General features: G+C 63.4%; 38 protein-coding genes (1 of these 38 only partly in view). 26 read left to right on the forward strand and 12 right to left on the reverse strand.

Translation table 11 applies throughout. From position 1 onward, the window contains the following. Positions 1-576 carry the 3' portion of an OprD family porin gene (locus tag BMW49_RS09835; protein ID WP_069518921.1) on the forward strand. 723 nt of this gene lie to the left of the window's left edge, so only the last 576 of its 1,299 coding nucleotides appear in the window; its start codon lies off the left edge, out of view; its stop codon occupies positions 574-576. Between the two features lie 98 nt (positions 577-674). On the opposite strand, the gene BMW49_RS09840 is transcribed toward BMW49_RS09835, so the two are convergent. Then, complete coding sequence (locus BMW49_RS09840) at positions 675-1,883, reverse strand: ammonium transporter (RefSeq protein WP_069518919.1); 1,209 nt, start codon at positions 1,881-1,883, stop codon at positions 675-677. 372 nt (positions 1,884-2,255) lie between these two features. Here BMW49_RS09840 and BMW49_RS09845 point away from each other — a divergent pair, with 372 nt between their 5' ends. The 7 genes from BMW49_RS09845 to BMW49_RS09875 all read left to right on the forward strand — a co-directional run bounded on the left by BMW49_RS09845 (position 2,256) and on the right by BMW49_RS09875 (position 10,115). Then, positions 2,256-2,585, forward strand: a complete 330-nt coding sequence (locus BMW49_RS09845; RefSeq protein ID WP_069518917.1) for an ElaB/YgaM/YqjD family protein — start codon at positions 2,256-2,258, stop codon at positions 2,583-2,585. An 11-nt stretch (positions 2,586-2,596) separates the two neighbouring features. Next, positions 2,597-2,983 carry a phage holin family protein gene (locus BMW49_RS09850; protein ID WP_069518915.1) on the forward strand — a complete coding sequence of 129 codons (387 nt, stop codon included), beginning with the start codon at positions 2,597-2,599 and terminating at the stop codon, positions 2,981-2,983. Then, positions 2,980-3,324 carry a hypothetical protein gene (locus BMW49_RS09855; RefSeq protein WP_069518913.1) on the forward strand — a complete coding sequence of 115 codons (345 nt, stop codon included), beginning with the start codon at positions 2,980-2,982 and terminating at the stop codon, positions 3,322-3,324. Before BMW49_RS09850 ends, BMW49_RS09855 begins: the two co-directional genes overlap by 4 nt. A 57-nt stretch (positions 3,325-3,381) precedes the next feature. Beyond that, positions 3,382-4,545 (forward strand): EAL domain-containing protein, encoded by a 1,164-nt coding sequence (locus BMW49_RS09860; RefSeq protein ID WP_069518911.1) that lies wholly within the window; start codon positions 3,382-3,384, stop codon positions 4,543-4,545. A 76-nt stretch (positions 4,546-4,621) separates the two neighbouring features. After that, entirely contained in the window at positions 4,622-5,953 is a 1,332-nt protein-coding gene (locus tag BMW49_RS09865; protein WP_069518909.1) for a deoxyguanosinetriphosphate triphosphohydrolase, read from the forward strand. 46 nt (positions 5,954-5,999) lie between these two features. After that, positions 6,000-7,073 (forward strand): FUSC family protein, encoded by a 1,074-nt coding sequence (locus tag BMW49_RS09870; RefSeq protein ID WP_069518906.1) that lies wholly within the window; start codon positions 6,000-6,002, stop codon positions 7,071-7,073. Positions 7,074-7,172: 99 nt separating this feature from the next. Further along, a complete protein-coding gene (locus tag BMW49_RS09875) occupies positions 7,173-10,115 on the forward strand; it encodes an HD domain-containing phosphohydrolase (RefSeq protein WP_069518904.1) in 2,943 nt (980 codons plus the stop codon). Positions 10,116-10,175: 60 nt separating this feature from the next. Here the strand turns inward: BMW49_RS09875 and BMW49_RS09880 are convergent, their stop codons facing one another. Beyond that, positions 10,176-10,517: a YggL family protein gene (locus BMW49_RS09880; protein ID WP_069518902.1), complete on the reverse strand. Its 342-nt coding sequence runs from the start codon at positions 10,515-10,517 to the stop codon at positions 10,176-10,178. 177 nt (positions 10,518-10,694) lie between these two features. Here BMW49_RS09880 and dacB point away from each other — a divergent pair, with 177 nt between their 5' ends. Next, complete coding sequence (gene dacB / locus BMW49_RS09885) at positions 10,695-12,176, forward strand: D-alanyl-D-alanine carboxypeptidase/D-alanyl-D-alanine endopeptidase (RefSeq protein ID WP_083251735.1); 1,482 nt, start codon at positions 10,695-10,697, stop codon at positions 12,174-12,176. A gap of 177 nt (positions 12,177-12,353) precedes the next feature. Here the strand turns inward: dacB and rlmKL are convergent, their stop codons facing one another. Continuing rightward, complete coding sequence (gene rlmKL, locus BMW49_RS09890; RefSeq protein WP_069518900.1) at positions 12,354-14,621, reverse strand: bifunctional 23S rRNA (guanine(2069)-N(7))-methyltransferase RlmK/23S rRNA (guanine(2445)-N(2))-methyltransferase RlmL; 2,268 nt, start codon at positions 14,619-14,621, stop codon at positions 12,354-12,356. A 421-nt stretch (positions 14,622-15,042) separates the two neighbouring features. Between rlmKL and rmf the strand changes: the two genes are divergently transcribed. Further along, on the forward strand, positions 15,043-15,258 hold the full coding sequence (rmf, locus tag BMW49_RS09895) for a ribosome modulation factor (protein WP_069518898.1): 216 nt from the start codon (positions 15,043-15,045) through the stop codon (positions 15,256-15,258). Positions 15,259-15,352: 94 nt separating this feature from the next. Here the strand turns inward: rmf and BMW49_RS09900 are convergent, their stop codons facing one another. Both BMW49_RS09900 and BMW49_RS09905 read right to left on the reverse strand, forming a co-directional pair. Further along, on the reverse strand, positions 15,353-16,384 hold the full coding sequence (locus tag BMW49_RS09900; protein ID WP_069518896.1) for a quinone-dependent dihydroorotate dehydrogenase: 1,032 nt from the start codon (positions 16,382-16,384) through the stop codon (positions 15,353-15,355). Between the two features lie 83 nt (positions 16,385-16,467). Next, complete coding sequence (locus tag BMW49_RS09905) at positions 16,468-16,692, reverse strand: DUF2835 domain-containing protein (protein WP_069518894.1); 225 nt, start codon at positions 16,690-16,692, stop codon at positions 16,468-16,470. A gap of 137 nt (positions 16,693-16,829) precedes the next feature. Here BMW49_RS09905 and BMW49_RS09910 point away from each other — a divergent pair, with 137 nt between their 5' ends. Then, complete coding sequence (locus BMW49_RS09910) at positions 16,830-17,705, forward strand: DUF6685 family protein (protein ID WP_069518892.1); 876 nt, start codon at positions 16,830-16,832, stop codon at positions 17,703-17,705. Positions 17,706-17,843: 138 nt separating this feature from the next. Here BMW49_RS09910 and BMW49_RS09915 read toward each other — a convergent pair whose 3' ends face one another. After that, the gene (locus BMW49_RS09915) at positions 17,844-18,239 is read right to left on the reverse strand and encodes a helix-turn-helix domain-containing protein (RefSeq protein ID WP_177342780.1); all 396 of its coding nucleotides are present in this window, start codon (positions 18,237-18,239) and stop codon (positions 17,844-17,846) included. Between the two features lie 133 nt (positions 18,240-18,372). Here BMW49_RS09915 and BMW49_RS09920 point away from each other — a divergent pair, with 133 nt between their 5' ends. Beyond that, positions 18,373-18,594, forward strand: coding sequence for a hypothetical protein (locus BMW49_RS09920; RefSeq protein ID WP_069518890.1), 222 nt, complete (start codon positions 18,373-18,375; stop codon positions 18,592-18,594). Beyond that, positions 18,591-18,866, forward strand: a complete 276-nt coding sequence (locus BMW49_RS09925) for a hypothetical protein (RefSeq protein WP_069518888.1) — start codon at positions 18,591-18,593, stop codon at positions 18,864-18,866. The genes BMW49_RS09920 and BMW49_RS09925 overlap by 4 nt, the downstream gene beginning before the upstream one ends. Before the next feature lie 154 nt (positions 18,867-19,020). Here the strand turns inward: BMW49_RS09925 and BMW49_RS09930 are convergent, their stop codons facing one another. From BMW49_RS09930 to BMW49_RS09950, 5 genes are all read right to left on the reverse strand, one after another. Beyond that, entirely contained in the window at positions 19,021-23,898 is a 4,878-nt protein-coding gene (locus tag BMW49_RS09930) for an NAD-glutamate dehydrogenase (RefSeq protein WP_069522484.1), read from the reverse strand. A gap of 546 nt (positions 23,899-24,444) precedes the next feature. Then, positions 24,445-25,749: a TRAP transporter large permease gene (locus BMW49_RS09935; RefSeq protein ID WP_069522482.1), complete on the reverse strand. Its 1,305-nt coding sequence runs from the start codon at positions 25,747-25,749 to the stop codon at positions 24,445-24,447. Positions 25,750-25,799: 50 nt separating this feature from the next. Next, on the reverse strand, positions 25,800-26,306 hold the full coding sequence (locus BMW49_RS09940) for a TRAP transporter small permease (protein ID WP_069522480.1): 507 nt from the start codon (positions 26,304-26,306) through the stop codon (positions 25,800-25,802). A 64-nt stretch (positions 26,307-26,370) separates the two neighbouring features. After that, the gene (locus BMW49_RS09945) at positions 26,371-27,357 is read right to left on the reverse strand and encodes a TRAP transporter substrate-binding protein (RefSeq protein WP_069522478.1); all 987 of its coding nucleotides are present in this window, start codon (positions 27,355-27,357) and stop codon (positions 26,371-26,373) included. Positions 27,358-27,783: 426 nt separating this feature from the next. After that, the gene (locus BMW49_RS09950) at positions 27,784-28,728 is read right to left on the reverse strand and encodes a LysR family transcriptional regulator (protein ID WP_069522476.1); all 945 of its coding nucleotides are present in this window, start codon (positions 28,726-28,728) and stop codon (positions 27,784-27,786) included. Between the two features lie 276 nt (positions 28,729-29,004). Between BMW49_RS09950 and BMW49_RS09955 the strand changes: the two genes are divergently transcribed. The 12 genes from BMW49_RS09955 to BMW49_RS10010 all read left to right on the forward strand — a co-directional run bounded on the left by BMW49_RS09955 (position 29,005) and on the right by BMW49_RS10010 (position 43,015). After that, positions 29,005-30,228, forward strand: coding sequence for an OprD family porin (locus BMW49_RS09955; protein ID WP_069522474.1), 1,224 nt, complete (start codon positions 29,005-29,007; stop codon positions 30,226-30,228). Between the two features lie 137 nt (positions 30,229-30,365). Further along, positions 30,366-32,249 carry a methyl-accepting chemotaxis protein gene (locus tag BMW49_RS09960; protein ID WP_069522472.1) on the forward strand — a complete coding sequence of 628 codons (1,884 nt, stop codon included), beginning with the start codon at positions 30,366-30,368 and terminating at the stop codon, positions 32,247-32,249. A gap of 625 nt (positions 32,250-32,874) precedes the next feature. Further along, positions 32,875-33,627 (forward strand): 5-oxoprolinase subunit PxpA, encoded by a 753-nt coding sequence (locus BMW49_RS09965; RefSeq protein WP_069522506.1) that lies wholly within the window; start codon positions 32,875-32,877, stop codon positions 33,625-33,627. Continuing rightward, entirely contained in the window at positions 33,624-34,337 is a 714-nt protein-coding gene (pxpB, locus tag BMW49_RS09970) for a 5-oxoprolinase subunit PxpB (RefSeq protein ID WP_069522508.1), read from the forward strand. Before BMW49_RS09965 ends, pxpB begins: the two co-directional genes overlap by 4 nt. Next, positions 34,334-35,272 carry a 5-oxoprolinase subunit C family protein gene (locus BMW49_RS09975; RefSeq protein WP_069522509.1) on the forward strand — a complete coding sequence of 313 codons (939 nt, stop codon included), beginning with the start codon at positions 34,334-34,336 and terminating at the stop codon, positions 35,270-35,272. The genes pxpB and BMW49_RS09975 overlap by 4 nt, the downstream gene beginning before the upstream one ends. A 137-nt stretch (positions 35,273-35,409) precedes the next feature. Continuing rightward, positions 35,410-36,369, forward strand: a complete 960-nt coding sequence (locus tag BMW49_RS09980) for an AAA family ATPase (RefSeq protein ID WP_069522511.1) — start codon at positions 35,410-35,412, stop codon at positions 36,367-36,369. Positions 36,370-36,374: 5 nt separating this feature from the next. Continuing rightward, on the forward strand, positions 36,375-37,316 hold the full coding sequence (locus BMW49_RS09985; protein ID WP_069522513.1) for a DUF58 domain-containing protein: 942 nt from the start codon (positions 36,375-36,377) through the stop codon (positions 37,314-37,316). Then, on the forward strand, positions 37,313-37,807 hold the full coding sequence (locus tag BMW49_RS09990; RefSeq protein ID WP_069522515.1) for a DUF4381 domain-containing protein: 495 nt from the start codon (positions 37,313-37,315) through the stop codon (positions 37,805-37,807). The genes BMW49_RS09985 and BMW49_RS09990 overlap by 4 nt, the downstream gene beginning before the upstream one ends. Beyond that, complete coding sequence (locus BMW49_RS09995; protein WP_069522516.1) at positions 37,800-38,825, forward strand: vWA domain-containing protein; 1,026 nt, start codon at positions 37,800-37,802, stop codon at positions 38,823-38,825. The genes BMW49_RS09990 and BMW49_RS09995 overlap by 8 nt, the downstream gene beginning before the upstream one ends. After that, positions 38,822-40,558 (forward strand): VWA domain-containing protein, encoded by a 1,737-nt coding sequence (locus BMW49_RS10000; RefSeq protein ID WP_069522518.1) that lies wholly within the window; start codon positions 38,822-38,824, stop codon positions 40,556-40,558. Before BMW49_RS09995 ends, BMW49_RS10000 begins: the two co-directional genes overlap by 4 nt. Next, entirely contained in the window at positions 40,555-42,195 is a 1,641-nt protein-coding gene (locus BMW49_RS10005) for a BatD family protein (RefSeq protein WP_069522520.1), read from the forward strand. Before BMW49_RS10000 ends, BMW49_RS10005 begins: the two co-directional genes overlap by 4 nt. A 7-nt stretch (positions 42,196-42,202) precedes the next feature. After that, positions 42,203-43,015: an AraC family transcriptional regulator gene (locus BMW49_RS10010; protein WP_069522523.1), complete on the forward strand. Its 813-nt coding sequence runs from the start codon at positions 42,203-42,205 to the stop codon at positions 43,013-43,015. A 194-nt stretch (positions 43,016-43,209) separates the two neighbouring features. Here BMW49_RS10010 and BMW49_RS10015 read toward each other — a convergent pair whose 3' ends face one another. Next, a complete protein-coding gene (locus tag BMW49_RS10015; protein ID WP_069522525.1) occupies positions 43,210-43,803 on the reverse strand; it encodes a LysE family translocator in 594 nt (197 codons plus the stop codon). Between the two features lie 613 nt (positions 43,804-44,416). Here BMW49_RS10015 and BMW49_RS10020 point away from each other — a divergent pair. Then, positions 44,417-44,715: transposase (locus BMW49_RS10020; RefSeq protein ID WP_139205698.1), on the forward strand; the 299-nt coding region annotated here is incomplete at its 3' end.

Genomic DNA, 44,715 nt, shown 5'->3' on the forward strand with positions numbered 1-44,715 from the left:
TACTCCGAGCTGGACGAGCTGTACAAGCAGAACTCGTTCAACCTGGTGCATGTGCTGCCGCTGGCTGACAAGCAGACCCTGAAGACCGATGTGCGTTATGCGCGCTCCACCGATGACGGTCGCAGCAACGTTGATAACAAAGCGTTCGGCGCCATGGTGACCTACGGCCTGTTCGGCCACAGCTTCGGCCTGGGTTACCAGAAAATGAGCGGCGACACCGGCTTCGCCTATATCAACGGTACCGACCCGTTCCTGGTCAACTATGTGCAGATCGGTGACTTTGCCAACAAGGACGAGAAATCCTGGCAGGCACGTTACGACTTCAACTTCGCCTCGGTCGGCATTCCTGGCCTGACCTTCATGACCCGTTACCTGACCGGTGACAATATCGACCGTGGTGCTGCGGTTTCTGAGGGTAAGGAATGGGAACGCAACATGGATATCACTTACGTGGTTCAGGAAGGTACCTTCAAGAACCTCGGTCTCAAGTGGCGCAACGCGACCATGCGTAACAACTTCAGCCGCGACATCGACGAAAACCGTCTGATCGTCAGCTACACCCTGCCGCTGCTGTAAGCCCCCGATCACCTCGGCAGCTGCATCCTGCCGAGGTGCCCGGCACAAACAAGAGCCCCGCCAATCGGCGGGGCTCTTTTGTGTCTGCCGCAGTGCGATCAGTCGGCGCTGTGCGCACCGATCTTATGGATCGACAGGTCTGCGCCGTAAAACTCCTGCTCCTGGGTCAGGCGAATACCCAAAGTCGCCTTGAGCACGCCGTACACCAAAAATCCGCCCAGCAATGCCACCAGCACACCCAGACCGGTACCGATAAACTGGCTGGCCAGGCTTACACCGCCCAGCCCACCCAGCGCCTGCTGGCCGAACACACCGCAGGCAAGACCACCCAGCACGCCACACAACCCGTGCAGAGGCCATACACCAAGCACATCGTCGATCTTCCATTTCACCTGGGTCGCGGTAAACGCCCAAACGAACAGGGCGCCGGCCAAAGCGCCGGTAATCAGCGCCCCGACCGGGTGCATCAGGTCGGAGCCAGCACAGACCGCTACCAGCCCGGCCAATGGACCGTTGTGCAAAAAGCCCGGATCGTTACGCCCTACCAGCAAGGCGGCCACAGTCCCGCCCACCATCGCCATCAGCGTATTGACGGCCACAAGACCACTGACACTGCCCAGGGTCTGCGCACTCATCACGTTAAAGCCGAACCAGCCGATGATCAGAATCCACGAGCCCAGCGCCAGAAACGGTATGTTTGACGGCGCCATGGCAACCAGACGCCCATCGCGGTAACGCCCATCACGTCGCCCCAGCAGAATCACCGCACCAAACGCCAACCAGCCGCCCATGGCATGCACCACCACCGAGCCGGCGAAGTCATGGAATGGGGCCCCGAAGCGCGCCTCAAGCCAGGCTTGCAGGCCCAGGTTGCCATTCCAGATCAACCCCTCGAAGAAGGGATAGATGAAGGCAACGATCAACACGGTCGCACACAGCTGCGGACCGAAACGGGCGCGCTCGGCAATCCCACCGGAAATAATCGCAGGGATGGCAGCGGCAAAGGTCAACAGAAAGAAGAACTTTACCAATCCGTAGCCGTTACCTTCGGTCAGCACGCTGGCCGGCTGCAGAAAATTAACCCCGTAGGCAATCCAGTAGCCGACGAAAAAATAAGCCAATGCCGATACGGCGAAATCCGAGAGAATCTTCGACAGCGCGTTGACCTGGTTTTTCTGCCGTACCGTACCCACTTCAAGGAAGGCAAAGCCGGCATGCATCGCCAGCACCATCACCGCTCCCAGCAGAATGAACAGGGTATTGGAGCCGTGGATCAGGGTTTCCACAGCACTGTGTAGGTTTTCCATCGGGGATCGATCCTATTTGCCGGAAAAGCACCAAATCAGAACACTCGTTCAGCGTCGCGCACCACATTGCGACACGATTGCGTGTTCATCGTCCCTGAGCTAGAGAATGCAGGCACCAGTTTGAGGCTGCCTGCTTCTGGAGAAATGGCACTTATTCTTTATTTATTAGTGAGTTGAATCTTAAATTTCGATCATACGATCGCAACGAGAAGGCCCTATAAGAGGGCAGTAGAGCCAGTCGACGCACCGGCGTAATGCAAAGCCTGTTCCAGTCAATCCCCCCTGCGACAGCGTTGAGCAGGCAAAGAGTCTGAACTCAGGCCTATAGTGGGCACTCGTACCTGTAACACCGACCTAGCAAGGAGAAACCCGATGCAAAATTCCACTCCCAAAACGACTGCGCCGACCCATACCACTCAGGATCAGGTCATCGAGCAGTTCCAGACGCTGGTACGTGATACCGAAACATTGCTGGCTCAGTCCGCCAACCTGGTCGGTGAGCAAGCGGAAGAATTGCGCCTGCAGATGCGTGAGAACCTTGAGCGCGCGCGCCTGAGCCTGCACGCCGCCGAGGAAAGTGTGCGCGAACGAGGTCAGGCTGCTATGGAAGCCACCGAAACCTACGTGCAAACGCATCCGTGGCAGGCAGTGGGTATCGCCGCAGGCGTAGGCGTTCTGCTCGGTATGTTGATTCGACGCTAAGGGTGGTGGCCATGAACACCACGCCAACGTCCGGCCCGGATAGCGGCGCGTCTTCGCCGCGGCGCCTGGCAACTGCCGTACTCGACCTGTTGAGGGGGCACCTGGCGCTAATCGGCGAGGAAATGCACGAGCAGAAGCGTTTCGCTATTGGCTTGCTGCTGCTTGCGCTGATCGCTGGAGTATTCGTCCTGATGCTGCTATTCGGGCTCTCGGCACTGGTCCTGATCAGCTTCTGGGATACCCACCGCATCGCGGCAGCCGTCGGTTTGTGTGTGTTTCATGCACTGGGCGGCGCTATTTGCGTATCCCTGCTGTTGTCTCGTTTGCGTAATGCAGCCACGCCATTTCGTGCAAGTCTCGACGAGCTGGCCCGTGACCGGGAGCGCCTGTTGCCATGACCGACCTCGTACCCCTCACCCCGGCCGAGCAACGCAAGGAACTGCTGCGTCTGCAGCTGGAGTTGCGGCGCCAGCAGATTCGCCTTGAAACCCTGATTGTCATGCAGCCCCTGCGCAAGGTTCAGCGCTTCAGGAACCAGTGCCGCAGCGAGCTGCAACAGGGCAATGCCAAACTGATGATTGCGGGTGGCGGCTTGCTGATTGGCCTGCTCGGCGCCCGCAAGGTGCGCTGGCGTGGCTTGTTGCGTTTGGCACTACTGGCGGCGCCCGTCGTCCGCCAGGTTGCCGCGCAACGTGCCAAGGCACGACGTGTCGCACGCAATGGCCGCGATTTTGCTTAGCTGAACGGTGCGCCGCGCTCCGCGGCGCCTACCGCTCCCAAGGCTAAGGATTTCTCGGTGCTCGACGGTCAACCGCTAGCCGTCTTCCAACCTTTTATCGACACCGCCACTGGACAGATTGCCGGCGTGGAAGCGCTTGCACGCCTGCGCGGTGCCGACGGTATTCTGCGCTCGGCCGGGCCGCTGTTTGCCGACCCGAAAACACCGCCCGCTGCCCTTCGGCGCCTGGATCGCTGTGTTCGCGAACAGGCCCTGACGCGCTTTCACCAAGCCCCCGAGAGCTGGTTTCTCAGCCTGAACATTTCCCCGCGCTGGGTGAGCCGCCTACGCCCTGAGCAACCCCTGCCCAGCCTCAAGCAGCTGCAGCGTAGCGGCATCGACCCGAAGCGCATCGTGTTTGAAATCACCGAACTGGGCGGCGCCAGCCAGCGCCTGCCCGGGGTGGTCGCGCAGTACCGTAAAGCCGGTGCACGCATCGCCATCGATGATTTTGGCGCCGGCTACTCGCAGTTGGACCGGGTACTGGCCCTGCAGCCGGATATCCTCAAGCTGGACATGCGCCTGTTCAAGGACGCCGCTCAAGGTGGCCCGAGCAGCGAGGTGGTCAAGGCCCTGGCAAAAATGGCGGAGAAAACCGGCTGCTGGATCATTGCCGAAGGCGTGGAGACCGAGGCCGAGCTGGATTTCGCCCTGGAGTGCGGCGCCCGCTATGTGCAAGGTTTTATCTTTGCCCGTCCGGAACTCGAATTCTTCCAGACCAATGCCTTCGTCGGTCGTTTCGCCCGGTTACGTGACCATTTCGTCCAGCACAAGCTGGCCGAGCGCGCACGGGTGATGACCCTGCGCCAACAGCTGACACAGTTGATGAGCGACCTGCGCCAGTGGCTTGAGGCGACGCCTTCCGGTGTCCCCACCTGTAATCCCACCGCCTTTCCCTGGCTGTTGCGGGTCTATCAGTGCGACCGCAATGGCACGCAGATCAGCCCGAACCTGGAGTGGCGCGGGCATTACTGGGAAGTCGACACCCGCTACCAGGGGCACAACTGGTCGTGGCGACCGTATTTTTACCAGTTGCTGGCCGAAGGCTGGGACGAGCGCCGACTGATCCTCTCGAGCACTTACCGCGACGCCACCAGCAACCAGTACTGCCTCACCGCCGGGCAGTTCGTCGGCAACGGTACACAGCTGCTGCTGATCGATATCGACGCAGCAGGGTTCTGAAACCATGCAAGGCTTGCGGACAGGCTCGGCAACCCCGAAGCTAAGCCCTTTTAGTCACGGAAAATGAGGATCGGCCTTGGATTGGCAAACGCTACTGACACGTGAACGCCTGGGCAAACCGGCACCCAGTGCCGACGAGCTGGGGCGCAGCCCGTTTCATAAGGACCATGACCGCATCATCTTTTCCGGCGCCTTTCGCCGCCTGGGCCGCAAGACCCAGGTGCACCCGGTGTCGAGCAACGACCATATCCACACCCGCCTGACCCACTCCCTAGAAGTCAGCTGCGTCGGCCGTTCCCTGGGCATGCGCGTAGCCGAGATGATCCGCCCGGCGCTGCCGGCCTGGTGCGAGCCGAGCGACCTGGGCATGGTCGTGCAATCCGCCTGCCTGGCCCACGACATCGGCAACCCGCCCTTCGGCCACTCGGGTGAAGATGCCATCCGCCACTGGTTCCAGCAGGCCGCAGGACGTGGCTGGCTGGATGGCATGAGCGAAGCGGAACGTGGCGACTTTCTTAATTTCGAGGGCAATGCCCAGGGCTTCCGGGTGCTTACCCAACTCGAATACCACCAGTTCGACGGTGGCACTCGCCTGACCTACGCGACCCTCGGCACCTACCTCAAGTACCCCTGGACCGCGCGCCATGCCGAGGCCCTGGGCTATAAGAAACACAAGTTCGGCTGCTACCAGAGCGAGTTGCCGCTGCTCGAGCAGATCGCCCAGAAGCTCGAGCTGCCCCAGCTCGACGACCAGCGCTGGGCGCGCCACCCGCTGGTTTATCTGATGGAGGCGGCCGATGACATCTGCTACGGCCTGATCGACCTGGAAGACGGCCTGGAGATGGAGCTGCTGGAGTATGCCGAGGTCGAGGCCCTGTTGCTCGATCTGGTCGGCGACGACCTGCCACAGACCTACCGCCAGCTCGGCCCGGACGACTCCAAGCGGCGCAAGCTGGCGATCCTGCGCGGCAAGGCCATCGAACACCTGACCAATGCCGCCGCCGAAGCCTTTGTCGAACAGCAGGACGCCCTGCTGGCCGGCACCTTGCAGGGCGATCTGGTCGAGCATATGCACGGCACCGCCAAGCGCTGTGTGCAGAGCGCCAAGGACATGGCCCGGCAGAAGATCTTTCAGGACAAGCGCAAGACCCTGCACGAGATCGGTGCCTACACCACCCTGGAAATTCTCCTTAACGCCTTTTGCGGCGCGGCGCTGGAGCAGCATGGCGGGCGCACGCCTTCATTCAAGAACCGGCGTATTCTCGACCTGCTCGGCAATAACGCCCCGGATCCGCACTGGCCGCTGTATCGCTCATTCCTGCGCATGATCGACTTTATCGCCGGCATGACCGACAGTTACGCGACGGAAATGGCGCGGGAGATGACCGGCCGCTCCAGCCCGGTATGAGATCGACCAGCCGGCACGCTAAACCTATGCAACAGAGCCCACTGCCATGAAGCATCTGCTCCAGCAAAGCCTGCGCTGGCACGCCGGGCCTCCCGCCTGGGGGCCTGCGGTGGTAGCCGGTTTTGGCTGCGCGTTACCGCTGCTGTTGGGGCTGTTCAGCTCGCATCCTGGGTTTCTCTGGGCCTCGGTCGGCGCCTTTCAGGCGGCGCAGGCCAACCCGCTGCACCGCTTCGGCATGTTGCGCATGCTTCTGCTCACCGGCCTGGGGGCCTGCAGCGCCGGCCTGGGCTTCTGGTCCGCCAGCCATCCGCTGATCAGCCTGGGGCTGTTTGCCGCCTTCGGCCTGCTCCTGGCCTGGCTGCAACGCTTTGGTAGCGAAGCCGGCAAGCTGGGCATTGGCCTGGCCGTGTGCCTGTGTCTTGGCCAGGGGCAGTATGGCCTGGGCAGCCTGAACAACCCCCAGGCCATTGCCATGCTGTTTATCCTCGGCGGGCTCTGGGTAATGCTGCTGGCCTTCGGCCTGCGCGGCATGCACGGTTTGCGCATGTGGCCCTACATGCCGCGCTTTATCAGCCTGCTCAAGGTTCTCAAACGCCACGCACGGCGCCTGCCGCGACGCCAGTGGCGCCTGCACGCGCTGGGCTGCACCCTGGCATTCGCCCTAGCGGGCCTGGTCGTCAACCTGGCCGGGCTACAGCGCGGCTACTGGCTTACCCTGACCGTGGTCACCACCCTGCAACTGGAGTTCCAGGGCAGCCTGGTGCGCGCCCTGCAGTCGAGTCTGGCCAGCCTGGCAGCGGCCGGTTTGTTGATTCTCATGGGTCACAGTTTGCAGAGCCCGGCGCTGATGGTCGCCACCCTGTTGCCGCTGATCGCCCTGAGCCGTGCCCTGCAAGCCAACCACTATGGTCTGTTCGTGCTGCAGACGACGCTGTGCTTCGTGCTGCTTGCCGAAAGCCTGGCCCAGGATTGGCACCTGGCTCAGGTGCGCCTGCTCAATGCGCTGATAGGCGTGGTACTGGCGCTGTTCGTGGCCTTGCTGATGCATGGCCTGCAGCAGCTACTCGAAGCGCGCAGCAAGGCACCGACAGCGCCTCAAGAGCAGCAGAAAAGCGACTAGTAGATTTATTTTTTATGCACAATCGCTTTTAGCCAGCAGGGTCGACTGCGCTTCACTATGCTTTTCGGGATAACAGCGCAACCCAAGGAGTGAAGCGCCATGCCCCTGCATCCGCGTGACCGCCGCTTCCCCCTGCATGTCCATATCAGCGTGCTGTTCACGCTCCTGCTATTGGTCACGGGTGTGGTGTTGGGCCTGTTCAACTACCGCCAGACCACCCAGATCATCTTCTCCAGCAGCGCCACGCTGTTCGAGCGCATCCGCCATGATGTGGAGAAGGACCTCGAGCTGACTTACCAGCCCATTCGCCACCTGCTCAGTATTCTGGCCCTGCATGAAGCCACCCAGGGCAGCGACCTGGAGCAACGCCTCAAGATGCTCCCCCCCATGGTCCAGGCCCTACGCGACAACCCGCGCCTGGCCTCGCTGTACCTGGGCTACGAAAATGGTGATTTCTTCATGGTCCGGCCCCTGCGCAGCGATAGGCTCAAGGCGCGCTTCGACGCCCCCAACCAGGCCGCCTATCAGGTGTGGTCGATCGAGCGCAGTGCGGCCAGCCTGGACGCCAACTACCTGTTCTATGACGGCTCGCTGAACCTGATCAGCCGTCGCCAGCGCCTGAATGAAGACTACGACCCGCGCAGCCGTGACTGGTACAGGCTGGCCCGCGGTGATGGCGGGCAGATCACCACGGCGCCCTATGTCTTCTTCTCCACTGCCGAGGTGGGCACCACGCTGGCCAGGCGCGCCGGGCTGACGACCGTCATGGGCGCCGACCTGACCCTGGCGGACCTCTCCGCGACCCTGGCTCGTCATCAGATCACGCCCAGCAGCGAGGTGATGCTCTACGATCCATCGGGCCATGTGATTGCCCACCCGGACAGCAGTCGCCTACTGGCTGATGATGGCGCTCACCTGGCGTCAGTTCGTGAACTGAGCCCAACCCTGGCCGCCCTACTCGATACCCAGCCTGAGCAAAGCGATGGCGCATTCGAGCTCGATCAGCGCCGCTGGGTCGTGGCTCGGCGCCACTTGCGTGAGGGCGGCCCCCAGGGGCTGGAGCTGGCGCTGCTGGTGCCCGAAGACGAACTGCTCGCCGAGGCTTACCGCATCCGCTGGCAAGGCGCGCTGGTGACCCTGACCACCCTGCTGCTGTGCTTGCCACTGGGCTGGCTGACCTCACGGCTGATCGTCAAACCGCTGCGCGCCCTGGTGCTGGAAGCCGAAGCGATTCGCCGCTTCGACTTCGACTACCCCACCAGCGGCGGCTCGCCGGTGCTGGAAGTCGATCAACTGGCGGTGTCCATGACGCGCATGAAAGAGACCATCGCCAGCTTTCTCGACATTGCCGCCAGCCTCTCCGCCGAGACTCGCTTCGACGCCCTGCTACAGCGCGTACTGCAGGAAACCATCGGCATTGGCGGCGCCCACGGCGGCCTGCTGTACCTGATCGACGAAGAAAGCGGCCGCCTGGAGCTGCATGGCGTATTCCTTCAGGGACAGGCACAGCCCCTGGAAAGCAGCGGCCTGCATAATTACGAACGTGACGACCCCAGCCTGCCAGACTGGTTGCGCGGGCCGGCTAACGGTGGTGCCAGCAGCGTGGCATCGATCGGTTTCGATCAGGCCGGCGATTACCGCAAACTGCTGCAAAGTCTCGACAGCCCGCGTGTCCACCTCGTCGCCACCGGCCTGCACAACCGACGTGGTGAAACGGTTGGCGTGCAAGTGCTGATGCACTGCGACAGCGGTGAGGAAACCGACCTGATCATGCAGCGCCCCGAGCGCGTGGCGTTTATCGAAGCGGTATCCGGCGTCGCCGCGCTGTGCATCGAAAGCCAGCGCTTGCTGGAGCGCCAGCGCCAACTGCTCGATGCATTTATTCAGTTGATCGCAGGTGCCATCGACGCCAAAAGCCCCTACACCGGTGGGCACTGCCAGCGGGTCCCGGAAGTGACCTTGATGCTCGCCGAAGCAGCCGCTACCAGCGACGAGCCGGCGTTCCGCGACTATCGCCCCAGCGACGAGGACTGGGAAGCACTGCGCATCGCGGCCTGGCTGCACGACTGCGGCAAGGTCACCACACCCGAGTACGTGGTCGACAAGGCCACCAAACTGGAAACCCTGTACGACCGCATTCACGAAATACGCATGCGCTTCGAGGTGCTCAAGTGCACCGCCTGGATCGACTACTGGCGTGGCTGTGCAGGCGGCGGTGACGCCGTTGCTCTGGGCAAGACCCGCGACACCCAACTGGCCACGCTGGATGAGGAATTCGCCTTTGTCGCGCGCAGCAACCTCGGCGCCGAAGCCATGGCCGACGCCGACCTCGAACGCTTGCAGCACATTGCCCAGCGCACCTGGATGCGTACCCTGGATGACCGCCTTGGTGTGTCCTGGGAGGAACAGCAGCGCCAGGCTGCCTTACCGCCCGCCAGCCTGCCGGTCGAGGAAGCGCTACTGGCCGATAAGCCCGTACACCTGATCGCGCGGCCGAGCAGCGAGCTGATCGCCGAAGACAACCCCTGGGGCTTCAAGCTCGAAGTGCCGCTGCACAAGTTCAACCGTGGCGAATTGCACAACCTGAGCATCACCCGAGGCACCTTGACGGCCGAGGAGCGCTACATCATCAATCACCACATCGTGCAGACCATCCTGATGCTCAGCCACCTGCCCTTCCCCGCGCACCTGCGGCAAGTCGCCGAGATTGCCGGCGGGCACCACGAGAAGATGGATGGCAGTGGCTACCCGAAAGGCCTGACCCGCGAGCAGATGAGTCTGCCGGCCCGGATGATGGCCATCGCCGACATCTTCGAGGCACTCACCGCCGCGGACCGCCCCTACAAAAAGGGCAAACACCTGTCCGAATCGCTGGGCATCATGGCGGGCATGTGCCGCACCGGTCATATCGATCCACCGCTGTTCGGGCTTTTCGTGCGCGCAGGGATATACCGACGCTATGCCGAACGCTTTATGCGCCGTGAGCAAATCGATGAGGTGGATGAGGGAGCAATACTGGAAAAGGCGGGGGTAACGGAGTAATGCGTGGGATATAACGGCGCCTCTCGGACCTGCAGGGCGCAGGTCCGAGAGGCATCAGGCTTAAGCCTGATTGATCTCGTTTTCCGGGTACCAGACGTCGAGCAGCGGGCTGACGGTGTAGTCAACCAGCTCGTCACGGCCCTTGAGCCAGGCATCGACCGCAGCGCGTTGCTCTTCGCTGACCGAGCCACGCTTGCTCAGGCACACCAGACCGAAGTCATCGCCGCCCACATAGCCCAGACCGTTGGCGGTCATGGCGTCACGCAGGAACTGCTCGAGGAAGGCATCGATGGCCTCATCGCTCAAGCCTTCCTTGAAGTTCAGGTTCAACTCAAAACCCAACTCCTGGAATTCATCCACGCAGAGTTTCTTGCGCAGACGACGGGAACGGTTGGTAGCCATTGGAACAATCCTCACAGGTGATAAGCCGGCTACTTTAACAGCTTGCCTGCGCGCATGCCCGCCTGACGTGCAACGGATTGTCGCCACCTGCGCTTCGTCGCAGCCTGGTGCGCGCGGCAAAGCGGCTTGGGGCATAATGCGCGGCACCTTCCCGAACCGCAGTGGGACTCTTTATCCATGCCTTTTATCGTTACTCGCCAGGGCGTCCATTCCCTGATCACCGGCCTGTGCCATATCACCCTCACCAGCCTGCTCATCGCCCTGCCCGCCCAGGCGGCGGTGAAGAACACCCTGCCGCCCAGCGTGCAGAAGGCCCTGCAAACCAACAAGATCAGTACCCAGTCGATGTCTCTGGTCACCCTGCCGCTGACCGGCCCAGGGGCCAGCACCTATTTCAACGCCGATGTCTCGGTCAACCCGGCTTCAACCATGAAACTGGTGACCACCTATGCAGCGCTCGAACTGCTTGGCCCGACCTACCAGTGGAAGACCGAGTTCTACACCGACGGTCCACTCAAGGACGGCGTGCTCAACGGCAACCTCTACCTCAAGGGCGGCGGTGACCCCAAGCTGAATATGGAAAAGCTCTGGCTGCTGCTGCGCGACCTGCGCGCCAACGGCGTGCGCCAGGTTACCGGTGATCTGGTGCTCGACCGGAGTCATTTCCTGCAGCCGGAGCTGCCGGTATTCAACGACGATGGCGGCGATGCCAACAAACCCTACTTGGTGAGCCCAGACTCGCTGCTGGTCAACCTCAAGTCCTTGCGCTTTATCGCCCGCGCCGAGAACGGCAAGGTCCACATCGCCGCCGAGCCGCCAATCGCCGAAGTCAAAATCGACAACAAGGTCAAACTGTTACCGGCCGCCAAGTGCACCGGTTGGCCAGATGTGCGCTACAACCCGGTAAGCGAATTCGACGGTGTCAACGTGATCGTCACCGGCCAGCTCGCCGAAGGCTGCAGCGCCCAGACCTACCTGGCCCTGCTCGACCACCCGGGCTACGCCGCTGGCGCCATCCGCGCCATCTGGCAGGAATTGGGCGGTAGCATCCTGGGCCAAACCCGCAGTGCCAGCGTGCCAGATGACGCACGCCTGCTGGCACGCAGCTTCTCCCCGGACCTGGTGGAGATCATCCGCGACATCAACAAGTACAGTAACAACACCATGGCTCGGCAGTTGCTGCTAAGCATCGGCGCGAAGTTTCGCAACGAGGCCGATGGCGACGATGCCAAGGCCGCACAACGGGTGATCCGCGATTGGCTGGCGCGCAAGGGCATTACCGCGCCGCAACTGGTGATCGAAAACGGCTCGGGCCTGTCGCGTGATGAGCGCATCAGTGCCCGGGAAATGGCCAAGATTCTCCAGGCCGCCTGGCAGAGTCCCTACGCCGCCGAGTTCATCAGCTCAATGCCGCTGGTGGCCATGGACGGCACCATGCGCCGGCGCCTGCGCAACTCGGCGCTGGTGGGCCAGGCGCACATCAAGACCGGCACCTTGAACAACGTCCGCGCCATCGCCGGCTTCAGCCGCGACAACAACGGCAACAGCTGGGCCGTGGTGGCGATCCTCAACGATCCCAAGCCCTGGGGCGCCTCATCGATCCTCGACCAGGTGCTGATTGACCTGTACCGCCAACCCCAGGCAGCGCCCAAACGCTGATACAACGAAAAACGCCCCGCGATTGCGGGGCGTTTTTTATGGCCATGCCCCAATTGAATGTTGCATGGGCAGCTTGGGCCGAGCGGCAAGCTGTGTAGGGTGCGCCGCGCGCACCAGGGTTCTGCAGGCTGCGCCGGTGCGCACGGCGCACCCTACGGCTCGACTGTCATGGGTTTATTACTGCGCCTGCAAACGCCAGGCGCGGTGGATCTTCGGGTTGCGGGCGTAGTCAGGGTCCAGGGTCTGGGCGCTGATCTCCTCCACCGCATAGCGCTGCAGCACGTCCGCCTCGAGCTGGAACTTGCGGAAGTTGTTGGAGAAGTACAGCACGCCACCCGGCGCCAGCCGCGCCATGGCCAGGTCGAGCAGGCGTACGTGATCGCGCTGCACATCGAACACGCCCTCCATGCGCTTGGAGTTGGAGAAGGTCGGCGGGTCGATAAAGATCAGGTCGTACTCGCCGCTGTCGGCTTCCAGCCAGGCCATCACATCGCCCTGCTCCAGGCGGTTCTTGTCGGAGAAACCATTGAGTGAGAGGTTGCGCCGCGCCCAGTCCAGGTAGGTCTTCGACAGGTCGACGCTGGTGGTGTTGCGCGCCCCACCCTTGGCCGCATGCACGGTGGCCGTGGCGGTGTAGCAGAACAGGTTGAGAAAGCGCTTGCCGGCGGCCTCACGCTGAATGCGCAGGCGCATCGCGCGGTGGTCGAGGAACAGCCCGGTGTCCAGGTAATCGGTCAGGTTGACCAACAACTTGACGCCGCCCTCACTGACCTCCATGAACTGGCCCTGGGTGCTCTGGCGCTGGTACTGCTTGGTGCCAGCCTGGCGCTCGCGGCGCTTGATCACCACCTTGCTCTTGTCGATACCAAGCGCCTGGGGCAGCGCGGCCAGGGCATCGAACAGGCGTGCCTGGGCCTTTTCCGGATCGATGGACTTAGGCGCGGCGTATTCCTGCACATGCACCCAGTCGTGGTACAGATCCACTGCCAGGGCGTATTCCGGCATGTCGGCGTCATACACGCGGTAGCAGGTGATGCCTTCGCGCTTGGCCCACTTGCCCAACTGCTTGAGGTTCTTTTGCAGGCGGTTGGCGAACATTTGTCCGCCTTCGCTGAGGCGCGCCAGCTCCACCACCGGCGAGGTGACCGGCGCAGGTTTGATCGGATTGCCGTTCTTGTTCAGCTTCGGCGCTTCAACCACTTCTTCAGGCTGAGCACTGGCCAGCTCGCGCTCGACCTGGCGCTGCGCCGGAGTACGCCGCTCGCCGGTAACGAACTGATCCGGCAGCACCTTGATCAGCAACAGCTTGCACGGCAAGGCACCGTTCCAGAAGGCGTATTGCTTGTGGCTGCGAATGCCCATGCGCTTGCCCAGGTCAGGGGCGCCGGTGAACACCGCGGCCTCCCAGCCCATGCACGCCTGGCGCAGACGCTCACCCAGGTTCTGGTAGAGGTACAGCAGGCTGGCTTCGTCACCCAGACGCTCGCCATAGGGTGGGTTACAGATCACCAGGCCTTTCTGGTTCTGGTCCGGGCGCGGTTCAAAGGTGGCCACCTCGCCCTGGTACACCTTGACCCAGTCACCCATGCCAGCGCGCTCGATGTTATTGCGCGCCGGCTGGATCAGTCGCGGGTCGGCTTCATAGCCGCGAATCCACAACGGTGGCTTGGCCATACCCGCGGCGGCGCGCTGCTCAGCCTCGGCATGCAGGCGGCTCCAGATGGCCGGCACATGCCCCAGCCACTGGCTGAACCCCCACTGCTGGCGAGTCATGTTCGGCGCCACATCGGCGGCAATCATCGCCGCCTCGACCAGGAAGGTGCCCACCCCACACATCGGGTCGGCCAGGGCGCCGCCCTCGGCGGCAATGCGCGGCCAGCCGGCACGAATCAGCACGGCGGCGGCGAGGTTTTCCTTGAGCGGCGCAGCGCCCTGCTGCAGGCGGTAGCCGCGCTGGTGCAGGCTGTGGCCGGAGAGGTCGAGCGACAGAATCGCTTCGCCGCGGTCCAGGCGCAGGTGCACACGCATATCGGGGTTGAGCTTGTCCACCGAAGGCCGTGTGCCGTCGGCCTGGCGCAGCTTGTCGACAATCGCATCCTTGACCTTGAGCGCGCCGAAGTGGGTGTTGTCGATGCCCGAACCATTACCACTGAACTCCACCGCCAGGCTGCCCGCCGGGTCCAGGTGCTCGAACCAGTCCACCTCCAGCACGCCCTCGTACAGGCTCTCGGCATCGCGCACCGGGAAGCGCGCCAGCACCAGCAACACGCGGTTGGCCAGGCGTGACCACAGGCACAACCGGTAGGCGGTCTCCAGCGAGCCCAACCCGCGAATCGCCGAGGTGTGCTCGCGGGCCTCTTCCAACCCAAGCTGGCCGGCCTCTTCAAGCAGCAGACCCTCCAGGCCTTTGGGACAGGTGAGGAAGAGTTCGTGACGATCCGACATTAGGTTATCCAGTGCTAAGCAAAAAGGGGCCGCCGTAGCGGACTACACAGCCAAAATAAGTGACGAAGCGTTGCAAAGCGACACTTCGTCGGAATAAGTAACGCCTGCAATCACGAGCAATTCGCAATGGCAGTGTGCAAGCATGCAACCGGCAAACGCCCGGCCCACTAGCGCTCGCGGCAGCCCATCAGGGTTTCGCTCATGCCCCCTTATGGCTGTGGTCACAAAAGCATTACGTGCTTATGACAAAACGATCATTCACAGGGCTCTACGCATTCGATAGAAATCAACCCAGGTCATGGCTGCAACGGTCATGACACGGAGACCGCCACGCCGGCAGCGGGCTCCATCGGCAGACCTTCTGCCCGACCTCGCCGTGAGGTCACCAGGACATAACAGTCAACATTGAGGGCTACACCCTATGAGAAGACTTAAGCGTGATCCTTTGGAAAGAGCTTTTTTGCGCGGCTATCAATACGGCATCAACGGCAAATCCCGCGAATTGTGTCCATTTACCCTCCAGTCTGTGCGGCAGGCCTGGTTGAACGGCTGGCGTGAAGGGCGCGGCGACAACTGGGACGGACTGACCGGCACCGCTGGCATCCATCGACTCAACGAACTCCACGCGGTCGGCTGACACCCGCCCCAACGACTTCACCAAGCCCGCTCCCCCAGAGCGGCGGGCGCAAGCCCAGAGGGCTCCTTAGAGGAGCCCTTTTTATTGCCTGCCGTTAAACACCTGCACGCGGCAAACCGGCAATGGCATCGACCGCCTGACGAATCAACGCCGGGCCCTTGTAAATAAACCCGGAATAAATCTGTACCAGGCTCGCGCCTGCGGCGATCTTCTCAGCCGCATGCCGACCTTCGGTAATCCCACCCACGGCAATGATCGGCAAACGCCCCGCCAACTCACCAGCCAACACCTGAACGATGTGCGTGCTCTTGTCGCGTACCGGTGCGCCCGACAGGCCACCCGCTTCGTCGCCCCACTCCAAGCCTTTGACACCGTCACGGCTAAGGGTGGTGTTGGTGGCGATAACCGCATCCATCCCCGCCTCGACCAGAGCACGGGCCACCTCAATGGTTTCCTCGTCGCTCATGTCCGGGGCAATCTTGATCGCCAGGGGCACACGCTTGCCGTGCAGCGCGGTGAGCGCCTCCTGGCGCTGACGCAAGGCGTCGAGCAGCTGGCGCAGCGAATCGCCGAACTGCAGGCTGCGCAGGCCCGGTGTATTCGGCGAGCTGACGTTGACCGTCACATAGCTGGCATGGGCGTAGACCTTGTCCAGGCACAACAGGTAGTCATCGACTGCGCGCTCAACCGGGGTGTCAAAGTTCTTGCCGATGTTGATACCCAGCACACCGCGATAACGCGCCGCCTGCACACGCGCCAACAGGTGATCGACGCCCAGGTTGTTGAAGCCCATGCGATTGATGATCGCCTCGGCTTCGGGCAAACGAAACAGACGTGGTTTGGGGTTGCCCGGTTGCGGCCGTGGCGTGACGGTACCGATCTCGACGAAGCCGAAACCCAACTGAGCGAAACCGTCGATGGCGTCACCGTTCTTGTCCAACCCAGCCGCCAGCCCGACCGGGTTGGCGAACTCCAGGCCCATGACCTGTACCGGCAGGCTGGCCGGCGTCTTGGTCAACACGCGATTGAGCCCCAAGCGGCCGCCCGCACCGATCAGGTCGATCGACAATTCGTGGGAGGTTTCCGGGGACAGTTTGAACAGCAGCTCGCGGGCCAGGTTGTACATGGGCAGGCTTAGCTCGTGTAGGGATTAAATCGAAGCCGGCGATTATACAGCCCAGGTGCCCTTGCAGGCGAGGCGCGCCCGGCTCAGCGGTCCAGCCGACGCAGTTCGAGCAACTCGCCCTTGTCACTGAATGTCAGTTCAAACGCGCCGTACACCCCCTCATGGGTGAGGTACGGACGGAAATGCCGCGCAGCAATACTGACACGACGACCGTCGCGCGAATGGGCCATAATCCGCTCCGCGCGGCCCTCATAGACGGCAAGTAGACGCTCGGCAGGCAATGCAAGATCCAGGACGAGACTGGGCATGGAGACACCGTACAAATGAATAAGATAAGTTTGCCACAGCAACGTCCCGGCCGATCAGCCGATTTGCCCGGCAAAGCCTGTGCAGGGGCCAAAGGGCTCTGCCACACTACGAGTACCTGTGGAATTCGTAGTCGTTTATGACCCTCTCCGAGCAACCCCCATCGCTCAGCTCACGCCTCACAGCCCTTGCCCAACGCCTGGGCTTTATCGGCCGTGCGCCACGGCAGATTCTGGAGCGCGCGAGCCATCTGCACCTGCCCTTCGTGGCCTTGCCGCCACTGCGCGAAAGCATCTGCTGGCAGGACGGCCCGCCCCTGCAGCGCCTGGCAGAGCTGCCACGCGGCGCCCTCTCCGGGCCGGTGCAGGAAGACAAGGCGCAAGCCCATGCCATGCTGGTACGGGTGATCGAGCAGGAACAGCGTGAGCTGGCAAATTTCGATCTGCGCCTGATCGATGGCCTCAGCGGCGTGAGCAGCGAACAGGCTGTGTGTAGCAGCTTCGAGCAGTACGGCAGCATGCCCTGTTGCCGAACAGTGCGAATCATCAGCTACAAGGATTTCGTGCGCAGCATCAGCCTGGCACTGCCACGCTTTCTCGCCGGTGAGCAGATTCAGCTGCGCCAGGCCGACTGGCGTGGCGCACGCGTGTTCTGGGCCGGCGAGCTGCACCCCGAAGCCTTCGCCTGCGCAGTGGCCTACGCCCGCCGCCGCGCCATGGAAGTAAACCTGCCCGCCGCCCTGACCCACTATCGCCTGAGCCAAACCGGGCTGAGCGATCTGCAGCGCTGCTACCACGTCCTGGCAATGCCTGCCGCCGCCTGGAGCGACCCAGCATTCATGGCGCTGCTGCTCGACAACCGCCTGCCCTACGCACGCCTGTCGTTGCTACGCGGCGCAGGGGCACCGGAATTCCTCCTGCTGCCCAAACAGTCGGCGGAGGCCACGGCCCTGGGTGAAGGTCTGCGCCTGGCTGGCGCGCCAGATGTCTTGCCCTACCTGCAAAGCCATCCCTGATAGGCGCAGCGCAGCAACACTGACAAGGTGCTAGACGCTGCAGAGCCTTCTCCCGGGTTTCGCGGTGCTCAACCCAGGCTACTGGTGTGCGCTTGTCAAAACAGAGCCGACGCCCTGCATCAAAGCGAGGCTGCAAGCTCAGTCAGTGCTGCCCTCGCTTTTGCCTAATTCGTCCAGCACCGCCTGGTGACGACTCGACCATTCAGCCAAGGAAATACCGCTGCTCTTAAGCAGTTCAGGGTTGCATTTGACCAGATAGACAGCCGCCTTCTGTGCCGAATCCGCCACCTTGAGTTCCAATGCCTGTCGGTCGAGCGGGCCTTCATAGGCAATCCAACGGCTGAACTCCTCAAACACACTGCAGACCTTCTCGAAATCCTCGTCGTGCATCTTCTGCCAACCGTTTTCGATGTTCTCCAGGCGTTTGGGTTTTATCCCGACTATTTCCGCAAAGGCCGGCCGACTCAATCCCATCAGCTCGCGCAAGCCTCGGAGCCGTTCGCCCGCAGTAAACAGAAAGCGCTTCTTCGTCATCGTTAATCCAGCCTTGACGGAAAACCAGCACGCCACTAACTTACTAACCACTAGTAAATTGAGCCAAGCAAAGAAAAGACAATCCTGAGAAATACAGGCTAGTCGAGGAGGTCGTAATGGTGCAGGAAGCCGCATGAAAGTGGAAGAACTGGCCCCCGACCTATTCGCAGATTGCCCTCGCTATCTCACCCCGCAGCGCTTCGCTGAACTGGCAAGCCTGCAGAAGCAGCAGAACATGGTGACGCAGTGGATTGACGACGGCGCGCTGCCCACGCGTTGTTTCGGCAAGTATCGCTTGATCGATATCCAGACGCTGATCCAGCGCCTCAACCAAGCCCAAGGAGTACAAGGATGAAGGACGTATGCCTATCACAAGTGTGCTTGCATGCGGCGGACCTGGTACGCGGCAAGGTTATTCACCTACGCGATGAAGAACGCGCCGTCTTTGAAGCCTTTTCAGTGATCGGCTACGTGCACTTCCAACCCAGCCAACACTCCAACGCCCTCACCCTGTGCAGTTGCCGTCACCCGGCGTTGTTCGAGTTCTATTTTTACTATCGCTGGTTACCGAGCAATCTGGACCTGTTCAGACTGCCCCCAGAGTTGCGCCAGAACGAGTTTGCTTAGGGTCTGCCATGACGTACGTGTGCTGGCGCTTCCATCGGCATTGAGTTTTCTCCCGGCTTCCGCGGTGCTCAACCCAGGCTACCTGCCTGGCATTCGCTTTTATTCAGGCAAAAAAATCCCCGCCAGTGGCGGGGATCAAGTCAGCTCGTCAGGCTCAGTGCTTGGGCAGGCCGGACTGGCCGCTCTGTGCCAGGTCCATCAGCTCGCGGTTGGCCACGGCGTACATGGCGTAGTCGGTGCCGCTGGCAGCGCGCAGTTCGCCGAGCATGACCTTCCAGCGATCAACCAGGCGACGGTGCTGTTCCAGCCAGATCTGCATGCGTGCTTCGATGTCCGACGGCGCGTCGGCCATCTGCAGTACCGAGACGGTGATCGCCCGCTGCTGCCAGTCGAGGTCGTCGCGGAAGGCTTCGCGGGCCAGGGCCTGCCAGTTGTTTTCCACCGGCAAACCGGTGATCTGCTGCAGGTACCAGGACAGCTCCAGGGTGCCGCCGACAGCGAAGTAGGCCGCTGCCACCTGGGCCGGTTCCTGCCCGGTGAGGTCTGCCGCTTCGATGATCGGCAACAACGTGTAGAGGTGGCTGGTGCCGGCCACTACACGGGCCAGTACTTCCGGCACGCCCGCTTCGGCGTAGGCCTGGTAGCGCGCCAGCCACTGCTCGCGGGCCGGGCCTTCGAGCAACTCGTCCAGGCGCAGGGCCAGGGCCTCGACACGCGGGGCGAAGTGGGCCACGTCGCCAGCCGCATCCAGCTCGTTGCGCCGGCTGCGCAGGAACCAGCGCGTGGCGCGGCGGCCCAGGCGCATCAGCTCATCCATCATCTGCAACTGCAACTCGGCCGGCACCTGGTAATCCAGCGCCTCGATCTGCTTCCACCATTGCGGCAGACGGAATACGTCACGCACGATGACATAGGCGCCTGCGACATTCGCCGCGCTCATGCCGGTGGACTCCTTCAGACGCTGCACGAAGGTGATGCCCATGTGGTTGACCAGGTCGTTGGCGATCTGCGTGCTGACGATCTCGCGCTTGAGTCGATGGCGGCGCATGGACTCACCGAAGGTCTCGGCCAGCAGCGGCGGGAAGGCCGTTTCCATCTCGCGGGCCAGGTACTCGTCATCCGGTACCTGGGACTTGAGCAGCGACTCCTTGAGGTCGATCTTGCTGTAGGAGATCAACACCGACAATTCCGGACGTGTCAGGCCCTGACCTTTGGCGGCGCGCTCGTTGAGCTCTTCGTCAGCGGGCAGGAACTCCAGGGCGCGATCGAGTTTGCCAGCGCCTTCCAACGCGGCCATCAGGCGCTTGTATTCGCCCAGGCGTTCGCGGGCACGGCGCTCGGCCAGGGACAATGCCTGGGTCTGCTTGTAGTTGTTGCCCAACACCAGGCCACCGACGGCGTCGGTCATCTCGGCCAGCAGGACGTTGCGCTGCTTGCCGGTCATGTCACCGGCGGCGACGATCTCGTTGAGCAGGATCTTGATGTTCACTTCGTGGTCGGAGCAGTCCACACCACCGGCGTTGTCGATAAAGTCGGTGTAGCTGGCACCGCCATTGAGGCCGTATTCGATGCGCCCCAGCTGGCTCATGCCCAGGTTGCCGCCCTCGCCTACCACCTTGGCGCGCAGCTCGCGACCGTCGACACGCAGGGTGTCGTTGGCCTTGTCGCCCACATCGGCGTGGCTTTCTTTGCTCGACTTGACGTAGGTGCCGATACCGCCGTTCCAGATCAGGTCGACCGGTGCCTTGAGCAGCGCGTTGAGCAGCTCGTTGGGCGCCAGCTTGTCGGCACTGATGTCGAAGCGTGCCTTCATCTGGGCGCTGATCGGGATGCTCTTGGCGCTGCGCAGGAAGATCCCGCCGCCGTCGGACATCAGCGTGCTGTCATAGTCGGCCCAGCTCGAACGCGGCAGCTCGAACAGGCGCTTGCGCTCGGCGAAGCTCTTACCGGTGTCCGGATTCGGGTCGATAAAGATATGCAGGTGGTTGAACGCGGCTACCAGTTGCAGCTTGTCCGACAGCAGCAGGCCGTTGCCGAATACGTCGCCGGCCATGTCGCCGATGCCGATCACCGTGATGCTGTCTTTCTGCACGTCGATGCCGCGCTCGCGGAAGTGACGCTGCACCGAGACCCAGCCGCCCTTGGCGGTGATGCCCATGCCCTTGTGGTCGTAACCGGCCGAGCCGCCCGAGGCAAAGGCATCGCCCAACCAGAAGTCGTATTCCGCGGCAATGCCGTTGGCAATATCGGAGAAGGTGGCTGTGCCTTTGTCGGCCGCGACAACCAGGTAGGGGTCGTCCTGGTCATGCCGTACCACGTTGACCGGCGGCACCACGGCACCCTCTTTGAGGTTGTCGGTGATGTCGAGCAGGCCGCTGATAAAGATGCGGTAGCAGGCGATGCCCTCGGCCAGTATCTCGTCGCGGCTACCGCCGACCGGCATACGCCGCGGGATGAAACCACCCTTGGCGCCCATGGGCACGATCACCGCGTTCTTCACCTGCTGCGCCTTGACCAGGCCAAGCACCTCGGTACGGAAGTCCTCTTCACGGTCCGACCAGCGCAAGCCACCCCGGGCCACGTCGCCAAAGCGCAGGTGTACGCCCTCGACGCGCGGCGAGTAGACGAAGATTTCAAACTTCGGCACCGGCTTGGGAATCTCCGGGATCGCCCGCGGGTTGAGCTTGAAGCTGAAGTAGGCCTTGCTCTGACCATTGCTGTCGGTCTGGTAGAAGTTGGTGCGCAGGGTGGCTTTGATCAGGTCCAGGTAGCGCCGCAGGATGCGGTCTTCGTTGAGTACCGCAACGTTCTCCAGCGCACCGAGAATCGCCTGCTCAAGCTTCTGCTGCTTGCCTTCCAGGTCATCGCTGGTGAGTTTGCGCGCCAGGTAGAAGCGTGTCTTGAACAGGCGCACCAGCTCCTTGGCGATATCGGCATGGTTGACCAGGGTGCTGGCGATATAGCCCAGGTCGAAGCCCAGACGGATCTGCTTGAGGTAACGCGCATAGGCACGCAGCAGCGCGACATCGCGCCAAGGCATGGCGGCGGTCAGCACCAGACGGTTGAAGGCATCGTTTTCGGCGTCGCCGCCGACGATGTGCACGAAGGCATCCTGCAGGGTGTCGTTGAGCTGCTGGATATCAACATTCAGGCCTTCGGCATAGGTGAAGGCGAAGTCGTGAATCCAGAACTCGCGGCCGTTCTGCTGGTGCAGGCGATAGGGGAATTCGCCCAGCACGCGCAGGCCGAGGTTCTCCAGAATCGGCAGCACGTCGGACAGCGGCAGCGGTGTGTCGGCGTGGTAGAGCTTGCAGTGCAACTGCTGATCGCCCTGACTCAACGGCTGGTAGAAGCTCATCACCAGAGGCCGCTCAGCGCTCAGGCTAAGCAGGTGCTGCATGTCGACCACCGCCGAGTGCGGGGCAAAACGCTCGCGGTAACCGGCCGGGAAGCCACCCGGGAAGTCGGTCAGCACACGGGTGCCCTGGGCTTCGCCGAGGCTTTCGACCATCAGCGCCACATAGTCGTCCTGCCACGAACGGCAGGCCTGGATTACTTCTTTCTCCAGACGCGCCGGGTCGATCTGGGTCTTGTTCTTCGGGTCCACCCGCAGAATGAACTGCACCCGCGCCAGCACGGACTCGGAGAAGAACGTCCAGAACTCGCAGTCGGTGGCCTGCAGGCGCTCCATCAGCACCTGCTGGATTTTCAGGCGAGTCTCGGTGGAGTACACGTCGCGCGGCACATAGGCCAGGCAGTAGCAGAAACGGCCGTACGGATCGCGCCGCAGGAATACGCGAATCTTGTTGCGCTCCTGAATCTGCACGATGGATAGAGCGGTATTGAACAGCTCATCGACCGGGGTCTGGAACAGGTCGTCGCGCGGCAGCACTTCGAGAACCTGGGCCAGTTCCTTGCCGAGGTGCGCCTTGGCATCGAAGCCCGAACGCTGCTCGATCAGATCGACCTTGCGGCGAATGTAGGGGATGTCCCACACGCTCTGGGCATACACCGCCGAGGTGTAGAGCCCCATAAAGCGGCATTCCTTGACCACTCGGCCTTTGCTGTCCAGCTCGCGGATGGAGACGAAATCCGGGTAGGCCGGACGGTGTACGCGACTCGGCACGGCGGCCTTGGCGAACGACAGCAGCAGCGGCTCACGCAGGTAGCTGACCGCTTCCGGCTCGATATGCAGCTCTTCGGCACTCAGGCCGCTGCGCAGGCGCTTGGACAGGCCGAGCAGGGAGCTGGCGTCATAGACCATGGCGCCGCCGTCGGCGGCATCGGCCACGCTGAACTCTTCATAACCGAGAAAGGTGAAGTGGTCTTCGAGCAGCCACTTGAGGTAGACCCGTACTTCCTCGAGGTCAGCGCCATCGAGTTGCACACCGGCCTGCCCAGGCTTGAGCTTGCCCAGCCAGGTGAGCAGTTCCTGGGCCTTGGCTTTCATCGGCTGGAAGTCCGCGACACTCAGGCGCACTTCTTCGAAGACTTCGTGCAGCGCGGTTTCCAGCGCACGCAGCTCACTGGCCGTAGCGCAGCGGTTGATCTCCAGGAACATCAGGGCTTCCTGCAGGATGCCCTCGCCCTGGGCGCCTTTCGGCAGGATTTCCAACAGCTCGCCCTTGGCATCACGGCGCACGCTGAACACGCTGTTCTGCAAGGTGTAAATGCTGTAACCGCGACGGTTGAGCTCCATGCGCACCGAGTCGACCAGGAACGGGATGTCGGCGTGGAGGATTTCAACGGCGGTGTGAGTCGACTGCCAGCCGTGCTTCTCGTAATCGGGGTTGAAGGCACGAACCTCGGCGTGGGCGTGATCGAAGCGCTCCAGCAACCGCCAGGACGACAGGGTGCAACCGACCAGGTCGGACAGGCGACGCTGGGTGAGTTCGTCCAGGGCAATGATGCCGAAGAATTGCTCGGCGAACAGGCCCACTTGTGGCAACGCCTGTTCACTGACGTGCTGTGCCAGGGCCGCTTGCAGTTGATGCTGGAAGTCGGCTTTGCTGGCCGCCGTAAAGAACGCCATGGTTTTGCTCCGTTTGGCTCGTGATTCGACTGGGGCAGTCGCAGGTCATGACCGCTGCCGTTACGCTGTAGTTCAACGTTAGTCCATGAAGCGCCGATTACATGCTCGAACGCTCAATGAGGTAGGCGACAGGGGCGACCCGCTGGTCACATTTGCGCGACGAGCTTAACGACTACAGGTGGGGCAGCGCTTGTAAGCCTGCGACATTTTGTTTCACCCCACGCACCAACTCAGTGCTAAAGGCGGTTATCGCCCCACGCAAGTTCCTACGCAACGCCTGTAAGAGCGCCGCCCCGGCGCGAAGCGTTTGGGCAATCTGACAACTAATGGGGCCTAACGGTGGAGTCTGGCATCGTAGGCTACGTGGTGTATCCCGTAGGGTGCGCCGTGCGCACCAACGCGGGCCACAGATGTCCTGTAGGAGACCCGCCTCGGGGCGAAGCGATTGCAGCCATCCAGTGAAATAGACGGTGTTGCACAGCATTCGTCGCGGGGCGCGACTCCTACAAAAGCATCGGTGCAGTGCAACACTGTGGCGACATAGCCTCAGTTACCGCGCATGGCTTCGGGCAATGCCAGGACGATCTGCGGAAACACGGTGATCAGCACGGCCGCCAGAACCAGCAGCAGGAAGAATGGAAAGCTGGCCTTGGCCACCGTCCACAGGTTGTGCCCGGTGAGATTCTGGATGACGAACAGGTTGAAACCCACCGGCGGGGTGATCTGCGCCATCTCGACCACCAGGATGACGAAGATACCGAACCACAGCAGATCAATGCCCGCCGCCTGCACTGCAGGCAGCACCACGGCCGTGGTCAGCAGAATGATCGAGATGCCATCCAGAAAGCAGCCCAGGGCGATAAAGAACAGCGTCAGGGCGAGCAGCAGCACATAGGGTGACAGCTGCTTGGCGATGATCCAGTCGGCCAGCGCTGAAGGCAGGCCGGTGAAACTCATGGCCGAGGTCAGGTAGGCCGCACCGAGCAGGATAAAGAAGATCATGCAGGAGGTGCAGACCGCGCCCATCAGGCTGGCCATAAAGGTTTCGCGGGTTAGCGCGCCGGAGCACAGGGCAATCAGCAGCGCTCCGACCACACCGACGGCTGCAGCCTCGGTGGCCGTGGCAATACCGGCATAGATCGAGCCGATCACCGCCACGATCAGCCCCAGCACCGGGATCAGCAGCTTGGCGCGGCGCAGCTTTTCCATAAAGGGCAGAGCCGCGCCCTCCTCCGGCAACTGGTCGCGGTTGAACGCGGCCCAGAGCATGAGGAAACCGGAGAAGATCACCAGCAGCAGCAAGCCCGGCAGGATACCGGCGATAAACAGGCGAGAAATCGACACCTGCGCCGCCACGCCATAAACGATCATCATGATCGACGGCGGAATCAGCAACCCCAGGGTCCCGGCGCCGGCCAGCGAGCCCATGGCGATCGCCTCCGGGTAGCCGCGTGATTTCAGCTCGGGCAGGGAGATCCGCCCGATGGTCGCGGCGGTGGCGGCCGAGGAGCCACTGACGGCAGCGAACAACCCGCAGCCGAACACGTTGACGTGCAACAGCCGGCCCGGCAAACCACGCATCCAGGGCGCCAGGCCATTGAACATGTCTTCGGACAGGCGCGTGCGGTAGAGAATCTCACCCATCCAGATAAACAGCGGCAAAGCGGTCAGGGTCCAGCTGGCGCTCGAGGCCCAACTGGTGGAGGCCAGAATCGAACCCGCCGGCGCACCGCCGAACAGCTCCATGCCGAGGATGCCGACGCCCAGCAGCGACAGCGCCACCCAGACGCCCCCACCCAGCAGCACCAACAGGGCCACCAGCAGAGTCAGGGTTATTAGTGTGTAGTCCACGGTTCACTCACTGATGCAAGGCGGCAACTGCCGCGTGGAAAGGTAAGGAGTCACTCACTCATCACGCCGTCGGCGTCGGCCGCTTCGAAACGCTGTCCGCGGCAGGTCAGCCACAGGCGCTCGGCCATGGCCACCGAGAGAATCAGCGTGCCGAGCACCATGGGCAGTTGCGGCAGCCACATGGGAATGGGCAGCAAGCCCGATGACACTTCCTTGAATTCATAGGACTCAAGCACGAACAGCGCGCAATACCAGGCCAGGTACAGGGCGATCAACAAACCGACCAGGGTGCTCAGCACATCAGCCGCGCGCTGCCCGCCAGGGGGTAGCAGGCGATACAGCAATTCGACGCGAATGTGTGCGCCGCGCTGCAGCGCATAAGGCAGTGCCAGAAAACCTGAAGCGGCCATGGCGTAAGCAGCGAACTCATCGGCTGCCGGCACCATGCTGCCGAGCTGGCGCGCGACTATCTGGGCCACCACCAGCAGGCAGATAAGGACGAGAAATACACCGGACAACCACCCGGACAGGGTGTAGAGCTTGTGCAATGGGGTCATGACGCGCCTCCCAGGCAAGTGCTTGAAACGACCCGGCGGCAGGGCTGCCGACAGGTCGCAGGAATCAGCGCGCGTAGGCGTCAAGGATCGCCTGACCATCGGCACCGGCACGCTTGAGCCACTCATCCGTCATGGCCTTGCCGATGCCCTCGAAACCGCTTTCGACCGCAGCCGGCGCCTGCTCGGCGACCTGCATGCCATTGTCAGCAAGCGTCTTCACCAACTCGCTGGTTTTCTCCTCGGCAATCGCCCAACCGCGCTGCTCGGCACGCTCGGCAGCGGCCACCACAGCGGCCTGGGTGGCATCAGGCAGGCGGGCGAAGGCCCGTGCGTTGACGATCACGAAGTTCTTCGGAATAAAGGCTTTGACGTCGTAGTAATAAGTGGAGAAATCCCAGGCCTGGGAGTCAACGCCCGTGGTGGGCGAGGTCAGCATGCCGGTGATCATGCCGGTGCTGAATGCCTGGGGAATCTCGCCAGTCTGGATGATCGTCGGCACGGCGCCCATCAGCTCGGTCATGCGTGAGGTGGCCGGGTTGTAGGCGCGGAATTTCATGCCTTTGAAATCGTCCATGCTGCTGATCGGCGTCTTGCTGAAGATGCTCTGCGGCGACCAGGGCATGGCGTACAGCAGCTTGATGCCCTGCTTGGCCAGGCGTTCTTCCACCGCCGGACGGCTGGCGGCCCACAAGGCCTGGGCCTGCTCATAGTTACGGGCCAGGAAGGGCACGCTGTCGATCTCGAAGATCGGGTCTTCGTTACCCAGCACCGACATCAGCACATCGCCCACCTGCACCTGACCGGTCTGCACCGCGCGTTTGACTTCCGGGCGCTTGAACAGCACCGAGTTGGCGTGGATACGAATCTGCAGTTCGCCGCCGCTGGCTTGTTCCACGTCCTGGGCGAATTCCTTGGCCACGGTGGTGATGAAATTGCCGTCCGGTTGCTCGACGCTCATGTTCCAGCGCTCGGCGGCCTGGGCACAGAGGCTGCTCAGGCCCAGTACGCAGGCGATGGCCGAGAGGGCGAAACGCGATGGGGTGCTCTTCATGGAGGTGCTCCTGATCATTGTTGTGAACGCGCGGGCGGCGTCGTGGGAAGACGATTTCGAGTCTCAGCGCATCGCCCAGGGCTGTCCAACTAGAAAAACCGGGGGGCACATGATCGAAAATCGTTATGAGACGAAATAAGGCGAAATCAGCACAGGCGCACCAGCACGGAGCATGACATTCGCCATGTCCCGGCCTGCCTCAGAGGAAGCTAACAGGCTGTTGAAAAACTACCTGCGTTGCCATCGCGGCGTTAAAAACAGGCCGGGACGCGGCGTCTCAAAATGCTCATTTACAGCTCGTAAACTCGAGTGCGAGCCCAGTCCGTTTTTCGCCTGTTTTTGTGGGGCCGCCATCGGTATTGCGCTGGCTGCCTCGCCTACGTTTTTCAACGGCCTGCTCACCGCCGGGTTCAGGTCGCGCGCGGATCAGGCGCTTTTCTGCTCGCCGCTGGGTACTGCCATGGCCATCATGGCGCCGCCCATCTGCTCGGCGTAGTCCTGCAGCACCTCACCCGCCAGGGCGATGATGTCCTCGCTCAACTCCAGGCCGACACCGGTACGCCAGGTCGCAACGACCGGCAACGGCGGCGGCTCGGGGACGTCATCGAGAATGGTCAGCAGACCCTGCTTGAGCTCATCGCTGACCAGCGCTGGCGGCAGCGCGCCGACGCCAAAACCATCACGGATCAGCCGGGTCATGGCGGCAATCGAGTTCACGCAACTGATGCGCGGCGCGCTGACATTGCCGGCATGCAGCAGGTTGAGGATGTCCTGATGAGGCCGTGAGTTCTTCGAGAAGGTAATGATGCGTTCGCGCGCCAGTTCGTCCATGGCGGCGTAGGAGCGGTGGTACAGCGAGCCCGTGGGGACGATCCAGCGCACCGGAAAACTGGCCATTTCCAGGTTGCGTACGCTGCTGTCATGAACCATGTCGGTCTGGAAAATGATGTCCAGATAACCTTTTTGCAACTGCTCGCTGAGGTTGCGCGCGGTATCGGCGGTCAGTTCGATCTCCACCGCCGGGTAGCGCTCCATGATCTTTGTTACCAACGGACTCAGCCAGGTGTGGATGACCGTATCCATCGCCCCCACCCGAATCCGCCCGCGCACGCTGCCGGTGTCGCTGATCGACTGTTTGAGCGCCTGCAGGGTGTCGAGCATGCGCTCGGCATATTCGAGCACCTTCTGCCCTTCCGGGGTCAGGGAAACGCCCTTGGAATCACGCAAAAACAAGCGGGTGCCCAGCTCATCCTCCAGCGCTGCAATGCGGCTTGAGATGGACGCCTGGGTACTGAAGAGCTTTTCCGCGGTCAGGCGAAAACTCTTCAGGCGGGCCACCCAAACGAAGGTTTCGAGAAATCTGAGGTTCATGGAGCAACGCCTGTGCTGAGCCGGACGGAACCCCACTCACTGCAGGGCTTATACCCTTTAAACACAGCAGGTTGTATGCCAGTGGCCGCTAACAACGGCTTGCAAGCCCACGGTTTTTTCCTATCACCGGCCCCCTGTTTTTTCTCGTTGGACGTAGCCGCAAGGCACTTCCAAGAATGTGTCGGCGATACCGCACCGCCATAACAAAAAAGTCCAATCGCGCTCTGCCAAGCAGTCGGTCAAGCCGCTGCGCGCTCCCAACTCGGAGACACCCGCATGACACCTCGTACCCAACTGGCCGGCCTGTTGATGGTCGGCAGCGTTTTGCCGAGCCTTGCCCAGGCGGCGTTTATCGATGACAGCAAGGCCAGCCTCGAACTGCGCAATTTCTATTTCAACCGTGACTTTCGTCAAAGTGACGCCCGTGACCCGGCTGAAGAATGGGCCCAGGGTTTCCTTTTGCGCATGGAGTCGGGCTACACCGCCGGCACGCTCGGCTTTGGTGTCGATGCCCTGGGCATGCTGGGGCTGAAGCTCGACTCGGGCGATCGCTCGGCCGGCAGCGGTCTGCTGCCAGCGGATGGTTCCGGCGGCTCGCAAGACGAGTACTCGAAGCTGGCGCTCACGGCCAAGGCCAAAGTATCCAACAGCACCCTGAAAGTCGGCGCCCTGCACTTCCGCAGCCCGATCGTCTCGGCCAACGACTCGCGGCTGCTGCCGCAGACCTTTCAGGGCGCACTGCTGAATGTGCAGGAGATCGACAAGCTGACCCTGCAAGGCGGCAAAATCAACCGGATCAAGGCCAACAACTCCACCGACTACACCGACATGACCGCCAACCGCATCGGCGGCAGCAGCGACTCGTTCGTCTTCGGCGGTGGTGATTACAAACTCACCCCCGAGCTGACCGCCGGCCTGCACTACGGCACCCTCGAAGACATCTACCAGCAGTACTACGGCACCCTGGTGCACCTGCTGCCGCTGGGCGAAGGTCAGTCGCTGAAAACCGACCTGCGTTATTCCCAGAGCCGCGAAGACGGCAGCTTCCGTGATATCGACAACAAGGCCTTCGGCGCCATGCTCACCTACACCCTGGGCGGTCACGCCTTGGGCGCCGGCTACCAGCGCATGAGTGGTGACGACCCCTTCCCTTACATCGCCAGCAGCGACCCCTTCCTGGTCAACTTCGTGCAGATCAATGACTTTGCCAACACCGAGGAGCGCTCCTGGCAGGTCCGCTACGACTACAACTTCGCCAGCCTCGGCATCCCTGGGTTGACCTTTATGACCCGCTACATTTCCGGCGACAACGTCGAGGTGAGCGGCCGCACTGCCGAAGGCAAGGAGTGGGAACGCAACATGGATATCGCCTATGTGGTGCAGAATGGGCCGCTGAAAAATCTGGGCCTGAAATGGCGCAACGCCACGGTGCGCTCCAACTTCGGCAACGACCTCGATGAAAACCGTCTGATCCTCAGTTACAGCCTGGCGCTCTGGTAAGCGCGTGTCCGCCGGACGGAGCACACAGCTCCGCCGGCACACTCGATCGGCAAACAAAGCGTAGACGCACTGCATGGTTGTATGACAACTTGCCGATTCCTGAGAATCATCCTCTAAGAAGATGGCGAGGCGTTAACGTGACCTTTTCCCTGTCCTGGCAACAAAAATTCCGTGTTCTTATCGCCCTGACGCTGATCAGCCTGAGTCTGATGGCGGCTGCGTCCTACTGGGCCAATCAGCGTTCGAGCGAGTCATTGCAGGCGCGTGAGCGTGCCAGCAACTATGCCGGCAGCAGCACTGTGCTGCTCAACCAGTGGTGGCGCACCCATGCGCTACGCCAACAACTGAGCCCGGGCAACCTGCCTGAGTTCACCCAGAACCTCGGTGAGCTCGAAGCGCTTGTCGTACGACTTGTGACCCAGGCCGAAAGCCTCAACGACCCCGCCCTGAGCGAGCATGCCCGCCAGATCCAGGCACTCCTTGAGCAGGATGTGACGCAGCAGCGGGCCTGGTCGAGCCTCAACCAGACCCTGGGTCTGACCCCCTTCGACGGCCAGCGCAAGGTACTGGGCGAAAGTGCCAGTGCCCTGGAAAAAATCACCATCGGCCTGATCCAGCCCGCCATCAGCCGCGCCCTGAGCAGTCAGCGTGACTACCTCTCGACCTATGACCCGACATTCGCCCAGAACACCCTGTCGGCCATCGCCGAGATGCAAGCCAAGGTGGCGGAGCTGGAGTGGCAGGACACGCCCATCGGTCAGAGTGTCGCGGCCTTCACCGAAGCCTTTGCCCAGGCGCAACAGAGCATCGTGCGTATAGAGGAAGCGAATCGCAGTCTGACCCAAGTCGGCCAACAGCTGCAGACACAGGTCGACGCCCAGGCCAGTGACCTCGAAAGCGGCTTGCTGGTGCGCACCGAACAGGCGGCGCAGCAGTCTCAGCGCTCGGCACTGTGGATCATGGGCCTGAGCTTTTGCGCGGTCGCCGGCTTGCTCACATTGACCCTGCTCAGCGCCTCACGCACCTTGGTCGCCCGTCTACAACACGCTACCCAACTGCTCAGTCAGGTGGCCTCGGGCAACCTCACCGGCACCCTGCCCGTGGGCCGTAACCCCAACGACGAATTCAACCAGCTGGCCACGGCTACCAACCGCATGATCCAGGGTATCGGCGGCATCGTCGCCCAGGTGGTACAGGCCAACCAGGCGCTGAGCCACCTGCACCATCACCTGGGCGATGCCATGCATGCCCTGGGCGACAACAGCACCCAGGTCGAGCAACAGACCGAACAGGCCGCCTCGGCGTCGCAGCAGATCAGCCTGACCCTCAACGATATGGCCCAGCGCACCGCCGATGTGGGCAGCGCGACGCAAAGCGCTTATGCCGCTGCCCGCGATGGTGGCGTGGTGATCCAGGCCAGCGTCGAACGCATGGCGCAACTGGCGCAACTGATCCAGGCCAGCCATGCCCAGGCCGATGAACTGGGCCAGACCAGCACCCGGGTCAGCGGCATCATTGATGTGATCAACAGCCTGGCCGACCAGACCAACCTGCTGGCCCTGAATGCCGCCATCGAAGCGGCCCGGGCCGGCGATGCCGGGCGCGGTTTCTCGGTGGTGGCCGATGAGGTGCGCTCGCTGGCACAAAAAACCGTGGCGGCAACCACCGATATCGCTGCCATCGTCGAGCAATTTCAACAGCAGGCGCGGCAGATGCGTGAGTTGATGGGCAACGGCCTGAACCTGGCGGCCGACAGCGAGCAACACGCCGCCCAGGTCGCCACCGCCATCAACGCCATCACCCAGGCCATGGAGCGACTGAGCGGAGAAATGAACCAGGTGGTGGTGGCCATCGAGGAAGTCTCCACCACCACCGATGACATCGCCGGCAAAATGGACACCATCAACCTGCACACCGGCCAGAGCAAAGACCTGCGCCATACCCTGGGCCAGCACACCGAAGGCCTCTCCGTGCAAGTTGACGCACTGAGCCGCAGCGCCCAGCGCTTTCAGCTTGGCTGACGCTACTGCCGCGACTCTAATGTGTAGGCGCGAAGGGGGCGCCTAGGGTCTGTTCCCGTTTCGTCGCAAGCCGCGTTGCCGCGAAAAATCTCGCCAGGCTAGGCGGAGGACGCAGGTAATGGTTGTTCCCTTGCCAAGTCCTCCAACACCGCATGGCGAGATTTTGCGCGCAACCCGAAGGGCCGGGCCAGTTTTAGCGCGATGCTGCGTTTCTCGATGGCTCATTTAGCCCACTAAACTTCGCATCTCGTGCCTTGCCTCGCGCTAAAACTGGCTCCGGCGCGGCCGCGAACGAAACGGGAACAGACCCTAGCCTTTATTCGCGATAAGTCGCCAAAGCGCTGCAGAAATCGCGGCCACAGCACAGCGCAGCTCCCACCGGGAAATGCGCCATGCCTGCGACCGTGTAGGAGCCCCGCCTCGGGGCGAAGCGATTGCAGCCATTCAGGGAAATCGATGGGGCGCGGCTCCATCGACTTTTCCTATCCCCTGCGCGCATTTTAATTAGTTGGACGCACTGCCGGTCGCGTTGAAGAATGACGCCATAGGTCAGCGCACGATCTGTCCGTGCCAACCACTTCGTCATGCCGCCGCTCTGCCGGCGCGTCAGCCAGAGGACCTGCCTGTGAACGGCCTGCTACTGAATTGCGACATCGGCGAAAGCTTTGGCGCCTGGACCATGGGTCTGGACGCCGAGGTGATGCCCTTTATCGACTGCGCCAACATTGCCTGCGGTTTTCATGCCTCTGACCCCAGCGTGATGCGCAAGACCGTGGCTCTGGCGGTCGAGCATGGCGTGCGCATTGGCGCCCACACCGCCTACCAGGATCTGGTCGGCTTCGGCCGTCGTTCCATGGATTGCACACCGCAGGAAGTCGAAGACCTGATGCTTTATCAGATCGGCGCACTGGAGGCGATCTGCCGCAGCCAAAGCACTCGCGTCAGCTATATAAAGCCCCACGGCGCGCTCTACCAGGACATGATGCGCAAACCTGCGACCCTGCGCGCAGTGATGAGCGCAGTGGCCAAATACGACCGCCAGCTGCCGCTGATGTTGATGAGCACCCGCGACAATCGCCAGGCCCAGGCCATCGGTGACGAATTCGGCATCAGCCTATGGTTCGAGGCCTTCGCCGACCGCGCCTACGATGCCGCCGGCTTCCTGGTCAGCCGTAGCCTGCCCGGCGCGGTGCACCATGACAGCGAGATCATCGTCAACCAGGCCATCACCCTGGCACGCGGCGAGCCATTGCTGGCCAGCGATGGCAGCGCCCTGCCCCTGCAGGCGCAAACCCTCTGCGTGCATGGCGACAACGCCAGCTCGGTGGCCGCGGTCAAGCGCATCCGAGAGGCCTTCGACACCCTGGGCCAGGCATGAGCGCACCGCGTCCCACCCTCGAAGTGGCGGGTATCGACAGCCTGATCCTGCGCCTGTTCGAGCAGATCGACGAGCGCAACATGCCCTGGATGCTCGCGGCCAGCACGCGCCTGCGCGAAGTCTTCGGCGCCGCCCTGATCGATCTGGTGCCCTCCTACACCACCCTGCTGCTGCACTACGACCTCAGTTGCCTGAGCGCGGCCCAGGTACGTCAGTTGATCGAGCAGGCCTTTACCGACCTGCAACCGGCCGACAGCAGCAATGGGCGGCTGCACCAGCTACCGACCTGGTACGACCGCCGTGTCGGCCCGGAACTGGCCCTGCTGGCGCGCCGCAGCCAACTCAGCGAAGCCGACGTCATCCGCCGCCACAGTGGCCACGACTACCAGGTGTTCGCCCTGGGCTTCGCCCCCGGCTTCGCCTTTATGGGCCTGGTCGAAGCGGCCCTGGCCGCCCCGCGCTTGAGCACCCCACGCAAACGCATTGCCGCCGGCAGCGTCGGCATCGCCGAGCGCCAGACCGCCGTTTACCCGGCCGTCTCGCCCGGCGGCTGGAACCTGCTGGGGCGCACGCCGACGCGCCTGTTCGACCCGGCCATTGACGGCTACAGCCTGTTGCAACCCGGCGACCGGGTGCGCTTCGAGCCGATCGACCACGCCGAATTTATCCGCCTGGGCGGTGACGACAGCCCGCTGCAGGACACCCCATGAGCGCGCCCATAAACCCAGGCCTGCGCGTACTGCGCAGCACCCCATTTATCCAGCTGCAGGACGCCGGCCGTTACGGCGTGCGCCACCTCGGCGTGACCCAGAGCGGCGCGCTGGACTGGGTCGCCCAGCGCTGGGCCAACTGGCTGCTGGGCAACGCGCCGGGGGCTGCGGTGCTGGAAATCACCCTGGGCAACCTCGACCTGCAGTGCGAGCGCGATGCCGTGTTCGCTCTGAGCGGCGGCGACCTGGGCGCGACCCTGGACGGCGAGCCGATCAGCCCATGGCGCAGCTTCAGTGTGCGCGCCGGCCAGCGCCTGTGTTTCGCCCAGCCGCGCCTGGGCGCCCGGGCCTATCTCGCGGCGCCGGGTGGCTTCAGCGCGACCCAGGTCCTGGGCAGCTGCGCCAGTAACCTGCGCGAAGGCCTTGGCGGCCTGGACGGCACAGGCAAGCCGCTGCAGCAGGGGGATCAATTGACCTGGACGGCAACAGTCTGCGCCCTGCGCGAGGTACCTGGCGCTCAGGTACCAAACTACCGCACACCGGCACAACTGGACCTGGTGATGGGCGCGCAGATCGGCGACTTCAGCGGGCAAAGCCTGTTCGATGCCTTTAATAGCGACTGGACCCTGGACACCCGCGCCGACCGCATGGGCATCCGTCTGCTCGGGCCAGTCCTGCAGTGCCAAAGCGGCAGTATGGTTTCCGAAGGCATTCCCCTGGGCGCGGTGCAAGTCCCGCCCGATGGCCAGCCGATCATCCTGCTCAACGACCGCCAGACCATCGGTGGCTACCCGCGCCTGGGCGCGCTCACCCCGCTGGCCGTGGCACGCCTGGCGCAGTGCCTGCCGGGCGAGACATTGCGACTCCGGCCCGTGGTGCAGGAAGCCGCACAACGTCATCAACACGAGTGGCTGGCCCATTGGCCTGCGACATGAGGTGCAAGAGCGCGACTGGCGCATAGCCGGCGACTCGGCAAATGCTTTAAAGTCGGCGCTCTTGAGGCGCGCAGGCCGACCCGACCGATGCGCCGTGACGGGCACACCCCGCGCCCACCTGCACAAAGAGCCCAACGATGGAACACCGTGACGCGCTGATCGCCCTGCGACACTTCCTCTCGAGCCAGATCCTCGGCCAGGAAAAGCTTATCGAACGCCTGCTCATCGCCCTGCTCGCCGACGGCCACATGCTGGTCGAAGGGGCGCCGGGGCTGGCCAAGACCAAAGCGATCAAGGAGCTGGCCGAGGGCATCGAGGCGCAGTTCCACCGTATCCAGTTCACCCCGGACCTGCTCCCGGCCGACATCACCGGCACGGAAATCTACCGCCCGGAAACCGGCAGCTTCGTCTTCCAGCAGGGGCCGATCTTCCACAACCTGGTGCTGGCCGACGAGATCAACCGTGCGCCGGCCAAGGTGCAGTCGGCGCTGCTCGAAGCCATGGCCGAGCGCCAGGTGTCCGTAGGCCGTAGCACCTACGACCTGTCGCCGCTGTTCCTGGTCATGGCCACCCAGAACCCGATTGAGCAGGAAGGCACCTACCCGCTGCCCGAAGCCCAGCTCGACCGTTTTCTGATGCACGTGAAGATCGGTTTCCCCGACGCCAGCGTCGAGCGCAAGATCCTCGCCCAGGCCCGTGGCGAAGCGCTCAATGGCGAGAGCAAGCCCGAGCAGCGGGTCAGCCAGCAGGCGATCTTCGCCGCGCGCAAGGAAATCCTCGGCCTGTACATGGCCGATGCGGTAGAGGAATACCTGGTGCAACTGGTGATGGCCTCACGCACCCCGGCCAAGTTCGACACCGAGCTGGCCGAGTGGATTGCCTACGGCGCCAGCCCGCGCGGCACCATCTCCCTGGACCGCTGCGCGCGGGCCCATGCCTGGCTGGCCGGGCGCGACTTCGTCAGCCCCGAAGACATCCAGGCGGTGCTCTTCGACGTGCTGCGCCACCGCATCATCCTGTCGTTCGAGGCCGAAGCGGCCGGTATCGACCAGGACCGCGTGGTGCAGCGCATCCTCGACGTGGTCGCCGTCGCCTGACGCCCATGCACACCCCAGACCCGCAACCCGGTATCCGGGTCGACCTCAGCGAACTGATCGAGATGCGTCACCGCGTCCATGAGGTGCAGCTGTTCTCGACCCCGGCGCGGCGCAGCCCGCTGATCGGCCTGCACCATTCCAAGCTGCGCGGGCGTGGCGTGGATTTCGACCAGGTACGGGTGTATCAGGCCGGCGATGACGTGCGCACCATCGACTGGCGCGTCACCGCACGTACCCAGGAGCCGCATACCAAACTGTTCCATGAAGAGCGCGAGCGGCCGATCTATATCCTGGTCGAGCAAAGTCCGCGGCTGTTCTTCGGCTCCGCGCTGATGTTCAAGTCAGTACTTGCCGCCCAGGCGGCGGCGCTGATCGGCTGGGCCGCCCTGGGCCACAACGACCGCATCGGCGGGCTGGTGTTCGGCGACCAGGAGCACCATGAAATCAAACCCCGGCGCAGCAAGCAGAGCCTGCTGCAGTTGCTGAGCCGCCTGGTCCGCGCCAACCAGGCGCTGAGCCCGGAAACCCCGCTCAACCGTGACAGCTTCGGCCTGGCCCTGCGCCGCGCGCGCGAGGTGCTGCGCCCCGGCAGCCTGGTGGTAGTGCTGTGCGATGAGCGCACCCTGGGCGACAGCAGCGAGCAGCAACTGATCCTCCTGGCGCGCCACACCGACCTGTTGCTGCTGCCGTTGTCCGACCCCCTCGACCATTTGCTGCCCGCCGCCGGGCTGCTGCGTTTCGCCGAACGCGGCGCACGCCTGGAACTCGACACCCACCAGGCCGACCTGCGTCAGGCCTACCGCGAACAGGGCGAGGCGCGCCAGGCCCGCTGGCAGCGCCTGGCGCAGAAGCTCGGCGTGCCCCTGCTGCCCCTGAGCACCCGCGCCGAAATGGTCGAGCAGTTGCGCGAGCACCTCAACGCCCAGCGGCCGAGGAAGCAGCCATGAACCCGCTGGACCAACTGCAACCGCTGATCGCCCCGCCCGCCATCGGCTGGTGGCCGCCGGCACCTGGCTGGTGGCTGCTAGTGGTTGTGCTGCCGCTGCTGGTCTGGGCCGCGCGTCTGGCCTGGCGCCACCGCCCGCGTCGCCAACGCAAGGCTAGCGGCGAGGCACCGCTCGACCCGCTGCGCGCCGCCGCCCTGGCCGAACTGCAGGCTCTGAGCAAACCCTATGACGGCGTCAGTGCCGGCCCCTGGCTGCAGCAGCTCAATGGCCTGCTCAAGCGCCTGTGCCGCGAGCGCTATCCCCAGGCCAACAGCCACCTGCTGAGCAGCCGCGCCTGGCTGGCATTTCTCGACAACCGCTGCCCGGCCGCCGGACTGACCCGCTGGATGATCCTCGTCGAAGGCGCTTACCGGCCAAACTGTGTGCTCGATGACAAAGCCATCGCCGGGCTCGACCAGGCCGTGGCCATCTGGATTCGCAAACATGTTTGAGTTCGCCTGGCCCTGGCTATTTTTCCTGGCGCCGCTGCCCTGGCTGATGCGCCTGCTGTTACCGGCAGCCGACAGCGGTGAGGCGGCGCTGCAGGTGGGCTTTCTCGGCGAGCTGGAAGCCCTGGCCGGGCGTCGCGCCCGCGTGCAGCTGCCGAACTGGCGCCAGCAGGCGCCGTTTCTGCTGATCTGGACCTTGCTGCTGATCGCCGCCGCACGCCCGCAATGGCTCGGCGAACCGCTGCCGATCCCGGCCAGCGGCCGCGACCTGCTGATCGCCGTGGATGTCTCCGGCTCCATGGGCTACACCGACATGCAGTGGCAGGGCGAAGAGGTCAACCGCCTGACCCTGGTCAAGCACCTGCTCGGCGACTTTATCGAAGGCCGCCAGGGCGACCGGGTCGGCCTGATCCTGTTTGGCAGCCAGGCCTACCTGCAAGCTCCCCTGACCTTCGACCGGCGCACCGTGCGCACCTGGCTGGACGAGGCGCTGATCGGCATCGCCGGCAAAAATACCGCCATCGGCGATGCCATCGGCCTGGGCGTCAAACGCCTGCGCGAGCGCCCAGCACAAAGCCGGGTAATGGTGCTGGTCACCGATGGCGCCAACACCGGCGGCGAAATCGACCCCGATACCGCCGCGCGCCTGGCCGCCGAGGAACAGATCACCCTGTACACCATCGGTATCGGTGCTGACCCCGAGCAAAGCGGCGTCCTCGGTCTGTTCGGCATCAACCCGGGGCTGGACCTGGATGAGCCGATGCTGCGCGCGATTGCCGAGCGTACTGGCGGCGAATACTTCCGCGCCCGCGACGGCAAGGAGCTGCAGCGCATCGGCGCCGTGCTTGATCGCCTCGAACCGGTGGCGCAAGAGGCGACCCTGACCCGCCCGGCTCAGGTGCTCTACCCCTGGCCGCTGGCCCTGGCCGTGCTGCTCAGCCTGCTGCTGGTGGCGCGGCACCTGTGGCCCCAGGCCATCGCACGCTTGCGTCTTCGTCTGCCGAGCAGAGGCCCGCAATGAGCGACTTCCTGCTGAGCCTTTGGCCACACTGGTTGCGGCCATACTGGTTACTCTTGGCGCCGCTGTTTGGCGTGTTGCTCTGGCACCTCTGGCACCGCGAAAAGCGCACCGGGCGCTGGCAACTGCTGCTGCCACCGGCCTTTCACGCCGCCCTGCTCAGCGGTGGTCGCGGCCGCGCCAGCCGTCTGCCGTGGATTGCCCTCGGCCTGGCCTGGCTGCTGGCCCTGCTGGCGTTACTGGGGCCAAGCTGGCAACGCCTGGAGCACAACAACCTGAAACCCGCCGACCCATTGGTGGTGGTGCTCGAACTAACCCCGGCCATGCTCGCCAGCGATGCCCCCCCCACACGCCTGGCCCAGGCCCGACGCAAGATCCTCGACCTGCTAGAAGCCCGTCAGGATGCGCAGACCGCCATCGTCGTGTTCGCCGGCAGCGCCCACACGGTCGTGCCGCTATCCGACGACCTGGCCACCGCGCGCAACCTGCTCGACGCCCTCAACCCCAGCCTGATGCCCGAGCCCGGCCGCCGCGCCGATCTGGCCGTGGCCCAGGCGCGCCAGTTGCTCGAACAAGGCGGCCAGGGTCAGGGCCGGGTGTTGCTGATCGCCAGCGCCCTGGATGAAACCGAGCAACAGGGCATCCGCCAGGCCACGGGCAACCGTGGCGAACGCCTGGCCCTGCTGGGCTTCGGCACCGCCGAAGGTGCGCCTATCGTTGAAGAGGACGGCAGCTTCAGCAAGGACGCGCAAGGCGCCATCCTCATTCCGCGTCTGGACAGCCAGGGCCTGACCCGCTTCGCCCAATCCCTCGGCGCGCGTTACCGCAGCGCCAGCCTGGACGACCAGGACCTGCGCAGCCTCGGCCTGCTCGATGCACCCAGCCAACTGCGGGCCGCCGGCGAGCAGACCACCCTGCAGGCCTGGGCCGACCAGGGCCACTGGCTGCTTCTCGCGCTATTGCTGCTGGCCGCCTGCGCAGGCCGCCGTGGCTGGTTGCTGTGCCTGCCGCTGCTGATGCTCAGCCTACCCCAGCCCGCCCTGGCGCTGAGCTTCGATGACCTCTGGCTGCGCCCCGACCAACAGGGCCAGCGCCTGCTTGAGGCACAACGCCCGGCCGACGCGGCCAAACGCTTTGCAGATCCACAATGGCAGGGCCTGGCCCTCTATGAGGCCGGCGACTATGCCGCCGCAGCCGAGCGCTTCGCCCAGCAGGACAGCCCCCAGGCGCACTACAACCGCGGCAATGCCCTGGCCCGCAGCAATGAGCTGGAAGCGGCCATCGACGCCTACACCCAGGCCCTCGAACAGCAACCCGACCTGCAGGCTGCACAGCACAACAAGGCCATCGTTGAGGAGCTGTTGCGCCAGCGCCAACAATCGCAGTCCGAGCAGCCCTCGGACGAGCCCGCCGATGAACAACAGCCCGGCGAACAGTCCCAGCCGGCCCAAGGCGGCTCTCCCGAGCAGAGCACAGCCCAGGACGCACCCGCCCCAGGCGCTGAGCCGCCGGCCGACGCATCGCCCCCAGAGCCACCCGAACCTGCCGGGCAAAGCGAGGCATCCCCCGAGCCCAGCAGCGAAACCCAAGCCTCGGCCCAGGGCGAGAGCGGCCTGGATGGCGAACGCCGCCAGGCCCTCGAACAATGGCTGCGGCAGATCCCCGATGATCCGGGCGAGCTGCTGCGGCGCAAATTCTGGTATGAACAGCAACAGCGTCAGGAAGCCCGCCAATGACTCGCCTGCTCTGCACCCTTCTGCTCGGCCTGCTGGCCTGGCAGGCCAGCGCCGACGGCCTGCGCGCCAGCGTCGACCGGGCTCGCCTGAATGCCGGGGAAACCGTCGAACTGATCCTGGAAAGTACCGACGCCACGCTGTTCGGCAAGCCCGACCTGAGCCCGCTCGATACCCTGTTCAATGTCCTCGGCACGCGCCAGGTCAATCGCTTGACCAGCCTCGGCGGCGAGGCCCGGGCGACCACCCGTTGGATCGTCAGCCTGCAGCCGCGGCAAAGCGGCTTTGTGGTTATCCCACCGCTGCAACTGGGTGACCAGCAGAGTCAGCCGATCACCCTGCAGGTGCTCGAACGCAGCGACAACCAGGGCACCGCCAGCCTGGCGCCGGTGTTTATCGACGCCAGCCTCGACCAGGAAAGCGTCTACGTGCAGGCCCAGAGCGTGCTCACCCTGCGCATCTACCACTCGGTTTCACTGTACGACGACAGCAGCCTGAGCCCCCTGGAAATGCCCGACGCGCGCGTCGAACAACTGGGCGAGCCGCGCACCTACGAAAGCGATATCGGCGGCGTGCGCCATGGCGTGATCGAGCTGCGCTATGCCATCTACCCGCAGCACAGCGGCGAGTTGACCATTCCCTCCCAGGCCTTCAGCGCCACCGTGGCGGACCGCTCGCGCAGCAATGATTACCTGCCGTTCGGTCCCCGTACCGGCACCATCACCCGAGTCAACTCACCGAGCATCCCGCTGACCGTCAAACCACGCCCGGCCGACTACCCCAGCGATGCGCCCTGGCTACCGGCGCGCGCCCTGAGTCTGGCCGAGGCCTGGAGCCCAGAGCCGGATAACGTGCAGGTCGGCGACTCCCTGACCCGCAGCCTGATGCTCAAGGTCGACGGCCTCTCCAGCGCCCAGCTGCCGCCCCTGGCCGCCACCCAGGTCGAGGGCCTGCGCCGCTACCCCGACCAGCCACAATTGAGCAACGAGGCCAGCGAGACCGGCCTGATCGGCAGCCGCGAAGAGCGCGAAGCCCTGGTGCCGAACCGCGAAGGCACCCTGCAGCTACCCGCCGTGGAAGTGGTCTGGTGGAACACCCAGAGCGACCGCCTGGAACGCACCAGCCTGCCGGCTCGCACCCTCGCAGTTGCCGCCAACGCCGACCTCAGCGCCCAAGCGCCGCAAGCGGACAGCTTACCCGGCACCCAGATCGAAGGCCCGCCGCTGTGGCCCTGGCAACTGAGCAGCCTGCTGCTGGCACTGACCACCGCCCTGGGTTTCGGCCTCTGGTGGCGCGCCCGTCGCCAGCCGGCGGTGCTGCGCGCGGTGCAAGCCGGGCCCAGCCCGCGCACCCTGCTCGACGACCTCAAGCGCGCCTGCCAGGCCAACGACACCCAGGCCACCCGCCACGCGCTGGATGCCTGGGCACGTCAACAACCGGAAACCCTGGCCGACATGGCCGCGCGCTTCGAGCCGCTGTCCACCGCCCTCGACGGCCTCAACGGCGCGCTTTACAGCGAGACCGGGCAACACTGGCAAGGCGAAGACCTGTGGCATGCCATCCGCAACCTGCCCACTGCCGAAACCACCCAGGACAGCGCGCAGGAACCCAGCCCGCTGCCGCCGCTGTACCCACGGTGAGCCGACCATGAGCCGCAGCGCAAACGCCGAATTCTGGCGCGACCCGGCCCTGCCGTTTATCGAAGCCCGCGCCGTGCGCGACGGCCGCCTGCTCTGCTACGCCCGCCACGCCCACGAGACTTTCTCCATCGGCGCGATCACCGCCGGGCGCAGCACCTATATCAACCGCGACAGCCAGCAACAGGTCAGCGCCGGCACCGTGGTGTTGATGAACCCCGGCGACGTCCACGCCTGCAACCCGCTCGACGGCCAGCCCTGGTCCTACCTGATGCTCTACGTCGACGCCCACTGGTTAGGCGCCCTGCAACAGCGCCTGGGCCTGAGCCAGCAGGCAGACTTCGAGCCGCTGTCGAGCATCCTCAGCCAGGCGCCGGCGCTGTTTGAAGGGCTGCTGGCGCTGCACAGCGACCTGGTCAACCCGCACCTCACAGCAGCCGAGAAAACTCAGCGCGCGGTCAATTACTTCAGCCTGGTGTTGACCCACCTCAGGCCGGCACCGGCCCAGGCAGATAAACCCGCTCGGGTCGAGCAACTGGCTCGCTACATCCAACAGCACTGCACCCAGCCGCTCAGCCTCGACGCCCTGTGCACGGCGGCAGACCTCTCGCCGTCCTACCTGATCCGCGCCTTCAAACGCCATTACGGCCTGACGCCCCACGCCTTCCTGCTCAACCAACGCATCCAGTACGCCCGCCAGCAACTGCGCCACGGCCGCCCCCTGGCCGACGTCGCCCAGGACGCCGGCTTCGCCGACCAGGCGCATTTTCAGCGCACCTTCAAACACTTGCTGGCCACAACGCCCGGGCAATACCAGCGCTAACCTAGCTGGCTGTTAAGGGGGCACTTGGTGTCGCAACGCGAATGATCTGTCGCGCTCTTCAGTAGGAGCGAAGGGGGCGCCTAGCCTTTATTCGCGATAGATATTGAAACCGCTGCAGAGGTCGCGGCTAAAACGGAGCGCCGCCTGTCACGTCTGACTGCAACCGACATTTGCTACATGACGCGACACCTCGTTTAAACAACCGTCACCAACAGATAAACCGCGCTACCCACCAACAACCCCGCCATGCAACGGTTGAACAACCGCACCCTGGGCGCATCGCGCAGATGCTGACGCAGCAAACCACCGGCACAAGACCAGCAGGCCAGCGACAGATAGCAAACAACGAAATAGATCGCCGCAAACTGCAACACCTGCACCGTTGCGCCATCGGCGGCGAACGCCCCCATCCCCGCCACCGACGCCATCCACGCCTTGGGGTTAAGCCACTGCATGGCAGCGCCGTGCAGAAACGACGGCGCCGCCATCTCGGTCTGCACCTCTAGGCGCCCGTCATCGCGCACCAGCATCCAGGCCATATACAACAGAAACGCCACCCCGCCGAGCTGAATCCCGCTGGTCAACCACGGCAGCCGCTGCAACACCTCATGCAGCCCGAGGCCGATCAACACCAGCAACACAGTAAACCCCACAGTTGCGCCACTGACATGCCGCAGGCTGACCCGCACCCCAAAACGCACCGCCGAACTCAGCGCCACCAAATTAACCGGCCCCGGCGAAATCGAAGACGCCAACGCAAATGCCGCCATGGATAGAACAAGACTCATCGCTTACCACTCCCTGATTGAAGACCAGCGGTCAGGGTAAGAAGCGTGGCGGAGTGGGTATTGAAGGAAATGCGCCTGTAAGCAGGCTAAAGAGGAAAGCATGGGGATGCTTGGCCATGAAGCTTTGCGTTAGCCCGGATTTCTCATGAGCGCATAAACAAAAACGGCTGAAAGCCTTATGATTCTTGTCGCCAAACAAATCCCCATAAGTCCAGCGGTCCGACTGAACAGGCACCCATAGGATCAGTGGTGGGGCAAAAAGCGGGGCAAACATCAAAGGCGCATAAAACCATCAGGCATAAAAAATCCAGTCACCGTTAAGTGACTGGATTTCTAGGGTATTTTTGGTCGGGACGGAGTGATTCGAACACTCGCCCCCTTGCACCCCACACCGGAGAACAACCTTGTAAAGCATTGATTTTACTAGTGTAATTTTGAGCGCTCGCTGCAGCTAATGCTCTACACTGCCCGACGGTTTTCAACAATTTCCCGCAAAAGTCCCTGAGAAGAGGCCTAAAGAAAATCCCTTAGTTCCCAGATTTCGGCCTATACTGACCTTGCCCCTGAAAAACGTATCCCTTGCCAGGCGTCCTATTAGCCGCAAGGATACGTAATGACTAAGCCTAAAACAGACCGCGTTAAGTACACCCTAGAGTTCAAGCAGGAGGCCGTGCGCCTGGTCGAAACCGGCCTGACTCTGGCTGCGGCAGCCCGTTCTCTGGGCATGTCCGATCAGACCCTATTCAACTGGGTCAAAGCCCATCGGCAAGGCAAGCTCACGGGGGTCGACAGCAAGCCTGTGAGTGCCGAGCAGATGGAAATAAGCCGTCTGCGTGCCGAGCTGGCACGGGTCAAGATGGAGCGAGATATCCTGGGAAAAGCGACGGCGTACTTCGCAAAAGCATCCAGCTG

The organism is Pseudomonas cuatrocienegasensis (assembly GCF_900110925.1).
Taxonomy (GTDB): domain Bacteria; phylum Pseudomonadota; class Gammaproteobacteria; order Pseudomonadales; family Pseudomonadaceae; genus Aquipseudomonas; species Aquipseudomonas cuatrocienegasensis.

Bases quoted from the DNA above. Each gene is read 5' to 3' on its own strand.
- BMW49_RS09840 (WP_069518919.1), bottom strand. From the start codon at position 1,883: ATGGAAAACCTACACAGTGCTGTGGAAACCCTGATCCACGGCTCCAAT.
- BMW49_RS09845 (WP_069518917.1), top strand. From the start codon at position 2,256: ATGCAAAATTCCACTCCCAAAACGACTGCGCCGACCCATACCACTCAG.
- BMW49_RS09850 (WP_069518915.1), top strand. From the start codon at position 2,597: ATGAACACCACGCCAACGTCCGGCCCGGATAGCGGCGCGTCTTCGCCG.
- BMW49_RS09855 (WP_069518913.1), top strand. From the start codon at position 2,980: ATGACCGACCTCGTACCCCTCACCCCGGCCGAGCAACGCAAGGAACTG.
- BMW49_RS09870 (WP_069518906.1), top strand. From the start codon at position 6,000: ATGAAGCATCTGCTCCAGCAAAGCCTGCGCTGGCACGCCGGGCCTCCC.
- BMW49_RS09875 (WP_069518904.1), top strand. From the start codon at position 7,173: ATGCCCCTGCATCCGCGTGACCGCCGCTTCCCCCTGCATGTCCATATC.
- BMW49_RS09880 (WP_069518902.1), bottom strand. From the start codon at position 10,517: ATGGCTACCAACCGTTCCCGTCGTCTGCGCAAGAAACTCTGCGTGGAT.
- dacB (WP_083251735.1), top strand. From the start codon at position 10,695: ATGCCTTTTATCGTTACTCGCCAGGGCGTCCATTCCCTGATCACCGGC.
- rlmKL (WP_069518900.1), bottom strand. From the start codon at position 14,621: ATGTCGGATCGTCACGAACTCTTCCTCACCTGTCCCAAAGGCCTGGAG.
- rmf (WP_069518898.1), top strand. From the start codon at position 15,043: ATGAGAAGACTTAAGCGTGATCCTTTGGAAAGAGCTTTTTTGCGCGGC.
- BMW49_RS09900 (WP_069518896.1), bottom strand. From the start codon at position 16,384: ATGTACAACCTGGCCCGCGAGCTGCTGTTCAAACTGTCCCCGGAAACC.
- BMW49_RS09905 (WP_069518894.1), bottom strand. From the start codon at position 16,692: ATGCCCAGTCTCGTCCTGGATCTTGCATTGCCTGCCGAGCGTCTACTT.
- BMW49_RS09910 (WP_069518892.1), top strand. From the start codon at position 16,830: ATGACCCTCTCCGAGCAACCCCCATCGCTCAGCTCACGCCTCACAGCC.
- BMW49_RS09915 (WP_177342780.1), bottom strand. From the start codon at position 18,239: ATGACGAAGAAGCGCTTTCTGTTTACTGCGGGCGAACGGCTCCGAGGC.
- BMW49_RS09920 (WP_069518890.1), top strand. From the start codon at position 18,373: ATGAAAGTGGAAGAACTGGCCCCCGACCTATTCGCAGATTGCCCTCGC.
- BMW49_RS09925 (WP_069518888.1), top strand. From the start codon at position 18,591: ATGAAGGACGTATGCCTATCACAAGTGTGCTTGCATGCGGCGGACCTG.
- BMW49_RS09930 (WP_069522484.1), bottom strand. From the start codon at position 23,898: ATGGCGTTCTTTACGGCGGCCAGCAAAGCCGACTTCCAGCATCAACTG.
- BMW49_RS09940 (WP_069522480.1), bottom strand. From the start codon at position 26,306: ATGACCCCATTGCACAAGCTCTACACCCTGTCCGGGTGGTTGTCCGGT.
- BMW49_RS09945 (WP_069522478.1), bottom strand. From the start codon at position 27,357: ATGAAGAGCACCCCATCGCGTTTCGCCCTCTCGGCCATCGCCTGCGTA.
- BMW49_RS09950 (WP_069522476.1), bottom strand. From the start codon at position 28,728: ATGAACCTCAGATTTCTCGAAACCTTCGTTTGGGTGGCCCGCCTGAAG.
- BMW49_RS09955 (WP_069522474.1), top strand. From the start codon at position 29,005: ATGACACCTCGTACCCAACTGGCCGGCCTGTTGATGGTCGGCAGCGTT.
- pxpB (WP_069522508.1), top strand. From the start codon at position 33,624: ATGAGCGCACCGCGTCCCACCCTCGAAGTGGCGGGTATCGACAGCCTG.
- BMW49_RS09975 (WP_069522509.1), top strand. From the start codon at position 34,334: ATGAGCGCGCCCATAAACCCAGGCCTGCGCGTACTGCGCAGCACCCCA.
- BMW49_RS09980 (WP_069522511.1), top strand. From the start codon at position 35,410: ATGGAACACCGTGACGCGCTGATCGCCCTGCGACACTTCCTCTCGAGC.
- BMW49_RS09985 (WP_069522513.1), top strand. From the start codon at position 36,375: ATGCACACCCCAGACCCGCAACCCGGTATCCGGGTCGACCTCAGCGAA.
- BMW49_RS09990 (WP_069522515.1), top strand. From the start codon at position 37,313: ATGAACCCGCTGGACCAACTGCAACCGCTGATCGCCCCGCCCGCCATC.
- BMW49_RS09995 (WP_069522516.1), top strand. From the start codon at position 37,800: ATGTTTGAGTTCGCCTGGCCCTGGCTATTTTTCCTGGCGCCGCTGCCC.
- BMW49_RS10000 (WP_069522518.1), top strand. From the start codon at position 38,822: ATGAGCGACTTCCTGCTGAGCCTTTGGCCACACTGGTTGCGGCCATAC.
- BMW49_RS10005 (WP_069522520.1), top strand. From the start codon at position 40,555: ATGACTCGCCTGCTCTGCACCCTTCTGCTCGGCCTGCTGGCCTGGCAG.
- BMW49_RS10010 (WP_069522523.1), top strand. From the start codon at position 42,203: ATGAGCCGCAGCGCAAACGCCGAATTCTGGCGCGACCCGGCCCTGCCG.
- BMW49_RS10015 (WP_069522525.1), bottom strand. From the start codon at position 43,803: ATGAGTCTTGTTCTATCCATGGCGGCATTTGCGTTGGCGTCTTCGATT.